54 protein-coding genes (1 of these 54 running past the window's edge) are annotated in these 56915 nt (G+C 63.6%); 36 read left to right on the top strand and 18 right to left on the bottom strand.

What is annotated here, in order from left to right; translation table 11 throughout:
• Positions 1–396, bottom strand: partial view of an amidase gene (locus QRN42_RS14455; protein WP_284979848.1) — the 5' portion only. The gene continues 1053 nt to the left of window position 1, outside the view; only the first 396 of its 1449 coding nucleotides appear in the window; its start codon is at positions 394–396; its stop codon lies beyond the left edge, outside the window.
• Positions 397–553: 157 nt separating this feature from the next.
• On the opposite strand from QRN42_RS14455, the gene QRN42_RS14450 reads away from it, so the two are divergent.
• From QRN42_RS14450 to QRN42_RS14440, 3 genes are all read left to right on the top strand, one after another.
• On the top strand, positions 554–880 hold the full coding sequence (locus QRN42_RS14450) for a rhodanese-like domain-containing protein (protein ID WP_284979847.1): 327 nt from the start codon (positions 554–556) through the stop codon (positions 878–880).
• Positions 881–920: 40 nt separating this feature from the next.
• A complete protein-coding gene (gene pheA / locus QRN42_RS14445; protein WP_284979846.1) occupies positions 921–1853 on the top strand; it encodes a prephenate dehydratase in 933 nt (310 codons plus the stop codon).
• 114 nt (positions 1854–1967) lie between these two features.
• Positions 1968–2201, top strand: a complete 234-nt coding sequence (locus QRN42_RS14440; protein WP_284979845.1) for a hypothetical protein — start codon at positions 1968–1970, stop codon at positions 2199–2201.
• Positions 2202–2229: 28 nt separating this feature from the next.
• On the opposite strand, the gene QRN42_RS14435 is transcribed toward QRN42_RS14440, so the two are convergent.
• The gene (locus QRN42_RS14435; RefSeq protein ID WP_284979844.1) at positions 2230–3291 is read right to left on the bottom strand and encodes a diacylglycerol/lipid kinase family protein; all 1062 of its coding nucleotides are present in this window, start codon (positions 3289–3291) and stop codon (positions 2230–2232) included.
• Positions 3292–3410: 119 nt separating this feature from the next.
• On the opposite strand from QRN42_RS14435, the gene serS reads away from it, so the two are divergent.
• Positions 3411–4691, top strand: coding sequence for a serine--tRNA ligase (serS, locus tag QRN42_RS14430; RefSeq protein ID WP_284976861.1), 1281 nt, complete (start codon positions 3411–3413; stop codon positions 4689–4691).
• 63 nt (positions 4692–4754) lie between these two features.
• Here serS and QRN42_RS14425 read toward each other — a convergent pair whose 3' ends face one another.
• The 9 genes from QRN42_RS14425 to purU form a co-directional block, all read right to left on the bottom strand.
• Positions 4755–5612 carry an HAD family hydrolase gene (locus QRN42_RS14425; protein WP_284979843.1) on the bottom strand — a complete coding sequence of 286 codons (858 nt, stop codon included), beginning with the start codon at positions 5610–5612 and terminating at the stop codon, positions 4755–4757.
• A 111-nt stretch (positions 5613–5723) separates the two neighbouring features.
• Positions 5724–7226, bottom strand: coding sequence for an MFS transporter (locus QRN42_RS14420; protein WP_284979842.1), 1503 nt, complete (start codon positions 7224–7226; stop codon positions 5724–5726).
• A 195-nt stretch (positions 7227–7421) separates the two neighbouring features.
• A complete protein-coding gene (locus tag QRN42_RS14415) occupies positions 7422–8234 on the bottom strand; it encodes an IclR family transcriptional regulator (protein WP_284979841.1) in 813 nt (270 codons plus the stop codon).
• 259 nt (positions 8235–8493) lie between these two features.
• On the bottom strand, positions 8494–9711 hold the full coding sequence (gene fdhA, locus QRN42_RS14410) for a formaldehyde dehydrogenase, glutathione-independent (RefSeq protein WP_284979840.1): 1218 nt from the start codon (positions 9709–9711) through the stop codon (positions 8494–8496).
• A gap of 54 nt (positions 9712–9765) precedes the next feature.
• Positions 9766–12108: an FdhF/YdeP family oxidoreductase gene (locus QRN42_RS14405; RefSeq protein WP_284979839.1), complete on the bottom strand. Its 2343-nt coding sequence runs from the start codon at positions 12106–12108 to the stop codon at positions 9766–9768.
• 13 nt (positions 12109–12121) lie between these two features.
• Complete coding sequence (locus tag QRN42_RS14400; RefSeq protein ID WP_284979838.1) at positions 12122–13021, bottom strand: bifunctional 5,10-methylenetetrahydrofolate dehydrogenase/5,10-methenyltetrahydrofolate cyclohydrolase; 900 nt, start codon at positions 13019–13021, stop codon at positions 12122–12124.
• Positions 13018–13644, bottom strand: a complete 627-nt coding sequence (locus tag QRN42_RS14395) for a cyclodeaminase/cyclohydrolase family protein (RefSeq protein WP_284979837.1) — start codon at positions 13642–13644, stop codon at positions 13018–13020. Before QRN42_RS14395 ends, QRN42_RS14400 begins: the two co-directional genes overlap by 4 nt.
• Positions 13645–13814: 170 nt before the next feature.
• The gene (locus QRN42_RS14390; RefSeq protein ID WP_284979836.1) at positions 13815–16307 is read right to left on the bottom strand and encodes a GcvT family protein; all 2493 of its coding nucleotides are present in this window, start codon (positions 16305–16307) and stop codon (positions 13815–13817) included.
• A 49-nt stretch (positions 16308–16356) separates the two neighbouring features.
• Positions 16357–17289, bottom strand: coding sequence for a formyltetrahydrofolate deformylase (gene purU, locus QRN42_RS14385; protein ID WP_284979835.1), 933 nt, complete (start codon positions 17287–17289; stop codon positions 16357–16359).
• 120 nt (positions 17290–17409) lie between these two features.
• Between purU and QRN42_RS14380 the strand changes: the two genes are divergently transcribed.
• Together QRN42_RS14380 and pdxS are read left to right on the top strand one after the other, a co-directional pair.
• The gene (locus QRN42_RS14380; RefSeq protein WP_284979834.1) at positions 17410–18090 is read left to right on the top strand and encodes a GntR family transcriptional regulator; all 681 of its coding nucleotides are present in this window, start codon (positions 17410–17412) and stop codon (positions 18088–18090) included.
• Positions 18091–18257: 167 nt separating this feature from the next.
• A complete protein-coding gene (pdxS, locus tag QRN42_RS14375; RefSeq protein WP_284979833.1) occupies positions 18258–19172 on the top strand; it encodes a pyridoxal 5'-phosphate synthase lyase subunit PdxS in 915 nt (304 codons plus the stop codon).
• A 58-nt stretch (positions 19173–19230) separates the two neighbouring features.
• Here pdxS and QRN42_RS14370 read toward each other — a convergent pair whose 3' ends face one another.
• Positions 19231–20163, bottom strand: a complete 933-nt coding sequence (locus tag QRN42_RS14370; protein WP_284979832.1) for a LysR family transcriptional regulator — start codon at positions 20161–20163, stop codon at positions 19231–19233.
• Positions 20164–20320: 157 nt separating this feature from the next.
• On the opposite strand from QRN42_RS14370, the gene QRN42_RS14365 reads away from it, so the two are divergent.
• A complete protein-coding gene (locus QRN42_RS14365; protein WP_284976663.1) occupies positions 20321–21625 on the top strand; it encodes an aromatic ring-hydroxylating oxygenase subunit alpha in 1305 nt (434 codons plus the stop codon).
• Positions 21622–23037 (top strand): ferredoxin reductase, encoded by a 1416-nt coding sequence (locus QRN42_RS14360; RefSeq protein ID WP_284979831.1) that lies wholly within the window; start codon positions 21622–21624, stop codon positions 23035–23037. The genes QRN42_RS14365 and QRN42_RS14360 overlap by 4 nt, the downstream gene beginning before the upstream one ends.
• 13 nt (positions 23038–23050) lie before the next feature.
• On the opposite strand, the gene QRN42_RS14355 is transcribed toward QRN42_RS14360, so the two are convergent.
• The gene (locus QRN42_RS14355) at positions 23051–23791 is read right to left on the bottom strand and encodes a GAF and ANTAR domain-containing protein (RefSeq protein WP_284979830.1); all 741 of its coding nucleotides are present in this window, start codon (positions 23789–23791) and stop codon (positions 23051–23053) included.
• A gap of 184 nt (positions 23792–23975) precedes the next feature.
• Here QRN42_RS14355 and QRN42_RS14350 point away from each other — a divergent pair, with 184 nt between their 5' ends.
• A complete protein-coding gene (locus QRN42_RS14350; RefSeq protein ID WP_284976666.1) occupies positions 23976–24752 on the top strand; it encodes a sigma-70 family RNA polymerase sigma factor in 777 nt (258 codons plus the stop codon).
• A 42-nt stretch (positions 24753–24794) separates the two neighbouring features.
• On the opposite strand, the gene QRN42_RS14345 is transcribed toward QRN42_RS14350, so the two are convergent.
• Positions 24795–25745, bottom strand: coding sequence for a glycosyltransferase family 9 protein (locus QRN42_RS14345; protein ID WP_284979829.1), 951 nt, complete (start codon positions 25743–25745; stop codon positions 24795–24797).
• A gap of 86 nt (positions 25746–25831) precedes the next feature.
• On the opposite strand from QRN42_RS14345, the gene QRN42_RS14340 reads away from it, so the two are divergent.
• From QRN42_RS14340 to QRN42_RS14310, 7 genes are read left to right on the top strand one after another with little or no spacing between them, the layout of a single operon-like run.
• Positions 25832–26401 (top strand): D-glycero-alpha-D-manno-heptose-1,7-bisphosphate 7-phosphatase, encoded by a 570-nt coding sequence (locus tag QRN42_RS14340; RefSeq protein ID WP_284979828.1) that lies wholly within the window; start codon positions 25832–25834, stop codon positions 26399–26401.
• Positions 26398–27501, top strand: a complete 1104-nt coding sequence (locus QRN42_RS14335; RefSeq protein ID WP_284979827.1) for a glycosyltransferase family 9 protein — start codon at positions 26398–26400, stop codon at positions 27499–27501. Before QRN42_RS14340 ends, QRN42_RS14335 begins: the two co-directional genes overlap by 4 nt.
• Positions 27498–28535: a glycosyltransferase gene (locus QRN42_RS14330; protein WP_284979826.1), complete on the top strand. Its 1038-nt coding sequence runs from the start codon at positions 27498–27500 to the stop codon at positions 28533–28535. The genes QRN42_RS14335 and QRN42_RS14330 overlap by 4 nt, the downstream gene beginning before the upstream one ends.
• Complete coding sequence (locus QRN42_RS14325; protein ID WP_284979825.1) at positions 28532–29812, top strand: glycosyltransferase; 1281 nt, start codon at positions 28532–28534, stop codon at positions 29810–29812. The genes QRN42_RS14330 and QRN42_RS14325 overlap by 4 nt, the downstream gene beginning before the upstream one ends.
• The gene (locus QRN42_RS14320) at positions 29809–30474 is read left to right on the top strand and encodes a D-sedoheptulose-7-phosphate isomerase (protein WP_284979824.1); all 666 of its coding nucleotides are present in this window, start codon (positions 29809–29811) and stop codon (positions 30472–30474) included. The genes QRN42_RS14325 and QRN42_RS14320 overlap by 4 nt, the downstream gene beginning before the upstream one ends.
• The gene (locus QRN42_RS14315; RefSeq protein ID WP_284979823.1) at positions 30471–31913 is read left to right on the top strand and encodes a PfkB family carbohydrate kinase; all 1443 of its coding nucleotides are present in this window, start codon (positions 30471–30473) and stop codon (positions 31911–31913) included. The genes QRN42_RS14320 and QRN42_RS14315 overlap by 4 nt, the downstream gene beginning before the upstream one ends.
• A gap of 53 nt (positions 31914–31966) precedes the next feature.
• Entirely contained in the window at positions 31967–32662 is a 696-nt protein-coding gene (locus QRN42_RS14310) for an SDR family oxidoreductase (RefSeq protein ID WP_284979822.1), read from the top strand.
• On the opposite strand, the gene QRN42_RS14305 is transcribed toward QRN42_RS14310, so the two are convergent.
• Positions 32631–33842 (bottom strand): glycosyltransferase family 9 protein, encoded by a 1212-nt coding sequence (locus QRN42_RS14305; RefSeq protein WP_284979821.1) that lies wholly within the window; start codon positions 33840–33842, stop codon positions 32631–32633. The genes QRN42_RS14310 and QRN42_RS14305 overlap by 32 nt on opposite strands.
• 123 nt (positions 33843–33965) lie before the next feature.
• Here QRN42_RS14305 and rfaE2 point away from each other — a divergent pair, with 123 nt between their 5' ends.
• Both rfaE2 and QRN42_RS14295 read left to right on the top strand, forming a co-directional pair.
• The gene (gene rfaE2, locus QRN42_RS14300; RefSeq protein WP_284979820.1) at positions 33966–35585 is read left to right on the top strand and encodes a D-glycero-beta-D-manno-heptose 1-phosphate adenylyltransferase; all 1620 of its coding nucleotides are present in this window, start codon (positions 33966–33968) and stop codon (positions 35583–35585) included.
• An 11-nt stretch (positions 35586–35596) separates the two neighbouring features.
• The gene (locus QRN42_RS14295; RefSeq protein WP_284979819.1) at positions 35597–36631 is read left to right on the top strand and encodes an NAD-dependent epimerase/dehydratase family protein; all 1035 of its coding nucleotides are present in this window, start codon (positions 35597–35599) and stop codon (positions 36629–36631) included.
• A 15-nt stretch (positions 36632–36646) separates the two neighbouring features.
• On the opposite strand, the gene QRN42_RS14290 is transcribed toward QRN42_RS14295, so the two are convergent.
• Entirely contained in the window at positions 36647–37729 is a 1083-nt protein-coding gene (locus QRN42_RS14290; RefSeq protein WP_350224885.1) for an FUSC family protein, read from the bottom strand.
• Between the two features lie 205 nt (positions 37730–37934).
• On the opposite strand from QRN42_RS14290, the gene QRN42_RS14285 reads away from it, so the two are divergent.
• Genes QRN42_RS14285 through QRN42_RS14275 form a run of 3 tightly spaced genes read left to right on the top strand, consistent with a single transcriptional unit; the run spans position 37935 to position 39813 of the window.
• Positions 37935–38789: a hypothetical protein gene (locus QRN42_RS14285; protein ID WP_284979818.1), complete on the top strand. Its 855-nt coding sequence runs from the start codon at positions 37935–37937 to the stop codon at positions 38787–38789.
• On the top strand, positions 38786–39220 hold the full coding sequence (locus QRN42_RS14280; protein WP_284979817.1) for a phage holin family protein: 435 nt from the start codon (positions 38786–38788) through the stop codon (positions 39218–39220). Before QRN42_RS14285 ends, QRN42_RS14280 begins: the two co-directional genes overlap by 4 nt.
• Positions 39217–39813 carry a DUF3618 domain-containing protein gene (locus tag QRN42_RS14275; RefSeq protein ID WP_284979816.1) on the top strand — a complete coding sequence of 199 codons (597 nt, stop codon included), beginning with the start codon at positions 39217–39219 and terminating at the stop codon, positions 39811–39813. The genes QRN42_RS14280 and QRN42_RS14275 overlap by 4 nt, the downstream gene beginning before the upstream one ends.
• Positions 39814–39949: 136 nt before the next feature.
• On the opposite strand, the gene QRN42_RS14270 is transcribed toward QRN42_RS14275, so the two are convergent.
• Positions 39950–40549 (bottom strand): hypothetical protein, encoded by a 600-nt coding sequence (locus QRN42_RS14270; RefSeq protein WP_284979815.1) that lies wholly within the window; start codon positions 40547–40549, stop codon positions 39950–39952.
• Positions 40550–40722: 173 nt separating this feature from the next.
• A complete protein-coding gene (locus QRN42_RS14265) occupies positions 40723–41211 on the bottom strand; it encodes an inorganic diphosphatase (RefSeq protein ID WP_284976682.1) in 489 nt (162 codons plus the stop codon).
• A 204-nt stretch (positions 41212–41415) separates the two neighbouring features.
• Here QRN42_RS14265 and dacB point away from each other — a divergent pair, with 204 nt between their 5' ends.
• The 15 genes from dacB (at position 41416) to QRN42_RS14190 (ending at position 56544) form a co-directional block, all read left to right on the top strand.
• Positions 41416–42864 carry a D-alanyl-D-alanine carboxypeptidase/D-alanyl-D-alanine endopeptidase gene (dacB, locus tag QRN42_RS14260; RefSeq protein WP_284979814.1) on the top strand — a complete coding sequence of 483 codons (1449 nt, stop codon included), beginning with the start codon at positions 41416–41418 and terminating at the stop codon, positions 42862–42864.
• 59 nt (positions 42865–42923) lie between these two features.
• Complete coding sequence (locus tag QRN42_RS14255) at positions 42924–44060, top strand: Rv3626c family coenzyme F420 biosynthesis-associated protein (RefSeq protein ID WP_284979813.1); 1137 nt, start codon at positions 42924–42926, stop codon at positions 44058–44060.
• 128 nt (positions 44061–44188) lie between these two features.
• Positions 44189–45235 carry a tRNA lysidine(34) synthetase TilS gene (gene tilS / locus QRN42_RS14250; protein WP_350224886.1) on the top strand — a complete coding sequence of 349 codons (1047 nt, stop codon included), beginning with the start codon at positions 44189–44191 and terminating at the stop codon, positions 45233–45235.
• A 31-nt stretch (positions 45236–45266) separates the two neighbouring features.
• On the top strand, positions 45267–45818 hold the full coding sequence (hpt, locus tag QRN42_RS14245; protein ID WP_284976685.1) for a hypoxanthine phosphoribosyltransferase: 552 nt from the start codon (positions 45267–45269) through the stop codon (positions 45816–45818).
• 253 nt (positions 45819–46071) lie between these two features.
• Positions 46072–48141, top strand: coding sequence for an ATP-dependent zinc metalloprotease FtsH (gene ftsH, locus QRN42_RS14240; RefSeq protein ID WP_284979811.1), 2070 nt, complete (start codon positions 46072–46074; stop codon positions 48139–48141).
• Positions 48142–48150: 9 nt separating this feature from the next.
• A complete protein-coding gene (gene folE, locus QRN42_RS14235) occupies positions 48151–48783 on the top strand; it encodes a GTP cyclohydrolase I FolE (RefSeq protein ID WP_284979809.1) in 633 nt (210 codons plus the stop codon).
• Positions 48784–48787: 4 nt separating this feature from the next.
• A complete protein-coding gene (folP, locus tag QRN42_RS14230; protein WP_284979808.1) occupies positions 48788–49693 on the top strand; it encodes a dihydropteroate synthase in 906 nt (301 codons plus the stop codon).
• Between the two features lie 13 nt (positions 49694–49706).
• A complete protein-coding gene (folB, locus tag QRN42_RS14225) occupies positions 49707–50069 on the top strand; it encodes a dihydroneopterin aldolase (RefSeq protein WP_284979806.1) in 363 nt (120 codons plus the stop codon).
• Positions 50066–50605 (top strand): 2-amino-4-hydroxy-6-hydroxymethyldihydropteridine diphosphokinase, encoded by a 540-nt coding sequence (folK, locus tag QRN42_RS14220; RefSeq protein WP_284979804.1) that lies wholly within the window; start codon positions 50066–50068, stop codon positions 50603–50605. Before folB ends, folK begins: the two co-directional genes overlap by 4 nt.
• Positions 50606–50607: 2 nt before the next feature.
• Entirely contained in the window at positions 50608–51129 is a 522-nt protein-coding gene (locus QRN42_RS14215) for a DUF3180 domain-containing protein (protein WP_284979803.1), read from the top strand.
• Positions 51110–51622, top strand: a complete 513-nt coding sequence (locus QRN42_RS14210; RefSeq protein WP_284979802.1) for a PH domain-containing protein — start codon at positions 51110–51112, stop codon at positions 51620–51622. The genes QRN42_RS14215 and QRN42_RS14210 overlap by 20 nt, the downstream gene beginning before the upstream one ends.
• Positions 51619–53121, top strand: a complete 1503-nt coding sequence (locus tag QRN42_RS14205; RefSeq protein ID WP_284979801.1) for a PH domain-containing protein — start codon at positions 51619–51621, stop codon at positions 53119–53121. Before QRN42_RS14210 ends, QRN42_RS14205 begins: the two co-directional genes overlap by 4 nt.
• A complete protein-coding gene (locus QRN42_RS14200) occupies positions 53114–54022 on the top strand; it encodes a Rossmann-like and DUF2520 domain-containing protein (RefSeq protein ID WP_284979800.1) in 909 nt (302 codons plus the stop codon). The genes QRN42_RS14205 and QRN42_RS14200 overlap by 8 nt, the downstream gene beginning before the upstream one ends.
• 3 nt (positions 54023–54025) lie before the next feature.
• Positions 54026–54928 (top strand): pantoate--beta-alanine ligase, encoded by a 903-nt coding sequence (gene panC, locus QRN42_RS14195; protein WP_284979799.1) that lies wholly within the window; start codon positions 54026–54028, stop codon positions 54926–54928.
• Positions 54929–55029: 101 nt separating this feature from the next.
• Positions 55030–56544 (top strand): MDR family MFS transporter, encoded by a 1515-nt coding sequence (locus QRN42_RS14190; protein ID WP_284979798.1) that lies wholly within the window; start codon positions 55030–55032, stop codon positions 56542–56544.
• Positions 56545–56915 lie beyond the last annotated feature (371 nt).

The following is a 56915-nucleotide window of genomic DNA, read 5'->3' as shown; positions in this document are numbered from 1 at the left end:
CAGCGAAAGGGCGCCGTGCGCTTTCAAAGCTGCTGCCAAGGCGCCGTCCTCGGGCGCTCGCTTGTGCTCAAGGGCGGCGCTCCCGTGTGTGGTGGGGACGCCGGCCACGTCAGTGAGGTCCTTGAAAGCGATCGGCATGCCGTGCAGCATGGGCAGCTGCTCCACGTTGTGCCCACGGGCGTGTTTGGCACGAAGGTTGTCAGCGGCGTGGGCATCGTCCATGGCTTGTTCGGCCGTGACGGTGATAAAGGCGCCCAGCTGCTTATTCTTCGCCTCGATGGTGGAGAGAAAGTGGGCTGTCACCTCACGGCTGGAGAGCGCTCCTGACATCAACGCCCCACTCAGTTCCACGGCAGTCAGCCGTGAAATCTCCCCTTCGGATTGCCCGGTGGCCATGGGTACTCCTAAAGGGGTTCGTGAGCTTGGGTGCAAGTCTTGGCGTTCCAAGTCTTGGCGTCCTGGACCAGCGAAGCAAATGCGGGGAGCGCTATCAGGGCCGGGTCACCCAAGCAGTAGGCTGGATGCTGACCTGATTCAACGGGAAGGGATGACTGTGAGCGACTTTGAAACGGTGCCTGTCGGCGGCATTCCTGCCGAGGCGAGCATCCTGGACGTCCGGGAGGACTACGAATGGGTGGCAGGTCACGCCAAGGGCGCCCGCCACATTCCCTTGGACCAGCTGCCCGCGCGCTTGGACGAGTTGGATCCGGATGACGATCTCTTCGTGATTTGCCGCACCGGTGGCCGCTCCTTCCGCGCTGTGCAGTGGCTAGTGGGGCTGGGCTACTCGGCCGTCAACGTCGCCGGTGGCATGGATATGTGGTTCGAGGCAGGGAAGCCGATGGTCTCGGATAACGGCCTCAAGCCCGTGGTCCTCTAGCTCACGCCATTCCAGGTATATAACCCATAAGGAATATTGAATGTCGCCAGCCACCTACGCTTTCCTAGGCCCGGAAGGGACCTTCACGGAGGCGGCCCTCCTCCAGGTGCCGGGTGCCGTTGAGGCGACCAGGATTCCCTGCACCAACGTCAATGCGGCGCTGGACCTGGTGCGGTCGGGCCAGGCGGATGCCGCCATGGTTCCCATCGAAAACTCTGTTGAGGGCGGTGTGACGGCCACGTTGGACGCGATTGCCACGGGCGCGGAACTCCGGATTATTCGCGAGGCATTGGTTCCCATCACGTTCGTGCTGGTGGCAAGGCCCGGCGTCGAAGTTTCCGACGTCAAACGCATCTCCACGCACGGCCACGCGTGGGCGCAGTGCAGGCGATGGCTGGATGCGCACCTTCCGGACGTGGATTACGTCCCGGGGTCCTCGACGGCGGCGGCCGCGATGGGCCTGCTTGCCGCCGACGCGCACTATGACGCGGCCATCTGTGCCCCGCTGGTCGCCGCTGAACAGCCAGGGCTGACGGTCCTCGCGGAGAACATTGGTGACAATTTCGACGCCGTCACCCGGTTTATCCTGGTTGGCCGCCCCGGCGTCCTTCCGGAACGAACCGGAGCGGACAAGACAACCGTGGTGGTTCCTCTGCCGCAGGACCGCCCTGGTGCCCTCATGGACATCCTGGACCAGTTCGCCTCGCGGGGAGTGAACTTGAGCCGCATCGAATCGCGCCCCACGGGACAGTACCTTGGGCACTATTTCTTCAGCATCGACGCGGACGGCCACGCAGCGGACGCGCGTGTGGGCGATGCCTTGGCCGCCCTCCACAGAATCAGCCCGGCAACCCGCTTCCTGGGCTCCTACCCCCGGGTGGACAAGGACATCACGGAGGTTGCCCCGCACACTTCCGACGCTGCTTTTGCTTCAGCACAGGCGTGGGTCGAGGCGATTCTGCAGGGTGAATAGCGACTCCAAAACGTTGTCCACAACGGGAGTTTGAAGCTCTTTCGCGGGGGTACAAGTGTGCGTATGCTTGCTTGATCCATAAACGATGGATGAATTTCGATGAAAGGAGCGGTCATGTCTGTACACAGCGACGACAAAGACGGCCAAGGCATGATCGTCAACCCCAAGCCCTCCATTGACAGCAACGCGGACGACTGGGACGGGGACGAGGCGGACCGGGCGGACCGCCTGCGTTTCGAAGAAGAGCAGGCCATGATCAAGGAACAGTCCGAGGCCCGCGCGGCGGCCAAGGCAGCGGCGGAACAAGCCGACGGAAACGCGGCACAGCCGGACGTCGGCGCCATCTGACACACGGCTTTCGTTAGGGGGACCGCGGCTAGGTGGTCGCGGTCCTCGGCACGCGCACCAGCAGTGACCCTGGTTCTACCTGAACGGTGACCTCCGTGGCCTCGCCCGAGGGATCGCCGTCGAGCTGGGTGGCCATGGGTTCCTGGCTGCGGATGGTGACTTTGCCGGAACGGTAGAAGCTCATCATGGGCAGGTTTGCGTTGTGCTTGAACAGAATCTTGACGTACATGGCGAGCCATCCGAACGCGCTGCGCGGGCTCATGACCACGATGTCCAGCATGCCGTCGTCGATCATTGCCTGGGGGATGAAGTCGATCCCGCCCGGGATCAGTCCGCAATTGGCAAACAAAACGCTGCGGATCTTCCGTGGCTGCTCAGTTTCGTCATCCATGGTGATGGTGACCCGCTTGCGCCGGCCGGGGAGGTGGCGGACACCGGCCTCGGTGTAGGCCAGCCAGCCCACGGACTTTTTGAGGTCCTCCTTGGTGTCGCCCAGCACCTCGGCGTCCAAGCCCATCCCCGCGATGACCAAGAAGGTGTGGCTGGAGGATTTGCCGGTGATGTTGTTGCTGATACCCATGGTCGCGGTGTCGATGAACCGTTGATGCCCGAACAAAGCGGTTTGGATGCAGCCTGAAAGATCGGTGACATCCAGGTCAAGGTTGCGGGCCAACAAGTTTCCGGTGCCTACCGGCACCAAGCCCATGGCCACGTTCTTATGCGCCAGCGACTCGGCCACTACGCGGACTGTTCCGTCGCCACCGCAGGCCACGACGACGTCGGCCCCGTAGGCCAGTGCCTGGCGGGACTGTCCGTAGCCGGGGTCCTCACGGGTGGTTTCGAAAAAGCGGGGTGGGTCCCAGCCAGCCAAGTCGCATGCCTCGGTAATCGAGTGCCGGGCAACGTGGGCGTTGTTCTTGACCGGGTTCAGGATCACGGCCACCCGTTGGCCTCCAGGGTTGGGCTTGTGGGAGTCCTCCCGTACGGCGCTCCTGACATGGCGGGCCCGCAATCGGCGCACGCCCCACCAACTGGAGACGGCAAAGGCCACGCCCCCAGCGAGAATCACGTACAGGATCCAGTCGCTCATGGTGCTTCAACACTATCGCCCTGCACGCTTGCCTTTTGCCGGGGCAGGCGGGGTGGAGGGCTGGCGACCGGTTAAGGTAATGGGCCGGAGATGCACGAGTGATTCGATACTCTTATCTGGTGATCGACGTAAAAGACCTCAGCGAAAACCCGGACAAGTTCCGTGCCAGCCAGCGTGCCCGCGGCGCCGACGAGTCCGTGGTGGACGCGATCATCTCTGCCGACTCCGATCGCCGGGCGGCCTTGATCCGCTACGAAAGCCTCCGCGCCGAGCAAAACGTCTATGGCAAGAAGGTCGCGAAGGCCAAGGGCGAGGAGAAGCAGGCCCTGCTGGCTGAGGTCAAGGAACTGGCCAACTCCGTGAAGGCAGCCTCAGTGGAGGCCGATGCCGCGCAGGCCAAGCAGGACGAACTCCTGCGCGTTGTCCCCAACCTCATCGTGGATGGGGTGCCTGAGGGCGGCGAGGATGACTACGTAGTGGTTAAGACGGTCGGTAGCCCTCGCGAATTCACGGATTTCGAGCCCAAGGACCACCTGGAGATCGGTGAACTCATCGGTGCCATCGACATGGAACGGGGCGCCAAGGTTTCCGGCTCGCGCTTCTACTTCCTGCGCGGCGTCGGTGCGCGGCTGGAAATGGCGCTGCTGCAAATGGCCATGGACCAGGCCATCGAGGCAGGCTTCGTGCCGATGATCACCCCCACTTTGGTGCGCCCCGAGACCATGCAGGGTACCGGTTTCGATGTAAAGCACGACGCCGAGATCTACCGTCTCGCTGAGGACGACCTTTACCTTGTGGGAACCTCGGAGGTGGCCCTCGCGGGTTACCACGCCGACGAGATCCTGGACCTTTCCGCCGGACCAATCCGCTATGCGGGCCAAAGCTCCTGCTACCGCCGCGAGGCCGGTTCACACGGCAAGGACACCCGTGGAATCATCCGGGTACACCAGTTCAACAAGGTGGAAATGTTCATCTACACCACCGTTGAGGAAGCCGCCGCCGAACACGAGCGCCTGCTGGCTTGGGAAGAGGAAATGCTGGCCAAGTGCGAGCTGCCTTACCGCGTCATCGATACCGCCGCAGGCGACCTGGGAATGTCCGCGGCCCGGAAGTTCGACTGCGAAGCCTGGGTCCCCACGCAGAACGCCTACCGCGAGCTCACCTCGACATCCAACTGCACTACCTTCCAGGCACGCCGCCTTAACATCCGCGAACGCGTGATCAATGATGAAGGTGTTGCCAAGGGAACCCGGGCGGTGGCTACGCTCAACGGCACCTTGGCCACTACTCGTTGGATCGTGGCTATCCTCGAGCACCACCAGAACCCTGATGGTTCGGTCAACGTCCCCAAGGCGCTCCAGAAGTACCTCGGCGGCCTTGAGGTCCTGCCCGTCCTTTAGCTGGGGCTGGCTGGTCCCGCGGGGGCTGGAGGGAGTGGCTGGTCCCGCTGGGGCGAGCGGCAGTTACAGGAGGCCGCGCAAAACCAAGGCGGCGCCGTCGTCGAGCACTGACGCGGTGACCTCGTCCGCAGCGGCGATGACTTCATCTGCGGCTTGGCCCATGGCGACACCACGGGCCGCCCACGTGAGCATCTCGATGTCGTTCCGGCCATCGCCCACGGCAACCGTGTTGGCCGGATCTGTCCCGAGCTTCCGGCGCAAGGCCTCCAAAGCGCTGGCTTTGGTGACGCCCTCGGCTGCGATGTCCAGCCACGCCGTCCAACCCACGGAGTAGGTCACGCCGGACAGCCCGATGTGCCGGATGGCTTCATTAAATTCGTCCGAAGTGTTGTCGCTGCTGAACACCACCACGCGGACTGCAGTGGAGTCCAGCATGGTCTGGAAGTCGACGCCGATGGACTCCACGCCGAAACTTGCGTCCTGGAAACGTTCGGTGGAGAGGAAAACTCCGTCTTCGTCCTCCAGCGCATACTTGGCGTTGGGCAGCCGCTCCCGCAAAGCCTTCAAAGCGGGTGCTGGGTCAAACGTGGCTTTATGGATGATCTGGTATCCGGCCTCCAGCGCCGGATCGAGGCGGAGTGTCACGCCGCCGTTGCAGCACACTGCGTAACCGCGTTCGAGTCCGATTTGTTCAATGATCGGCAGGGTCGCGTTGAGTGAGCGGCCTGTGGCGATCATGACGTCGTGCCCGCTGGCAACCACGGCTTGGGCGGCGGAGCGGACCTCCGGTGACATGTGCCCGTCGTGGTCGACCAAAGTGCCGTCCACGTCCAGTGCGATCATGAGTGCGTTGTTGGTGTTGTTGTCGTTGTTCGGCTGGTCCTCGATGCCAGCAACTGCAATATCAGTCAGAATAGTCATGTTTCAAGTAGAACAGACACCTCCGACGCTGAACTAGGACGGGCGCCACAGCGCTTCGTTAACTGTGGGTGAACACTCATTCCCAGCCCCTCGATGCACCAGCCGATGTGGTCAGAGCGTCTCTTTCTGGGCGGCCACCAGCTCCCGTGCCTCATCAATGGTGTCCACGCTTGGCATGGAGCCAGGGAGCGCGCGGCGAGCAGACTCAGGCAGGAAGTAGATGGCGATTGCGCCTATCACCGAGGTGCCGATCAAATAATAGGCCGGTGCCATATCATCGCGGGTTGCATTGATGAGTCCCTGCACAATGAAGGGTGTTGTCCCGCCGAAGATCGCCACGGAGAAGTTATAGGCAATACCCATGCAGCTGTAGCGGCCCGCGGTGGGGAAGAGCGCAGGGAGCGCCGAAGCGAGGTTGGCCACGTAAAAGGTCACGGGGAAGGCGACCAGTGCCAGGCCACCCAAGGTAGACCAGATGTCCCCCAGACCAATCAAGAGGAATGCCGGGACGGCGAAGAGGATGGTACTGCCGGCACCGATCCAGAGGACCGGCCTGCGGCCGATACGGTCGGACAGCTTGCCCGTCAAGGGAATGCAGAGCGACATCACCACAAGCACCGGAATGGTCAGCAGGGTTCCGTGGACGGCATCATAGCCTTTGGAATCGGTCAGATACGTCGGCATGTAGGACGTCAGGGCATAACCCACCGTGTTGGCCGCAGCGGCAAGGATCATAGCCAGGACGATATGGCGCCAGTAGGCCTTGAGAGTCGCCAAGGGGCCCTTGGCGACGGCGTTGTCCGTGGCACTTGCGTCGGCGGTTACGGCTGCTTGGGCATCCAGGGTTGCCTGGAACTGCGGCGACTCCTCGATTTTGTTCCGGAAGTAGACAGCAATCGCCCCGAGCGGTCCAGCGATCAGGAAGGGCAAACGCCAGCCCCATTCCTCCATGGCTCCCTGCCCCAGGGTCAGTTGGAGCACGGACACTACCGCTGCTCCCAGCGCGAAGCCGAGGTACGAGCCCATATCCAGGAAGCTCGCGAAGAAGCCACGCCGCTTATCCGGTGCGTATTCGCAAACGAAGGTGGTAGCACCTGCGTATTCACCGCCGGTGGAAAAGCCTTGGATGAGCTTCAGCACCACAAGAAGTGCCGCCGACCATATACCAATTTGGGCGTACCCCGGCAGGAGCCCGACGACGAAAGTACTAGCCGCCATCAGCATCAGTGTTGCTGCGAGAACCTTCTGGCGGCCCACCTTATCGCCGAGCCAACCGAAGACGACGCCACCCAGCGGCCGGGCAACGAAGGTTGCAGCAAACGTGCCCAGCAGGAAGAGCGTCTGCACCGACTTGTCAGCTTCCGGAAGGAAGACCGGGCCCATGGTGGTGATCAGGTAGCCGAACACCCCGACGTCGTACCATTCCATGGTGTTGCCCACGATCGTCCCCCCGAGGGCTTTCTTGAGCATCGGCCGGTTGACGATGTTGATGTCGGAAACTTTGAGGAGACGACGCAGTGGGTTTGGTTTGTCCGCATGCTTGGGAGCGGCGGACCTTGCTAAGGCACTGCTTTCGCCTGCCGGGGAGCTGGTCAGGCTTCTGTGCGTAGACATTGTGGCCCTCTCGGGGTAGGTTTGGTGGCCTCTATTTTGCCGGGGGGACGCTGCAGCGGGATAGGCAATAGCCCACACAGCCGCTGTTCCGCAGTGATCAACGCACTGCACTCTATGCAACAGAGTGCGCTGGACCACATTGGATTGTCAAGGTTTTCTTGCTCGTTACGTGACGGCAGTTGCTACCTGGGGCCGCTACCTGGGGCGGTAGCCCATCTTGGCGCTAATGGTCAGCCCGGCCTCCCGGAGGCCGTCTATGAGCCCCGGATGGTCTTCAGGCACGAAGCGAAAGGCTGGACCGGAAATGCTTATTGCCGCGATAACCGTCCCGGCGTGGTTGAAGATGGGAGCTGCGACGGCCGTGAGACCAATTTCAAACTCGCCATGAACTATCGCAAAACCGTTCTTGGCAACCTCCAGCAACTCCTTTTCCAGTTCCCCCCGATTGGTTACGGTACGGGGTGTCCGGGCAGGCAGACCCACAGCTTTGAAGACCTGGCTTCTTTCATCGGTCGTCAAGGCAGCCAGCAGCACCTTGCCGCTGGAGGTGGCATGCAGGGGGGTTAAACTGCCCACCCAGTCGTACGTGGCAAGGGTGGAGGGTCCCATGGCCTGGTCCACGTTCACGGCGTAGTTGGACCGCAGCACAGCAAGGTTGACAGTCTCTTTGTACTCGGCCGCCAGGGCTTCCAAGACGGCCCGCGCCTCGTGAACCACACTGAGCCGGCCGGGGATGGACGATGCCAAGCGCAGGATTCCGAAGCCCAGTTGGTACTTGCCTCTTTCGCTGTTCTGCCGGACCAGATCCCGGTTTACCAGGGAGCCAACCAGTCTTGACGCAGTGGACTTGTGCACGCCCATTTCCTCGGCGATCTCACTGACGCCGGCGTCGCCCTCCCGGGCCAGGATTTCCAGGATTTGGAGGGCGCGGTCCACTGACTGGACGCCACCACCGTGGGCGTCGGCGTCGGCGTCGTTGTCGATGTCCGGGTTGTTGCGTGCGGCCATGATGCCTCGTGTCGTTGTCCTGGTGGGCACCCGGCTAAAAGCGACGCCCACCTGCTCCCTCGTCTTTTCCTCATCCTAGACCGAGTTCTCCACGGACCCTTTCACACTTGACCACCGGCTCAATAAGTTGTCACAACGGCAAACGAAGGGGCATGATGCCCCACTTCATTGGTGTGGTGGAGCTGGGAAGTGCGGATACCGGCCCGACAGGGCCTTCCCGTCGTGCTTGCCGTGCCGGCCCGGTATCCGCTGTTGCGCGCTAAGCCTTGACGTAACCGTTGGGGTTCAGCACGAACTTTGTTGCCGCTCCGGCGTCGAACTCTGCGTAGCCCCGAGGAGCGTCTTCGAGCGGGATGGCCTTGGCATTGACGGCCTTGGCGATCTGGACCTTGTCATGGAGGATCGCCATCATCAGCTGGCGGTTGTACTTCATGACGGGGCATTGTCCGGTGGTAAACGACAGCGACTTCGCCCACCCCGTACCCAGCGAGAGGGAGAGGGAGCCATGCTTGGCGGCCTCGTCGATTCCGCCCGGGTCGCCCGTGACGTACAGGCCGGGGATGCCCAAGGAGCCGCCGGCGGCGGTGATGTCCATGAGGGAGTTCAGCACGGTGGCCGGCGCTTCGTGGGAGGCATCCTTGCCGTGTCCGCGTGCTTCAAAGCCCACAGCATCAACGCCGCAGTCCACTTCAGGCACTCCAAGGAGTTGTTCGATCTGGTCTTTGGGATCGCCCTTGGACACGTTGACGGTCTCGCAACCAAAGGAGCGGGCTTGGGCCAGGCGGTCTTCGTTCATGTCGCCAACAATCACGACGGCGGCACCCAGCAGTTGGGCGCCGACGGCAGCGGCGATGCCAACGGGTCCGGCCCCTGCAACGTACACGGTGGACCCCACGCCGACTCCGGCCGTGACTGCGCCGTGGAAGCCGGTCGGGAAGATGTCAGAGAGCATGGTCAGGTCCATGATTTTTTCCAAGGCCTGGTCCCGGTCCGGGAAGCGCAGCAGGTTCCAGTCCGCGTAGGGGACCAGGACGTACTCGGCTTGTCCGCCCACCCAGCCTCCCATGTCCACGTAGCCGTAAGCGCTGCCTGGACGGTCCGGGTTGACGTTGAGGCAGATTCCGGTTTTTTGCTCTTTGCAGTTCCGGCAGCGGCCACAGGAGATATTGAACGGAACGGAGACGATGTCTCCCACCTTGATGAATTCGACGTCGGGCCCTACCTCGATCACTTCCCCTGTGATTTCGTGGCCGAGCACCAGGTCCTTGGGTGCGGTAGTGCGTCCCCGGACCATGTGCTGGTCCGAACCACAGATGTTGGTGGTTACAGTGCGCAAGATGGCGCCGTGGGGCACCTTCCTGCCGACGTTGGCCGGGTTGACTCCGGGCCCGTCCTTAAGCTCAAACGTGGGGTATTCGGTATCGATGATTTCGACGACACCGGGTTCCTTGTAGGCGACTGCTCTGTTTCCTGACATGACACTCCTTAGGGTGTTTGGTGGTGCGGACATGAGGGTGGATAACGTTGGGCTTTAGGCAGCGTCCTTGCGGTTGAGGGTCGCAGGTTCGAGCCGGACGATGACGGACTTGGATGTCGGGGTCCCACTGGTGTCGGCAACCGAGTCCAGGGGTACCAGGACGTTGGTTTCCGGGTAGTACGCAGCTGCGCAGCCCTTGGGTGTGGAGTATGTGACGATCCGGAAGTCTTCTGCCCTGCGCTCGGTTCCCTGGAATTCGGAGATGAGATGGACCATGTCGCCGTCAGCGAAACCCAGCTCCGAAACGTCGTCGGCATTGATAAGGACTACCCGGCGTCCACCGTGGATCCCGCGGTACCTGTCGTCCTTGCCGTAGATGGTGGTGTTGTACTGGTCGTGGGAGCGCAGGGTTTGCAGTACTAACCGGTCCGACGGGACCTTGATGTATTCCAACTGATTTCCCGTGAAGTGGGCTTTTCCCGAGGCAGTATCGAACTTCCGCGCATCGCGTGGCGGGTGGGGAAGTACGAAGCCGCCGGGGTGCTGAATGCGTTCTTCGAAGTTCTCGAAGCCGTCAAACACTGCTTCGATGTGTTTGCGGATCAGGGAATAGTCGTCCCGCATGGACAGCCACGCCGCCTTGGGGGCGTTGGGCAGTCGTACGCGGCCATCTGTGAAGATCCTGTGGGCGAGATTGCACACGATAGCCACTTCCGAGTGCAGGTGTTCGCTTGCGGGTTTGAGGCGTCCCCGGGACGCGTGCACTGCACTCATGGAGTCCTCCACAGTGACGCGTTGGTCGCCTGTCACCTGGGTGTCTTTCTCGGTGCGGCCCAAAGTAGGCAGAATCAGTGCGCGCTGCCCCGTTGCCAGGTGCGAGTGGTTCAGCTTGGTGGAGATCTGGACGCTCAGCCGCGTGTTCGCCAGAGCTTGTTCCGTCACCTCAGAGTCGGGGGCAGCGCGAACGAAGTTTCCACCCATCCCCATGAAGAACCGGACCTTGCCGTCCCGCATGGCCCGGATCGCCGCGACAGTGTCATAGCCGTGGTCCCGGGGAGAGAGGAATTCGAACTCGTGATCCAACCGGTCATGGAACTTCTCCGGCATTTTCTCGAAGATGCCCATAGTGCGGTCACCTTGGACATTGGAATGCCCCCGTACCGGGCAAACACCAGCGCCTGGCTTGCCGATGTTCCCTTGCAGAAGCAGGACGTTGACTACGTCGCGAAGGGTAGGGACAGAGTGCTTATGCTGGGTCAATCCCATGGCCCAGCACACAATGGTGGAGCTGGATGCGAGCAGCCGTTCACCGGTCGCGTGGATCTGCTCCAGGGACAGGCCTGTGGCTTCCACGATCTGGTCCCACTGAACTTCTTCCAGGTACTGAAGGTAGTCCTGGATGCCTACGGTGTGGTTATTGATGAAGTCGTGGTCCAGGACGCTCTGGAGCCCTGGTGTCTTACGTCCGGAGGATTCAGCTTCAAGCAGGTACTTGCCCAGACCCTGGAAGAGGGCTTGGTCGCCGCCCGCACGGATTTGCAGGAAATCGTCCGTCAAGCGGGTGCCCGTAACCATGCCGCCCAGGTGCTGTGGGTTTTCAAAATGGAGGAGGCCCGCCTCTGGCAAAGGATTCACGGACACAATGACTGCGCCGTTTTTCTTGGCTTTCTCCAAGGCGCTGAGCATGCGGGGGTGGTTGGTACCCGGATTTTGGCCGGCAACGAAAATCAGGGACGCTGTTTCCAAGTCCGTGAGGCTCACCGAGCCTTTGCCGATGCCGATGGTTTCCACCAGAGCGGACCCCGAGGATTCGTGGCACATGTTGGAGCAGTCAGGAAGGTTGTTGGTTCCGAGCCCCCGCACCAGAAGTTGGTAGACGAACGCTGCCTCGTTGGAGGTGCGCCCGGAGGTGTAGAAGACGGCCTGGTCGGGATGGTCCATGGCCCGGAGTTCCTCAGCCATCAGGTCATACGCTTGGTCCCACCCGATGGGTTCGTAGTGGGTTGCACCCTCATCGAGGAACATCGGGTGGGTCAGCCTGCCTTGCTGGCCCAGCCAGTAATCATCGCGCGTCTTCAGCTCCGCCACCGAGTGCTGGGCGAAAAATGCGGGTGTGACCCGGCGGCGGGTAGCTTCCTCGGCAACGGCTTTGGCGCCATTCTCACAAAACTCCGCGGCGTTGCGCTTTTCATGTTCAGGCCAGGCGCAGCCCATACAGTCGAATCCATCGAGCTGGTTCACCGCCAACAGAGTCTGGACGCTGCGTACCGGCCCCATTTGTTCCAAGGAGATCTTCAGGGCGTTGGCGACCGCCGGGATGCCCACAGCCTTGGTCTTGGGTTTGGTGACCGTCAGTTGCGACTCGTCAATGTTGTTGCGGGGGGCTTTGGAAGCCATATGGTGCATCCCTTCAGTTCCGGACAGAAGAAGCCGCCATCAGCGGTATGCGTGCTTGCAGTCCTGCGGCCTCGGCGGTGTGCAGCAGCAGCAAGGCTGTAGTGACGGAGCCGACGCCCCCGGGAACCGGCGACAGGGCAGCGGCTACGCCCATTACGCTGGCTTCATCCACGTCCCCCACAAGGGAACCATCCGCCAGGACGTTTGTGCCGACGTCGACCACTACTGAACCGGGCGAGACATGGGAACCTGTCAAAAGTCCGGTCCGCCCCGCGGCGACGACCACGACGTCGGCAGCCCGCGTATAGCGCGCCAGGTCGCCCGACTTGGAATGGCAGATGGTCACAGTGGCGTCCTTTTCAAGGAGCAGCAAGGACAGCGGCTTGCCCACTACGGCTGAACGCCCGACGACGGCCACGTTCTTACCCGCGACCGGGACCTCGTAGTGGTCCAGCAGTTCAACAACGGCTCGCGCCGTAGCGGGAGCGAAGGCAGGCTGGCCCACAGCCAAGCGGCCCAGGCTGAGCGGATTGGCGCCGTCGATGTCCTTCTCGGGAGCTATAAGGCCAACCAAGTCCTCGGCCCGGACGGCGCCCGGCAGGGGAGTCTGCAGGATGATGCCACTGACGGAAGGCTCTACGCTGAGATCCCGCAAAACGCTTACCAGCGACTCTTGGGTGGCTTCCTGCCCGAGATCGAGGATTCGGCAATCAATCCCAACACGTTCTGCCGCACGTTCGATGGAGCGGACGTACCAGTGCGTTGACTGATCCGAGGTTGCCACCACGACGGCGAGCACAGGGCGCACGCTGTCCGCTCCGAGTGCCCGGATCCTGTCCCGGGCCTGTTCCTGGACGAGTCCTGCCAGTCCCTTGCCGGAGAGCACCCTGGCCTGCGGGCGTGTGGTGTTCACGCGAGGATCCTTTCGCGGACCCTCGCGGCCAGCGAATCGGCAGCCAGGACCACTTTGTCCTCAAGGCCGTTGGTTTGTTCAGCCAGGCGCGAGCGGGCGTCGCCATCCTTGATGGCCACGAGGTTGATATCGATGTTGACCCGTGCGGTGGTGGTCGCAGCCCGGGCGGCGTCTGCTGCTGCCGCGACATCGCTGATGACGTTGGGGTTGGCCACGTCAAAGAGCTCAGTGGCAAGTTCCACCACCTCACCGGCGAGTTGGATCAGCTGCGCAGGTGTCCGGGCTGCGTTGACGAGGGCGCCTTGGATCCCCGCAGCACGGGCCGCTTTGAGTTCCTCGGTTCCTGACGGGAGTTTGTACGAATCAATGACACCCTGAAAGGCTTGCTCGTCAGCATCGGCAAGGCGCAGCGCTTCGGTGATCAAATGATCGGCTGTGCCGGTGATGCGCGTGATGAGCTCCTCGTGCTGGGCATACTTTTCGCCCGTGGTGTATCTGGCCACCATGGCCACCAGCGCTGCGCCTTGGGCAGCGTGAAGTGCTGCTGCGGCGCCACCTCCAGGGGTGGGTTGTCGGGAAGCGAGCCGGGCAAGGTAATCGTTGAGGGTTTCTGAACTGATCATGTGACTTCCTGGACTGGCAAAGAAAGGCTGGACTGGCAAAGAAAGGCTGGACTGGCAAAGAAAGGCTGGACTGGCAAAGAAGGGCTGGGCTGGAAATGCGTTAGGCAGCGGCCCGGATCCGGTTGCGAGGAGATGGGTCCGGGCCGCTGGCCTAACCGAGGGCGCCGTGCTTAGCCGCGGAGCCTGCTCATGGTGGGGTCGTACAGGGGATCTTCAGTAACGGTGGCCTGGATACGCCGCCCGAAGTACTCAATTTCCACGGAATCACCCAGGGAAACAGCGGCGGGCAGGTATGCGTAGGCGATCGGTTTCTTGACCGTGTAACCGTAAGCGGCGCTGGTGACGTAACCAACGGCTTGGTCCTTGTAGAAGACCGGTTCCTTGCCGAGCACCAAGCTCCTGCCGTCGTCGACCGTCAAGCAGCGCAAGCGGCGCGCCGAGCTTTCCTCGCTCCGCCCTTCAAGGGCTGCCTTGCCGACGAAGTTTTCCTTCGCCATCTTCACGGCGAATCCCAGACCAGCTTCGAACGGGTCGTGCTCGGTGGTCATATCAGTGCCCCAGGAGCGGTATCCCTTTTCCAGCCGCAGCGAGCTGAAGGCGGCCCGTCCGGCGGCGATCACTCCGAACGGCTGGCCGGCCTTCCACAGTGCATCCCAGAGACGCTGTCCGTTGTCTGCGCTGGTGTACAGCTCCCAGCCGAGTTCGCCCACGTAGGACAGGCGCATGGCCGTCACGGTGACGCCACCGATGGTGACCTTCTTGGATCGGAAATACTTCAGCCCGTCATTGGTGAAATCATCACTGCTGGCATTGCCCATAAGATCGCGGGCCAGCGGGCCCCACAGGCCAATGCAGCACGTACCGCCGGTTGTGTCGCGAACCTGGACCCAATCACTGGCTGTTCCGTTTTCAGTCTGGTGCCGGGCCGCCCGCTCGAAGTACGCGGTGTCAATGTTGCCGTTGGCGCCCAGCTGGAACGTATCTTCGCTCAAGCGGGCCACAGTGATGTCACTTCGGATTCCTCCGGAGTGGTCCAACAGCAGGGTGTAAGTGACGGCTCCGGGCTTCTTGGCCAGGTCTCCGGTGGTCAGTTCCTGCAGCAACTTCAAGGCGCCCGGACCCGAGACCTCAAGGCGCTTCAGCGGAGTCATGTCGTACATCGCCACCGCCGTGCGGGTCTTCCAGGCTTCGGCCGCCGCGATGGGAGAGCTGAACATCCCGGACCAGGCGTCGCGGGCCGGAGGCTGCCATTCGTCGGGCATCTCCTTGAGGAGTTCAGCGTTGGCCTCGAACCAGTACGGACGCTCCCAGCCGGCGCCCTCGAGGAAGTAGCCGCCCAGCTGCTTGTGCCGGGCATGGAAAGGACTGACGCGGAGGTTGCGCGGGGAGAGCTTGGGCTGGAGCGGGTGCATCACATCGTAGATTTCCACGAAGTTCTGCTGGGACGTTTCGCTCACGTACTCGGGCGTCAGCTGGACCTCTTCAAAGCGGTGGATATCGCAATCGCCAAGATCGATGCTGGACTTTCCGGTGGTCAGCAGTTCGGCGACGGCCCGTGCAATGCCGGCGGAGTGAGTCACCCACACGGCCTCGGCCACAAAGAAGCCATCCAGTTCCTTGGACTCACCGACCAGGGAGCCGCCGTCCGGGGTGAAGGAGAAGATGCCGTTGAAGCCATCCTCGATATCACTCTCGCGGAGGGCCGGCAGCAACTGCTTGGTGGCTTCCCAAGCCGGGAGGAAGTCTTCCAGCGTGAAGTCCAAGCGGGAGGGCATGTTGTGTTCGCTGATGCTGCTGGGCTCGTAGCTCCCAAGTTCATCCAGGTCCACCGGCATGGGGCGGTGGGCGTAGGAGCCAATGCCGTAGCGCTCGCCGTGCTCGCGGTAGTAGAGGTCCTGGTCCTGGTGACGAAGGATGGGCAGCGAAGCGCCGTTGGGCAGTTCGTTCTTGCCCTTCTGCGCGGGCACCGGGGTGGTTTTGACGTACTGGTGCGCCAACGGGAGGAGCGGGACGGACATCCCGATCATCTCTCCGATTTTTGCGCCCCAGAAACCGGCGCAGGAAACGACGATATCCGCAGGGATGACGCCGTCGGTCGTCTGGACGCCGGTGACGCGGCGGTCCGCCTGCTCGATCCCGGTGACGGTGGTGTTGCCCAGGTACGTAACGCCCGCGGCTTCAGTGCGCTTGATCAGCAACTGGACTGCGCGTGCTGCCAAGGCCAGGCCATCGGTGGGGACGTGGAGGCCACCAAGGATGTCCTCCTCATTAATGAGGGGATAGAGCTCCTTGCATTCCTCGCGGGAGAGGATCCTGCCCTCGATGCCCCAGGAAGCTGCGTAACCCAGCTTGCGCTTCAGGTCAGCCAGGCGGGTCTCAGTGGTGGCGACCTCAAGGCCACCCACCTGGTTGAAGCAGCTCTGGCCATCTTCAGTGAGCGAAAGGAGCTTCTCCACGGTGTATTTGGCAAAGAGCGCCATGGTCTTTGAAGGGTTGGTCTGGAACACGAGGCCCGGGGCGTGGGACGTCGAGCCCCCGGGCATGTTCAACGGTCCTTGGTCCAGTACGGTGATGTTGTTCCAACCGCGGATGACCAGTTCGTCGGCGAGGTTGGTGCCAACGATCCCGGCTCCAATAATGACGATGCGGGGCGTCGATGCCATGTGGATTCTCCTGCTGAAGTTCGAGTGGGGCGTGCTGTTGGGGGTTGGATTAGCGGAACACAACGGTGCTGGTGCGGTCCAGCAATACGCGGTGTTCGCAGTGCCAGCGCACGGCGCGGGACAAGGCCAGCGCTTCTGCGTCCTGGCCGATGGTGGAAAGGGTTGCAGGACCGTAGCTGTGATCCACGCGGATGACTTCCTGCTCGATGATCGGGCCTTCGTCCAGGTCGGCCGTCACGTAGTGGGCGGTAGCACCCACCAGCTTCACGCCTCGGTTGTACGCCTGGTGGTAGGGGCGGGCCCCCTTGAAACCGGGCAGGAACGAGTGGTGGATGTTGATGGCGCGTCCCTCCAATGCGCGGCACAGGTCATCGGAGAGCACTTGCATGTAGCGGGCGAGGACCACCAAGTCCACGTTGTACTCATCCACCAGATCCAGCAATTTCTGCTCCGCCTCGGCCTTGGTGTCAGGGGTGACCGGGATGTAGACGAAAGGCAGTCCGGCAGCCTCCGCCATGGCCCTGTGGGTTTCGTGGTTGGAGGCGACTACTACGAGGTCTCCGCCAAGGCTTCCTCCGCGCCACCGGAAAATGAGGTCGTTGAGGCAATGACCAAACTTGGACACCATGACCAGTACGCGCTTTTTGGTCTGGTCATGGAATTCGAATTTCATCTCGAAGCGATCAGCAATGGAGCTGAATTCCTCTTCGAGCCGTTCGGCGGTGTAGTCCGGAGAGCCGGAGAACGCGGTGCGCAGGTGCAGTGTCTGGCGGATGCCGTCGTCGAACTGCTGGTGCTCGTCAATGTTGAAACCGCGGTCAAACAGGAAGGTAGTAACCGCCTGAACGATTCCGGCGCGCTCGACACACGACAAGGTGAGGACGAACTTCTGGGACTGTGCGCCAAGGTTGCTTTGCTCTTCATTGAGCTCTGCTGGCTGCGACGGGGTAAGGATTGGTGAGTCTGTCGCCACTAGGGTCATGGCTCCTCCTTTAGATATATTCCTGAGTCCTGTACTGATATATTAGGATTGGGATTCAGCGTATACTGGTCACCGGGAGAGGTCAATAGATCTTCGGGACCTGCGGAAAGGGTCGGCACCATGGCACTCGAAACTCTGGCAATCGCGGACGGCACCAGCAGGAAATCGCTGGCTGATACGGCTTACGAGCGCCTCCGTGACCGGCTCTTGATGCTGGAGATCAAACCGGGCGACCTCCTCAATGACGACCAGCTGGCCAAGGACCTGGGGATCGGCCGCACCCCTGTGCGGGAGGCCCTGAAGCGGCTCGAGCTGGACCGCTTGGTGGTGGCCTACCCGCGCCGTGGCACCTTTGCCACGAGGGTCGAGGTGACGGACCTGGCCTATATCTCGGAGATACGGACTCAGTTGGAGCCACTGGCGGCCGGGCGTGCGGCCCGTTTGGCTTCACCGGCAACCAAGGAACATCTGAAGGACATCATGCGGGCCGTAGAGGCCTTTGATGTTGCCGGCGCCTCGGTGGTGGAGACTCTCCGCCTGGACGCACGCGTCCACCAAGGGATCTACGCGGCGGCCGGCAATCCGCATCTCGAGGACGTCCTGATCCGCTATGACAACCTGGCCACCCGCATATGGTGCATGGTTCTGGATCGCCTTCCTGACTTGGAGCACCACGTCCGTGAGCACGTGGACCTTCTCCGGGCGGTTCTCGACGGCGATGAAGAGAAAGCAACTGCATTGGCCCGGGACCACGTCACCGGCTTTGAGCACGCGGTGCGTCAGGCGCTGTTCGCGGCCTGAGTTTCGAGGCGCTTGCGACGCGCTGTTGACTCCCTGCCCCGACGCTTGCATACTGGATACTCCAACTAATATATCACCCGGATATCAGCCGTTACTCCTCGACGCAGGGAACAGATTCCGGGCGGGCTTGTGATGCAATCGCAGGCTTCAGTCCTTTGGAGTACCACGTGACCGCAAGACTTCACACTTTTGAACACATAGCACTCACGGGCTCCAGCCGTGTGAAGCGCGGTATGGCGGAGATGCTCAAGGGCGGCGTCATCATGGACGTCGTTAACGTCGAGCAGGCCCGTATCGCTGAGGACGCCGGTGCTGTGGCGGTCATGGCGCTTGAGCGCGTCCCTGCCGATATCCGTGCCCAGGGCGGCGTGTCCCGCATGTCCGATCCGGACATGATCGATGCGATCATCGCTGCTGTGTCCATTCCGGTCATGGCGAAGGCCCGCATTGGTCACTTCGTCGAAGCGCAGGTTTTGCAGTCCCTCGGCGTCGATTACATCGACGAGTCCGAGGTCCTGACCCCGGCTGACTACGTGAACCACATCGACAAGTGGAACTTCACCGTTCCTTTCGTCTGTGGTGCCACGAACCTTGGTGAGGCGTTGCGCCGCATCAACGAGGGTGCGGCGATGATCCGTTCCAAGGGTGAGGCCGGGACCGGGGATGTTTCCAACGCGACCGGGCACATGCGGAAGATCCGGGCGGAGATCGCGAAGCTTTCCTCCCTTCCCGAGGACGAGCTGTACGTTGCGGCCAAGGAACTTCAGGCCCCGTACGAGCTGGTGAAGGAAATCGCTGCCACGGGTAAGCTCCCGGTGGTTTTGTTCACCGCCGGTGGGATCGCGACCCCGGCTGATGCTGCGATGATGATGCAGCTCGGCGCTGATGGTGTGTTTGTTGGTTCGGGCATCTTCAAGTCCGGGAACCCGGCAGAGCGCGCCGCCGCCGTCGTCAAGGCCACCACGTTCTACGACGACCCCGATGTCATTGCCAAGGTCTCCCGCGGCCTGGGCGAAGCGATGGTCGGCATCAACGTCGACGAGATCCCCCAGCCCCACCGCCTCGCAGAGCGCGGCTGGTAACAGGGCTCGGGGGAGAGCCCAACCGGCAACGACGGCTACCCGGCCACGGGAGGGCACGTCAGAGATCGTCTTTAGGCCGATCGTTGAGGATTCGAGCGGCACTGACCTGCAGGATGCCGAGCGACTCCTGGATCAGGGGCGATGTGATGCTCCCTCGCCGCACGGCGGCCACGATGCGCCGGGCGGGCTTCCCTTTCCCGGCAATGTGCAGCCGGACCACGTTTTCGGCGTTGTGCAACGGCGCCAGGCGTGGCAGCAGGCCCACGCCAAGTCCCGCGCCTACGAACGCGATCTGGGTTTCCCATTCAACGGCCTCATGGGCTATCCGTGGTGTCACTCCAACGGCCGTGAAGGCTGCGGTGAAAAGGGAGTGGTAGGTGGAACCCGCGGCCTCGGTAATCCAGGGCTCCGTGGCCAGCTCTTCCAGCGTCACCGTTTTCCGGGACGCCAAGGGATGGCTTGCAGGAAGAATCACGTCCAGTGGATCGTCAAGCAGAACGGTCTGCTCAAAACGTGGGTCATCCTCGCCGTAGCTGTCCGATTGCATCGCGACGATGACCGCCAGGTCGATTCGCTCGGCGACCAATAAATCGAAGCAGCGTGCCGGATTGGCCTCGAGTACCTGCACTTGCAGCAGGGGGTGTGTTGAGCGCAACGAGGCTGCCAGCGGAGCGAGCAATTGCGCCGCAGCCGTCGAGAATCCGCCAAGTCCAAAGCGGGACTGCACCTGGTCGCCGGCTTCCATGGCCGCTGCGCGCAGGCTCTCCCACTCGGAAATGAGGGTGTCCGAACCCTCCACGAGGAAGCGGCCGGTGGCGGTCAACCGCACACCCCGGCCGTCCTTGGTCAGGAGTTGCATTCCCAGTACACGTTGGAGCTCACGCAACTGCGCGGAAACAGCGGAAGGGGAATATCCTGTCAGCTCGGCTGTGGCACCAACCGTGCCACAGCGGGCAAAAACCCGGAGCGTAATCAGACGTGGATCAATCATGCACCTATTGTGCATGGATATCTCCTGAATGTTGCGCTTTTGTTGCAGGTCGATCGACTCTAATCTCGTGATTACGCGGATTTCGACAACGCAGGGTGGACCCCCGGCCCGTTGTCCCCACGAATCGCATACTTACCCAGCCCCCGGGAGGAACCACATGTCTGCTCCAGCGAACTTACCCCTCAACACACGCGGAAAACTCGCGTCATCTTTGCCCGCAGAGCAGCTGGCCGAGATCAGCGAGTTGTTCGACTTTCGGCGCGCGGGATATTCCCTCGACGCCCCGTTCTACACGGACCCGACGATTTTCGGCGTCGACATGCAAGCCATTTTTGGCCAGCACTGGATCTTTGCCGCCAGCATCGCGGAACTGCCCGAACCGGGCGACTATGTGACGGTCGACTATGGGCCTTACTCCTTGATCGTGCTGCGCAATGACGACGGCGGCGTGAACGTACTGCACAACGTCTGCCGGCACCGCGGTGCCCGGGTGCTGACCGAACCCGCAGGTTCCACGGGAAACCTCGTATGTGGGTACCACTCCTGGACGTATAACCCGAACGGTGATCTGATCCATGCCTCTGCGCCGGGAGAGGCGAAGTTCGACAAAGGATGCTTTGGCCTCAAGCGCGCGCACAGCCGTGTGTTCGCCGGACTGATCTTTGTCTGCATCGCCGACGAACCGCCAGCTGATTTCGATGAAACCGGAAAAATCTTCGAGCCCTACCTCGCGCCGCACGATCTGTCCAAGACGAAAGTTGCCTACCAGCAGAACATCGTCGAGGAAGGTAACTGGAAGCTCGTCATGGAGAACAACCGTGAGTGCTACCACTGCGACGGGCACCCGGAACTCGCATGCTCACTCTTCCCCACTTGGGGCCTAACGGAAGGCCTGATCCCAGCACACCTCGAGGAGGTGTGGGACCGCAACAAGGAAGCCCAGTCCTCACTCGAGGAACGCTGCCGCCGCTATGGCCTTCCCTATGAGGTGGTCGAGGAGCTCGACACACGCGTAGCGGGAATCCGCATCTCACGGGAATCGCTCGACGGAGAAGGCGAATCGTTCTCGACCGATGGGCGCAGGCTCTCCAAGAAGCTGCTGGGCGACCTGCGCGACTTCCGCCTGGGCCGCTGCTCAATGCACCTGCAGCCGAACAGCTGGTTCCACTTCCTCGGGGACCACGTGATTACTTTCGGCGTTTTCCCCATCAACGAACACCAGACACTCGTACGCACCACATGGCTGGTGGCTGACGACGCCGAGGAAGGCGTCGATTACGACCTGGAAAAGCTCACCTACACCTGGAAGCAAACAAATCTCCAGGACAAGGCGTTCGTGGAGTTGTGCCAGAAGGGCGCTGGAAGCCCTGCGTACGAACCGGGTCCATACATGAAGAGCGAATACCAGGTGGAGGCATTCATCAACTGGTACGTACAGCGCGTGCAGGAGCACTTGGCATGATCGAAATCCGCACTGAGGCTGCCATCCAAGAACCACGGCGCATTCGCGGTCTTGAGATGCCTTGGAACCGGGTCATGGGCAGCACCGAGGCGCCTGCCCGGGCGGCCCGCGCCCTCGGACCTTGGCATCCGCAGGAGTTCATGGCCGAATGTGTCGAGATCGTTCCGGAGGTGGGCGGGATGATGACTTTCGTGTTCCGTCGCACTGACGGTGCACCGTTGGCCTTCCGTGCGGGGCAGTACGTTAACGTCGCCTTCCCAGTGAACGGCGAGGACCGGGATCCGGTGGACCGCAGCTATTCGCTCTCCAGTTCGCCCACGAAGCCGTGGACCTTCGACATCACCGTCAAGCGCGACCCTAGCGGAGTGGTCTCGCCGTGGGTCCACGAGAACGTCAAACCTGGTACGGTCCTGGAGATGCTCGGCCCAGTCGGGGCATTCCACCTGCCCGACGCCGACCGGCGGGCACGGTACCTCTTGCTGGCCGCCGGAGCGGGGATCACCCCCATCATGTCCATGGTGCGGACCATCCACTCGCTGCCGGGGCAGGCCGACGTCGTGGTTCTCTACCACGGGGCCGCTGCCGGCGGCTTCGCCTTCCACCGGGAGCTGGCCTACATCGCCTCCGTGGACTCGCGCGTGAAAGTGTTCTACTCCTTAGGTGACCGCGCCAGGCCCGATGGGTGGGAAGGGCTCAGCGGGAGGCTCACGGCCGCCATGCTTGAGGAGGTGGCGCCCGATGCCAATGGCCGCCAAGTCTATGCCTGTGGGCCCGAGGGGTACCTGAATACGGCCACCGAGCTCCTGAGGAAGGTTGGGGTGGACGACACCTCGATTTACATGGAGTTCTTCTCGGGGGATCGCCAAACTCTCCTTGAATACCAAGCAGAACTCGCGCTTGCCGTGGACATTGCGGAGGAAATTGCAGAGGAACTCGCCGATTCCGCCGAAGACTACTACGAAAGCCAACCCGCCGCGTTCGGCCTTTACGAGCCAGGCTACGACACCGAAGGCACCTTGGAAGCTACGGGGTTGCCGCTGGAATCCGTAGAGCATGATGTGCCGGGTCCGGCAACGTCCGGGGGCAACCCGGAGGAGGCGCCGAAGGCTGCTGCACCCGATGCCTCCAGCTTCGACACGGTGGGGACGGGAAGTCTCACGATGTCCTTTATGCGCACCGGCATTAATGTGCGGATCGACTCCAACGAGCACATCCTGGGGGCGGCCCAACGTGCAGGAGTCAGGATCGGCGCGAATTGCAAGGAAGGCATGTGCGGCTCCTGCAAAGTGGTCAAGCTGTCAGGGGAGGTCGACATGAACCACCAGGGCGGAATCCGGACACGGGAAATCGACGCCGGTAAATTCTTGCCGTGCTGCTCCACCGCACGGACCGACTTGGTGATTGACGCCTAGCTGGAGCCCGGGCCTATTTGAAGTACGTCTGGACCTGTCCACCGCCGGCTGACTCAACGATGGCCTGGGCTACGGCCCGCAGTTTGATGTTGCGGTTGCTGGAGGCTTTCTTGATGAGCTCCATGGCTTCCACTTGTGTGCACCTGTTCTGGGCAATGATGATGCCCGTGGCGACGTCGATGACCGTTCGCGACTCCATTGCCGCCCGCAAGTTGGCGGCCGTTTCACTGTGTTGCGCCAGCTTAATGGCCAAGCGAAGGCCATTGGAGGCTTGGTCAACGTAATCGTTGGCCCGCTGCACGGCGCCTTGGTCGAACGCATGGGGCCGGTCCGAGTACAGATTCAAGCCCGCCCTGGCGGTATCGTCCGGGAGGTTGAACGGTACGGCCAGCACGGAACGCAGACCGTGGTCGGTGATGGCCGCGTTATAGTCCGGCCAAGTGTTGTCCTTTTCGAAGTCCGGAATGTGGACTTGCGTGCCTTCGCGGCAGGCGTGCAAGCACGGACCGTCAGCGAACGCGTACTGGACTTCATCCAGTTGCCGTGCCCGTTCCCCGCTGCTGGCAACGGTGGCTGCGGTGCGTTGCCGCATCAGCGTGATGCCGCAATATATTTCCCCTGCCGAGCCGCTGAAGATGGCCGCGGAGTGCCTTGCGAGTTCTTCAAGGAACTCGGTGACGTCGTCGGTGTCCAAGAGCAGGCTTTGGATATCGGCCACCATTGATGCCGGTTCGGCGAGCTGTGGTTCTTCCATCTCGATCTCCGCTCCTGGATACGGTGCCTTTTGAGCCTCACCCCGCATCCCCGTTGAAGGTTAATAGTAAGCGTACTTCGCTTTTTACTCCCATACCCGTTGAAAGCTAATAGTAAGTGTGCTTCTCTTTTTAAAGAGTCTTGCCGTGGGCTCACCCTTTACATCCCCTAAGGATTGAAGCCCCATGCACCAAACCCGACCCTACGAGGTCCGAACAAGAACTCCCGGGCCCGCGCCCGAGGGCAGTATTCGGCAGAGCTTCCAAGACAGCTTGGTCTTGGACCACCTCAATCTGGCCAAAGCCATCGCGGCGAGGTACTCGGCCCACACCCACGACATCGACGACGTGCGGCAAGTCGCGTACATGGGCCTGATCAAAGCCTCCCGTGGCTACGACGAGTCCAAGGGTGTCAGCTTCCCGGCCTACGCCGCTCCAACCATCGCCGGGGAAGTCAAGCGCTACCTCCGGGATCACTGCTGGGTTGTCCGCCCGCCTCGGACCATCCAGGATGTGCGTCGGCAGGTGCTGGCGCGGACTGAAGAGATGACACAGACCCTGCAGCGCACCCCCTCGCCTGAGGAAGTCGCCCAGGATCTCCAGTTGGAGCCCTGTCAGGTGCGGGAAGCCCTCATGGCCGGGACCAGCAAGCGTCCGGACTCGTTGGACGCCCCGGCCTCGGAGGGCCGCGACGGACTCCAGGGCTCCCTTTCAGCTTTTGGTTGCCCAACGGACCGGCTCGAGGACGTGCTGGCCCTGCGGAACGCAATCCGCGACCTCAGTGCCGAAGACCGGCACCTGCTCTACCGCCGCTACTACCGTGAGGAAACTCAGTCCACCATCGCTGAGGCCTTGGGCATTTCACAGATGCAGGTTTCGCGGAAGCTCTCGAAGATCCTTGTCTCGCTCCAAGCCCAGTTGCTGGACGAGCAGGACCACCTCCAGAACGGAACAGCACCCTAGAACGGAATTGGGCCTTAGAACGGAATTGGGCCTTAGCCTCCGTCAGCACCCCAGCCTTGCCACGGCGTCGAGTACGTCCTTGACGCTGACGGCCAGCAGCGCGGGGTCGGGGTCCGGCGAGAAGACGTCACCGCGGCGGAGCTCGACGGCGGTCAGCACCACGTGCGGGCCGGGCGGCGGACCCCATTCCTCGGCGGGCGCCGGCCCGAAGAGGACCACCGATGGACGTTCGTAGGCCGAGGCCAGATGCGCGGCGCCTGTGTCCGCGGACACGACGAGCCGGGCTGCGGCTATGGTGGCCGCAAACTCTGCCAGGCCCTGCCGCCCGGCCAGCAGGCCGTCGTCGAGGTTTGCTCCTTTGAGCTTGGCCAAGGCGGCGGTCTCTTCGGCGCGCCCGCGCTCGGACGCGCCGCCCGTCAGCACAATCTCATGCCCGGCTGCGGCCAGCTCGACGGCGACATCCGCGAACCGCTCCACCGGCCAGAGCCTGCTGCCGTAGGCCGCGCCCACGTGGATTACCGTGGCGCCCGGGCGTGGCGATGGGACCGCCGGAGTGTTCAAACGATAGTCCAGGGGATCGGCCTCGATACCGTGCCAGTTCAGCAGCCTGGTCCAGCGTTCCCGCTCGGGGCGGCCGGTAATCCACGATGGCCCGTCGATTCCGGGGGACTCATGAGCCACCACCCGGTTCGCTTGCAATTCCTCTATCCGGAGCCGGCTTTCGGCGCCGTTTCCGTGCAGGTTGACCGCGATATCGACGGCGCCACGAGGCACCGTCAAGGGGTCGTCCAAACCCGGCGTCGGCAAATGGTGGATGCCGCCCACCAGCTCCAAGGCCTCCGCTATCCAGGCAGGGGCCGCATACAGAATCCGGTGTTCCGGGAACGCCCGGCGCAGGCCGCGCAGGGCCGGAACGGCCACTAAGAGGTCCCCAAGTTTCAAGGCCCGCAAGGCAAGCAGCAACGGTTGTTCGGTGCTTTCAACAGTGTCCATAGTGACCTCCCGGTAGGAGTCTAGCGGCACGAAACTTCTCGTGACCGCACTGTTTAGCGCCTGGAGAACTGGGGAACGTTGCGAGTATGGGAGGAACCGGAACGTTGAAGGCGGTCCTGTTTGACCGCGATGGAACGCTCGTCGTTGATGTGCCTTACAACGGCGATCCGCAACTGGCGCGGCCCATGGAAAGTGCCGGTCCTGCGCTCGACAGAGTTCGCCGTGCAGGACTTGCGACGGGAGTGGTCAGTAACCAATCGGGCGTGGCCCGTGGGCTGCTGACGCTCCACCAAGTGGACGCAGTCAATCAGCGGGTGGATCAGCTGTTGGGCCCATTCGACGTGTGGCAAGTGTGCCCGCACGGTCCCGAGGACGGTTGTGATTGCCGCAAGCCCGCGCCGGGAATGATTCTTGGCGCGTGCCGGGCTTTGGGAATCGACCCGTCCGAGGCTGCGTTCGTGGGTGATATCGGGGCGGATATGGGAGCGGCGACGGCAGCCGGAACCCGTGCCGTCCTAGTACCAACCCCCGTGACGCGGCAAGAGGAAATTGATGCTGCGGAGCTGGTGGCTGAGGACTTGGAGCAGGCGATTGAGCTCCTGCTGGGCGACACGAAAACCAAGGAAGACCAAGCACGCCAAGGCGCGCCCGTATGAGCCGCGTCCTGGTAGCCCGGCTGGACAGCATGGGCGATGTCCTCCTCTCAGGCCCGGCCCTGCGCGCGGTGGCCAACGGAAGCCGCCGCGACGGAAGCCGGCCCAACGACGTCGTCCTCCTGTGTGGTCCTGAAGGCGCAGGCGCCGCTGAGATGCTCCCGGGCGTAACGCAGGTCCACACGTGGGCCTGCCCGTGGATCGTCAACCCGGCACCTCCGGCAACGGAAGAGATGATCAACAGCCTGATCGAGTTTGTCCGCAATTCCAGGATCGAAGAAGCCGTGATCCTCACGTCATTCCATCAATCCCCTCTACCCTTGGCTCTCCTGCTGCGGCTTGCTGGCGTCAGGAAGATCACGGGGGCCTCCACGGATTACGCGGGCTCCCTGTTGGATGTCCGGCTCAAACCCGGCGAGGACTTCCCGGAAGACCAGCCTGAAGTGATCCGCGCACTGACCATTGCGGAGGCAGGCGGCTATGTGCTGCGGGACGGCGACGACGGAAAGCTGCACATCACCTCTGGCCCGGACCCGGAGCCCGAAGGAGCCACCTCACTGGCCCGCGAGCTGGCGGAGGAGGGCCCGTACATTGTGGTTCACCCCGGAGCCGCTGCACCGGCAAGGGCGTGGCCCGCGCTCCACCATGCTGCAACCGTCGAGTTGCTTCAGGCCTATGGACACAAGGTGGTGGTCACCGGTGGGCCCGGGGAAACTTCCCTGACGGCGACCGTGGCCGGTCCCTCAGCCCGGAACCTGGGCGGTGGAACGAACCTCAGGACCCTCGCAGCGGTTCTCGAGGGCGCCGCCGTCGTGGTCACCGGCAATACTGGCCCCGCCCATTTGGCGGCGGCCGTTGGCACTCCGGTGGTTTGCTTGTTCGCGCCCGTCGTCCCCGCGATCCGCTGGGCACCGTACGGGGTGCCGATGGAACTGCTCGGCGACCAGGAAGCGGCCTGCAAAAACAGCCGGGCCCGCACATGCCCGGTCCCCGGGCACCCGTGCCTGAGCTCCGTGGCTCCCGAGCAGGTTGTCGAGGCGGTCGAACGGCTCCTCGGGGGCGTCTCATCCCTGTCCACCCGGCGAAAGGTCTGGAAACCATGAGGATCCTCGTGTGGCACGTCCACGGCGGGTGGATGGAAGCTTTCGTCCGTGGCCGTCACGAATACTTGTTGCCCACACTGCCCGACGGCGGCCCCTGGGGTTTGGGGCGGGGTGGCCGTGACTGGCCCGCCAACGCGCAAGAGGTGGATCTGGACACACTTGACCCGGGAGGCGTGGACGCCGTGGTCCTGCAGCGCCCCGAGGAGATTGCGGCAGTAGCACGCGCCTTGGGGCGGCGACCCGGAATGGACCTGCCCGCCGTGTACCTGGAGCACAACACCCCCAAAGGTGATGTCCCTTTCACCCTGCACCCCCTCGCTGACCAGAGCACGATCCCCGTGGTCCACGTGACCCACTTCAACCAGCTCTTCTGGGACACCGGGTCGGCCCTGACCACGGTGATCGAACACGGCATTCCGGACCCCGGGCACCTGTACACGGGCGAGCGGGAAGAGATGGGTGTGGTGGTCAACGAGCCCGTCCGGCGTGGACGGGTCACAGGAACCGACCTCCTGCCCGGCTTCGCGGCTGTAGGTCCGTTGCGAGTGTTTGGAATGGGAACTGAAGCCTTGCCAGAGGCACTGAACCTGCAAGCGCACGGCCTCGGCGCGGAGCGGCTCCGGATCTCCGGGGATGTGTCGGCGGCGAAACTTCACGAGGAGCTCGCCCGCTGCAGGCTCTACCTCCACCCCCTGCGTTGGACTTCCTTGGGCTTGGCCCTGCTCGAAGCCATGCACTTGGGCATGCCGGTCCTGGCGCTCTCCACCACCGAAGCTGCCGGGGCGGTCCCGCACGGCGCCGGCCTGGTCTCCAACGACGTCGAGGACCTTCAACGGTTCGCGCGGCGCCTCCTGGAAGACCCCGACGATGCCTACGCCATTGGCATGGTGGCCCGCGAAGCTGCGCTGGAGCGCTACGGCTTGGGCAAGTTCCTCCGGGCCTGGGACACGCTCCTCGCTGAACTGTCCACCCACCGGCCGGGCACCCACCGGCCAGCCACCCAACGCCACGACACCGAGAGGATGCATCCATGAAAATCTCCATGGTCTCCGAACACGCCAGCCCGTTGGCGGCGTTGGGCGGCGTCGACGCCGGCGGACAGAACGTCCACGTGGCAGCACTGTCCTCCAGTTTGGCCGAGCGCGGCCACAACGTCACCGTCTACACGCGCCGTGACGATCCGGATCTTCCCGCAAAGGTGCAGGTGGGACCTGGGCTCACCGTGGTCCATGTCGACGCCGGACCTGCCCGCCGCATCCCCAAGGATGACTTGCTGCCGTTCATGGGCCAATTGGCGGACGGCATCTGCGCAGACTGGGGCGATCAGCTTCCGGACGTTGTTCACGCACACTTCTGGATGTCCGGACTGGCAGCCATCCAAGCGTCCAAACGCGCCGGAGCCCCGGATCCCGTCCCTGTGGTGCAAACATTCCACGCGCTCGGATCGGTCAAGCGCAGGCATCAAGGATCTGCCGACACCAGCCCCCCGGCACGGGCCTGGCTCGAGCCCTGGGTAGGCCGCACCGCCGACTGGGTGATCGCCACCTGCCCGGACGAAGTGTTCGAACTCAAAGTCCTCGGCATCAGCCGTTCCAAGATCTCCATCGCCCCCTGCGGCGTGGACCTTGCGTTGTTCCAAGGAACCGCCGACGCCGAACCCAGGGAACGCACACACCGGATCCTGAGCGTGGGCCGCCTGGTGCAACGCAAGGGGGTGGACCTGATTATCCAAGCACTTCCGCTCCTCGCCGAGGCGGGCTTTGACGACGTCGAACTCTTGATCGTTGGCGGCTCCGGGGACGCTTTGAACCTTGAGGAAGATCCGGAAGCCCAACGGTTGCGGTCCTTGGCCAAGGAATTGGGGGTTGAGGACAAAGTCACCATGCGCGGGCAGGTACCCAGGGATGCCATGCCGGGCATCTTCCGCAGCGCCGACGCGGTGGTATGCACGCCGTGGTATGAGCCGTTCGGCATCGTGCCGCTGGAGGCCATGGCTTGCGGAGTGCCGGTGGTTGCGGCCGCAGTGGGCGGACTCCGGGAGACCGTCGTCGACCAGAAAACAGGACTCCAGGTCCCGCCCCGGGATCCCGAGGCTATCGCTGAGGCGCTGGTAAAGCTCCTGGGCGACCCCGCCTTGCGGGCGGAGATGGGCCGCGCCGGAGCCCGTCGCGCCCGTTCCCGCTACTCCTGGGACAGGATCGCCGCGGACACCGAGAAAGCCTACCGATCCGTCCTGGCTGCCGGGCTTGCCGCCGGGCTGGCCCAGCAGGCCGATGAGGGCCTGGGACCGTTGGAAGGGAGGGCGTTGTGAGCATCAAATCAACCGTCCCGGAAACGCTGCCCGCAGGCTGGACGCCCAGCTTCAGTGCCGCCACCATCCACGACGCCGAGGTCACCCGCCATCTGGATAACGTCCTGCCCGCACTGGAATCCCTGCGCTCGCAGTCCGGACGCCTGTCTGAATGGGGGACCGAACTTGCCCATCGGCTCCTCGCCGGGCACCGCCTGCTCGCTGCCGGCAACGGTGGTTCGGCAGCAGAAGCCCAGCACCTCACGGCCGAGCTCGTTGGCAGGTTCGACGACGAGCGGGCACCGTTCTCCGCAATCTCCCTGCACGCGGAGTCGTCCGCTGTCACGGCCTTGTCCAACGACTACGGCTACGAGGAAGTCTTCGCCCGGCAGGTCCGTGCCCACGGCCGCGCCGGTGATGTCCTGGTCCTCCTGTCCACCAGTGGCCGCAGCCCCAACCTGCTCAACGCAGTCCGCACGGCCCGTGAACGCGGGATCACCACGTGGGCGCTGACCGGCAGCGGCCCGAACCCGCTCTCAGAAGCGTGCGACCAAGCCATCACCGTGGACGCTATCGCCGCCAATGCACAAGAAGGCCACCTGATCGCGGTGCACGCCGTGTGCAGAGCCTTCGACGCCGAGGTTGCCCGGCGAACCGGTCCCTACTCCGGCGGTCAGCCATGAGGATCACAGTGGTTGGCGACCTCCTGCTCGACGTCGACATCAACGGTGCCGCCACACGGCTCAGCCCCGACGCGCCGGTGCCCGTGGTGGACGTCGCCGATGTCCGGCGTCGTGCAGGCGGCGCGGGCTTGGTAGCCACCGTCCTCGCCCAGGACGGCCACGACGTCGCGCTGGTCACCGCGGTATCGGACGACGACGGCGCCAGCCACCTCAAGCGGGCGCTTGAAGGCGTGCAGGTGCTCGCCGGAGCCCCACTCGCCCCGACGCCTACTAAGACGCGGGTGCGGATCGGAACGCATCCGATGGTTCGGTTCGATGAAGGATGCTCCCCGGCGGCGGTCCCTGACAGCACGCCCGTGATGCTGGCGGCGATTGCTTCGGCAGAGGCGATTGTGGTGGCCGATTACGGCCGTGGGATCACGGCAAACGTGGAGATCCGTGCTGCCCTGGCCCAAGTGTCCGGCAAGGTGCCGGTGGTTTGGGATCCGCACCCGGCAGGGTCCGAACCCGTGCCGGGGGTCGCGGTGGTCACGCCGAATCTCTCCGAAGCCTTGGCCGTTGCGAAGGCCGGCGGCCTGGATCCGTCCTGCACCGGCGCCACGGAAGCCGGCCGCCACTTGATGCGGAAGTGGCAAAGCAATGCTGTCTTGGTGACCCGGGGCGAAGACGGGGCGGTGCTGCTCTCCGTGGGAGACCCGTCGGCCCACGCCATCACCGCACCCCAAACCAACGTCAGCGATCCCTGCGGTGCCGGTGACCGCCTGGCCGGAAGCCTGGCGGTGTACTTGGGCCTTGGACTGGCCCTCCCGGAGGCCGCAGCCCGGGCAGTGGAAGACGCATCCGGATTCCTGGCCCGGGGAGGAGCGGCAGCTTTGGGCTCTGCAGCTTTGGCATCGGCAGCTTTGGCCTCGGCAACGGTGGAAGAGGCACCCAAGCCGGGTCCCGTCGTCGAACATCAGGGCCTTGAGCTGCTCCGCGGAGGCAACCCCGACGGGCTCCGGCTCGCCGAGTCCATCCGCGCCAAGGGCGGAACGGTGGTGGCCACCGGCGGTTGTTTCGATCTCCTGCATGCCGGCCACGCCCGGACCTTGGCAGCAGCACGCGCCATGGGCGACTGCCTGGTTGTTTGCCTGAATTCCGACGACTCTGTCAGGCGGCTCAAAGGCATGCACCGGCCCATCGTGAGCGTCGAAGACAGGGCAGAGTTGTTGCTCGCGCTCGAATGCGTCGATGCCGTGGTCGTTTTCGAGGAGGACACCCCCGAGGCGTGCCTAACGGACATCCGGCCCGATATTTGGGTCAAGGGCGGCGACTATGTCCCTGATGAACTGCCGGAAGCCCGGCTTGTTGCGGGCTGGGGAGGGCGCTGCGTCACCGTGCCTTTCCATCCGGCCCGCTCCACCAGCGGCTTGGCTGCAGCACTGGCCAAAGTCAGCTGATTCCCTACGTTCGACCCAAGGAACGCCTTGTTCGACCCAACGAAAGGAACCGCATGAACACGCAAACACCTGGCCGCGTCATTGTGACCGGAGGCGGGTCTGGTCTTGGAGCTGCCATTGTTGAGGCAATCCGCGACGCCGGCGGCACGCCGTTCGTCTTCGACCGCGACATCAGCAACGTCTCGGGCGCAAAGGCACTCGAAGTTGACGTATCCAACCGCGAAGCGGTGGAAGCTGCAGTGAAAGAGGCCGCAGACAGCTTGGGCGGCTTGGATGGCGTTGTGACCGCTGCGGGCATTGATCGCTGCGGCAAGCTCGGCGACGTCCCGGCCGAGGAATGGGAAAAGGTGATCGGAGTGAACCTCCTTGGCACCGTTTCCACAGTCCGGGCCGCCCTGCCTTATCTGAAGGGTTCTCGCGGCCGCGCCATCACCATCGCATCGACCCTGGGCTTGCGGGCCCTCCCCGATGCCACGGCCTACTGCGCCTCCAAGTTTGGCGTCATAGGCTTCAGCCGTGCGCTCGCGGCGGAGACCGGGGGAGTCATCGGCGTCACCACGATCATCCCCGGCGGCATGAAGACGCACTTCTTCGACGACCGCGATGAGCAGTACAAACCGCAGGACGATTCAAAGCTCAACGACCCCGCCAACGTTGCGCAGGCTGTGCTGTTCGCCCTCTCACAGCCCTTCGGCAGTGAGGTCCGCGAACTCCTGATCACCCCCGCAGAAGAAGGCTCGTGGCCGTAAGGTCCAGCACGTCCTGAACAACGTCGGCCACGGCGATGCCCTCAATGAGGGTCTCGTCGTGGCCGCAGTGCGGAGCCGTCCAACCCACCTGGGTGACGTCGGCGCCGCAGCGAGGGCACCTGGTGACCCAGGACATGTGGACGCGGTGCAGGGCCCGCCCCCGAGGCGCCGCGTTGAACGCGTTGCCCACCCAGTAGATCCCCACCGTTGGCGTGCCGAGGGCCTGGGCCAAGTGCCGGGGGCCGCTGTCACTGGCCAGCATCACCGTGGCCGATTCCAAGAGTGCGGCCAGCTCGCCGATTTCCAGTTCACCTGCGACCGAGCGAACGGCAGGCGAACGAACGGCAACCGAACGAACGGCAACCGGGGCGACGGCGCTTTCCCCGACCAACTGCCGTGCGGCCACCTCGGCAACCTCCTGGGCCAGTGCCTTCTCGGAGTGGTCGCCCACGATGAGTACCTGGGCACCTGCCCGGGCGACGCCCGCCGCGGCGTCCGCAAAGTACGACGCCGGCCAGCGCCTCCGCGGATCGGTGGCGCCCGGATGGACCACCACCAAGGAGCCGTACCGGTGATCACGCAAGCCCGCTATGGACTCCCTATGTTCCTTCCGGGCGCGCAGGGGCGGTGCAATCATCGCGGGTGCTCCGGCCAGGCCCGCCACTTCCAGCCAGCGGTCCGGCTCGTTCTGGTAATAGATGTAATCCAGGTTCCGCTCCAGCCGCTCCGCATCGGGGGTCCGCGTGCCCACGGTGTGCCGCGCACCGATCTGCCGCAGGAACGGGTTGGAGAAACGGCCGCCGCCGTGCATTTGGAGGGCTATGTCGAACTCCCTGACGCGCATGGCCGCGAAGAACGCCGCCAGCGCGGCGAGATCCTCGGCGTCGTCGTCGAACCGTTCACCGTTCCGGGGGCCGTCGTGGACGCCGCGCGCCGCTGGCAACAGTTCGACGTCGTCAACGGGACCCTCCGTCGCGGCCACCACAGCCGCGTGGATGGGTGTGCCGAGGAGCGTCACGGTGGCGTCCGGGTAGGCATCCCTTAAGGCGTACAGCGCTGGATAGGTGAAGATGAGATCCCCTAGGCCACCACCGCGCAGCACGGCAATCCGTTTCACATCGGCGAACTTTTCCAAGACAGGACCGATGCCCAAGGCCTGCTTTTCCTGCCCGTTGCCCATAGGTGCTCCTTTTCGCTGTCGGTGGTGGCGCGGACGGCGGAAAGTCCCCGGCCCGGCGTGTGAAGCGCGTGCCGTTGGGTACCTGACGGGAACAGGAACATGCCGCCAAACGGAAGGTACCCCATGGCACGCCTCTCCAATCAAGAAGGCTTGGCCGACTGGTTGCCAGGTCGCTTGGCCGAGGAACGGCCCATCGTCACGGTGATCGGTGACTCCATCCTTGACGGGTGGTGGGACGGGACCATCGAACGGTTCTGCCGGGAAGCCCCGGCTCCCGTGGTGCAGGTCCAACGCCGTGACTTCGCGCCCGGCGGTGCGGCCAACACGGCCATGAACCTCGCGGCGATGGGAGCCGATGTCAGGTTCGTGTCGCTCGTCGGTGAGGATTCTGCGGGCCTGCAGCTGCTAGAAAGGCTTGAAGCGGCGGGCATCGACGTCTCCCACGTGGTCTCCCATCCGGACATGACAACCACCACCAAATTCCGGGTCAGCAGCGGCGGCCAAGTGATGTTGCGCCTTGATGATGCTGCCAACGGGCTTCCCGGCGACGGTCTTGAGGTGTTGGCGGCCTTCATTCCGGAAGCCGTTGATGGAGCCACTGCGGTGGTGCTGTGCGACTACGGAGCCGGTGCTTTGGACGGGCCGGTGCGGGACGCGCTTCTTGAACACCTTGGACCGGAAACCGGATCCGATTCGTCTGCTTCGAGGAACATGCTGGTGGTCGTGGACGCGCACAACCCTGGGCAGTGGGCTGAGTTGCAACCGGACATCGCCACACCCAACGCCCAGGAAGCGTCCCGGCTGCTCGGCGTCGAACTGCCAGGCGGTGCAGCCCGGTGCCCCTTCATTGAAGCCCACACGGACCAACTCCTTCGAGCCTCTGGTGCGGACGCCGTCGTCGTTACCCTGGACCGTGAGGGGACGCTGACGATGCGCACGCCTACCGGCCCGAGCCACGGAACAACCGGGCGAGGAACAACCGGGCAAGGAACAGCCGGGACGCCCGTCGACTGGACGCCCGTCCACAGGACGCCCGTGCACAGGACATGGGCCCGGCCGCAGGCGGAGAAGCAGGCATCAGGTGCGGGAGATACGTTCGTGGCGGCGCTGACATTGGCGCGGGCCGCCGGCCTGCCGCTGACCACCAGCGTGGACTTCGCCCAGGCGGCCGCGGATGTGGTGGTCCACCGGCCCGGTACCTCGGTCTGCACCACCGATGAACTGACACGCCACCTCAGCGGATTCGCGGACACGGCGTTGTCTGCCGCCGAGTTGGCGCAGCAGGTGGACGAGCACCGCCGCCAGGGCAAACGCATTGTGCTGACCAACGGCTGCTTCGATGTGCTGCACCGCGGACACACCCGGTACCTCAACCAGGCCAAGCAGTTGGGTGACGTCCTGGTGGTTGCCTTGAACAGTGATTCATCGGTCCGGCAACTCAAAGGCCCGGACCGTCCGGTCAACCACGAGGCCGATCGCGCCGCAGTGATTGCCGCCCTGAGTTGCGTGGACCACGTCACCGTCTTTGACACGCCCACGCCCATACCGCTGATCGAGTTGCTTCGACCCGATGTCTACGCCAAGGGCGGCGACTACACGCCCGAGATGCTTGCCGAGTCCGCTGCCGTGGAAAGTTATGGCGGCACCGTGAGCATCCTGGATTACGTGCCCGAGCACTCCACCACAGCGGTGCTTGAACGTATCCGCTCTACCGGAGACGGCGGAGACAGCCCGCGCAATTGAGGAAGGACGCCATGCGTATTGTCATCACCGGTGCCACCGGACATGTGGGGACAGAGTTGTTGAAGCGGCTGCATCGGGCCCGCACCGAGGAAGGCGCGGATCTGGACCTCGTTGGAGTGGTCCGGCGCCACCCCGACCAGGACTCGGAACCGTACAACGACGTCGACTGGCGGACGCTGGATGTCGGATCGCGCGAGGATCAACCCGCGTTGGCCTCGGCTATGGCCAACGCCGACGCCGTGGTGCACCTTGCCTGGCTCATCCAGCCGAACCATGACCGCCAGGCACTCCGTCAAACCAACGTAGCCGGGACGGCACACGTGCTGGCTGCAGCCCGGAGGGCCGGAGTAGGGCACGTGGTTTGCGCGTCCTCCGTGGGCGCATATTCGCCGGCTCCCAAAGACCAGCGGACCAGTGAGGACTGGCCCGCAGCAGGCATCCCGGGATCACATTACAGCGCGGATAAGGCTGCGCAGGAGAAGCTCTTGGACACCTTCGCCGAGGACAATCCGGACGTTGTGGTGTCCCGCCTCAGGCCCGCCCTGACATTCAGCGCAGGAGCCGGCAGCGAGGTTGGCCGCTACTTCCTGGGCCGGCACTTGCCGCGGTTCTTTCCGCGCAAGCCCTGGCTCCCGTTGCTGCCGGTGCCCAAGGAGCTGGTGTTCCAAGCGGTGCACGCGGCGGACGTCGCCGATGCCTACTGGCGCGTACTCGATCGACGTGCCGGAGGTGCGTTCAATATCGCGGCGGAGCCGGTCATTGATCCCAACGCGTTGGGTTGGCTCCTCGGGGCAGGACGGGTGGTGCGTTTACCGCTTTCGCTGCTTCGCGGCGTCGTCCACGTCAGTTGGCGGCTGCATGCCCAAGCGACAGACGCCGGCTGGGTGGACATGGCAGCGAACGCGCCGGTTATGGACACCTCACGGGCCAACAGTGTCTTGGGCTGGTCGCCAAGGCATTCATCACTGGAGTCCTTTGCCGAGATGATGGATGGGCTGGGCGCAGGGAAGGGCAGGCAGGCCTCGCCTCCGCTCCAACCCCGCTAGGCCAACCCCGCTGGTTCACTCAGACGAGAGGACCACGGTGAGGATCCGGCGGAGGCTCATGGCTACGGACGCCGCGGCAACCACCGGTGCTTGTCCGGCGGCGGCGTCAGCAACGGCGTCGTTCAATGCCGCGATGCTTTCCTTTGCCTCCGCCAACCGATCCTCAAGTTGGCCGGGGTCACCTTCGCGCCAGTGGTCGATGACGGCAGCCGCCGCCTCCAAGGCTTGGGAAAGATGGGCCAGCACAGCGTTCGGAATGGCGGTGCCGGCATCCTTTTCCCAAATGGCGCTGGCCAAGACGTCGGTAGTGTCCTGGACGTGGAAGGTGAGCCGTTCCAACGTCTGCAGGCCTGCCAGGTCGCCGGGAAGGCGTGTTGCCCGACGTCGGGATCTGGGGTTCGCTTTGGTGCTTAACTCAGCTTGGTGCACCGCAGTCCGCACGGCGGCGGCTGTACGTGAAAGTTCGTCGCTGCGGCTGGCCCAGGCTTCATGGTTGGGTGGCCACGATTCTTCCATGGCCCGGGCCATGTCCTTGAGCTGCCGCGACAGGGCAGCTTTGTGGCCGGCGATGGCGGGGTCGATGGCGTCCAAATGCAGCGGAGGAAATAGCAGCCAGTTCACCGCGAAGCCGCAAGCGACCCCCATCGCCATCTGGAGGACGTAGGCGTAGGAGAAGCCTTCAGCGTTGGAACCACCCAAAACCAGCACGAAAAGCGCCGCCATGGGAATCCAATCGGAAGCCGATCCCAACCGGGGCAGGCCGCCGATAAGAACCCCCAGTCCCACCACCAAGGCCACCGAAAAGGTCGAGGGTCCCGTGAGTGAGGTGACCAGGAAGGCCATGCCGATGCCAAGGCTCAGCCCAAGAAGGCTCTGCAGCCCATGCCGGGCAGAATCTGCCACCGTGTGGTGCATGCTGACCAGCGCGCCTAATGGCGCGTAATAGGGGTAGGCAGCCGCGGGTCCTGGCATGAAGGGCGCAAGCCACCACGCCAAGCCGGCAGCGAGTGCCGTCTTGACTGCGAAGAGTAGCCGGTGGCGGGTGATGCTTTTTCGAAGCGCGGGGATCAGCCGACGCCTGGCGGGCAAGAGGCTCATCAATTCAACGTTCGCAGGTATGGGCCACAGTGTCGAGCCGGAGCAGCGATGCGTGGCGGACGCCATCCGCCAATAGCTCGATTTAAACAGTGAGGAATTTGGTGCGATTAGAACTGCGACAACCGGGTACACACCCATTGATAGTAACGATCCTTACTATCCCGGCTGCTGTCCGCAGCCTGCCAACTGTGGAAAGAGAGCGACAATGACTGAGAGCCAATCGCCGCAGGACGGAAGCTTCGCGGCGCCATCAACCGGTGCCCATGCAGGCACCGAGCCTTTCACCGGAAGCTACCTGGACTCGCCGGACGTCGAATTTGAGACTGCTGGAACCGCCGATACCGGTTCTGCAAGTTCCGGTACCGTCGACGCTGCCAAGCAAGAAGCCGCAGGAGTGGCTGGGGCCGTGGGCGACGCCGCGAGCGGAGTTGTCGGCACCGCAAAGTCGGAAGCCGGCAACGTGGCCCACGAGGTCAAGGTAAACGCCCGTCAGCTGCTGACGCAGACCAAGGGTGAACTGGCCGACCAAGCCCAGGCCCAGCAGCAGCGTGTTGCTGAGGGTCTTCGGTCCATCTCCGATGAACTGAAGAACATGGCCAATTCCAGCGAGAACGGTGGCGTTGCCACGGACCTCGTCCAGCAGGCGGCCCAGCGTTCCTCCTCCGTTGCCCAGTGGCTTGAAGGCCGGGACCCGGGTTCATTGGTGGAAGAACTCAAGGGATTCGCACGCCGCAAGCCCGGCGCGTTCCTCATGATCGCTGCAGGCGCAGGCATCCTTGCCGGCCGACTCGGCAGGGGCATGGCTGACAACTCACCGATGGGTGGAGGGTCTGCAAGCGGCACGGCAGATGTGACCGCAGAGACTCCCCGCGCCGTCTACTACCCGGCAGCAGGCGGAGCCGTGACTCCTCCGGCCGTGGACCTGCCCGGCCCGGCCACCACCACTGCCGGATACGGTTCGGCCACCACCACCGGATACGACGCCGGAACCACCGGCGGTTACGAGGGTGCTACCACGCCACTTGATCCGGACGATCCCCAGTACGGAGGTCTTCGATGAGCAGTCCCGCCGATCTGCCCCCCACTACTGCCGCCCACGTGAAGGCAGAAACCGTACCTCTTGGTGAGCTGCTCAGCGACGTGACGCGCGATATCTCCACCTTGATGCGCCAGGAAGTGGAACTGGCCAAGGTGGAAATCAAGGATTCGGCCACCAAGGCCGGCAAGGGCGCAGGAATGCTGGCCGGAGCAGCATGGGCCGGCCACCTCGCCGTCGTTTTCCTGTCCATCGCCCTTTGGTGGGCACTTGGCCAGCTCATTGGCCTCGGATGGTCCGCAGTTGTTGTGGCGGTCATCTGGGCAATCGTTGCTGCAGTTCTGGCCTCCAAGGGCCGCAAGGAACTGAACGCCATCAAGGGCTTGCCCCGGACGGCAGAGACAGTCAAGGAAATACCTCCAACCTTCAAACCGAATACTGAGGAGACACGATGACGCAGAACCCCGAAGCACTGCGCGCCGATATCGAAGAAACGCGCCGGCGGCTCAGTACAAATGTTGACGCCGTGGCCGATAAGGTCACCCCGTCCCACATCGTCAACCGCAGGGTGGACAAGATCAAGACGGCCGTATTCGGCGCCCGGGACGATGTCCAGGATGCTGCCGGGAACGCTGCAGGCCGGGCCGGCGACGTTGTTTCCGGCGTCGCGAGCAACGTGTCCGGTGCTGTTTCGGATCTTGGTGACGCACCGCAGGTGATCACCCGCAAAGCGCAGGGCAGCCCGATCGCTGCAGGCCTCATTGCTTTCGGCGCAGGCCTCCTTGTCTCGGCGCTCTTCCCGCCGTCGGAGAAGGAGCGCGAGGCAGCCCAGGCACTGAAGGATGCGGCCCAGCCGTTGACTGAGGAAATCAGCCACGCCGCGCAGGAAGTGGCCGAACACCTGAAGGAACCTGCCCAGGACGCCATGCAGAACGTCAAGGACAGTGCCACCGAGGCAGCCTCCAACGTCAAGGACGAGGGGCAGTCCGCAGCAGCTGACGTCCAGGGCCGCGCCTACGAGGCCAAGGACAACATCAGCAACCAGTAGCCTGATCGCTCACCCAGTTGAGTCGCAGCAGAGGCCGTTATGAGCACTCATAACGGCCTCTGCTGCGTCTTGGTCGGGTTTTCAAGCGAACTGGGTTTTGTCAGCGAACTGGGTTTCTGCACCGCGCGGCGTGGTGTCAGCGCACTTCGAGGATCTGGTGCAGCAGCCGGGCGGCTGCCGGCCTGGCCGCGTGTTCCTCGGCCCATTGCGCCCGGGCCACCGCTTTGCTGACAGCCTGGGTGGTGATCCCCAGTTCCTGGGCCACGGCTTTTTGCTGGCCGCGGACACCGGGGGTCAGCAGGTCCAACACGCGCCATTCGGCCGGGCTGCGGTGCAGGACGATGTGTCCAAGGAGGCGCAACACGGCTTCTGCCTCCGCGGCCAATGTGGCGACTGGGCCCTCAACGGCAACGGGAATCCGGTCCTTGCCGTAGCGGAGCCGGTCCACCGCCCGCCTGGCGTAGACCAGCCCATGGCCGGAGGCGTCCGTCACCACATTGGGCAACGGTTCGTTGACCGGGCCCACTCCGATCCCTACGTACCAGCGTCCGGACCTCAAGGCGATGAGGGCAGCCTCCACGGCCTCATGCGCGGACTCAACAATCCCTTGGACTTCATCGTGCACCGAACGGTCAAAGTCGAGCCGCGCAGGAATGTGCCGCAGGTCCTTAAGGAGCCGCGGCACCAAGTCGCCATCGTGGCGGCTATCCCGTTGGTTGATGGTCAAAGTGAACATAGGGATCCCCATGCTACCGGCTGGTAGCCGCACGGCAAGGGATCAACAAAAAAGTACGACGGCGGCCGGTAAAGTTCCCAAGGAACCGCACCGGCCGTCGTCGTACTGTTACGCCACAGACCTGTTGGTTACAGCGTTAGTGGCTGTATTAGTGGCCTTCGCTAGTGGCTGTATTAGTGGCCTTCGGTCGAGAATCGCTTGATGGATGCCTCGAGCTCGGCTTCGGCAGCGGCGCGATCGCCCCAGCCCTCGGCCTTGACCCACTTGCCCGGCTCCAGGTCCTTGTAGCGCGTAAAGAAGTGCTCGATTTCCTTGATCAGGAATTCGCTGACGTCGCTGATTTCCTGGATGTGGTCAAAGCGGGCATCCACGGGAACGCACAGGACCTTGGCATCTCCGCCGCCGTCGTCCGTCATGTTGAAGACGCCGATCGGGCGGGACTCAACGATCACGCCCGGGTGCAGGTCGAAGTCCTGCAGGAGCACCAGTGCGTCCAGCGGATCGCCGTCCTCGCCCAACGTGTTCTCGAAGAAACCGTAGTGCGTGGGGTACTGCATGGAGGTGAACAGGACGCGGTCCAGGCGGACACGGCCGGTTTCGTGGTCAACTTCGTACTTGACGCGCGATCCCTTGGGGATCTCGATGGTCACGTCGTGCTTCATGGAATGCTCCTTGACGGGGGTGGTGGGGCGTTACTCCCCCAAGTGGCCGCCACAGGTGACGGTGCTCGGGTAGGCTGCTCAGCCCCAGGGCTGGCGGCAGGCGAAAATGGAGCCGGGGCCGCCGACTACTATTGAGGATATAGGGAGAGGCCCGGTTTCTTGAACCGGCGGGGAAATTCAGGACTGACAGGACCACACAACTGCATGGACGGGGTCAAAGACCGGGCTGCCCGGAACAGGGTTTCGGTGGCCTTGGAGCACCTGAAATGGCCGTTCCTCCTGGCTGCCGTTCTCGTTGTGGTCAGCGCAATGGTGGTCGCCGGAATGGTGCCCTCCCTCCTCACCGCACCAAAGCCCGCCCTCGCCGCGCCCTCGTGGCAGGTCCCGCCAGCGCAGCTCTCGCAGCCAAGCGGTGTACTGCCTTTGGACAAGAATGCGCCCCTACCCGTCCCGGCCCAGGTGTCCAGGCTCCTGGACGGCCCGCTGAAGCCTGACGGTGCCGGATCAATGACCGGTGTGGTCCTCGATGCCTCCACCGGCCAGGTCCTCTTCGACCGGGACGCAAATTCCAACCGGATTCCCGCGTCGAACATGAAACTGCTGACCGCCGTCTCAGCGCTGAAGGCCCTGGGCCCAGAGACGCGGTTCACCACCCGGGTAGTCGCCGGGTCCACCCCCTCAACGGTTGTCCTCACGGGAGGAGGGGATGTGCTTCTCGGTGCAGGAGCATCCGTCCCCACCGCTGTGATGGGCCACGCCGGCCTGTCTTCGCTGGCGTCGGACACGGCCGCGGCGTTGGCCAAGGCCGGGGTCAAGGGCCCCATCACCGTGCAAGTGGACGATTCCCTATTCACCGGGGCCCCGCTCAATCCCGCATGGAGCCTGGACGACGTTGCCGCCGGGGAGACCGCCCCCCTGTTCCCGCTCGCCATGAACTCCGGACGCTACGCACCGGACAGCACCACCGGTCCGCGGCCCCAGGATTCCGCCCTCACTACCGCGCAGGCGTTCGCCACACAGTTGGCGGCCGCAGGCGTGGCCGTGAACCCCGGCGTCGTGCGTGGGAAAGGCGTCCCCGCCAAAGTGCTGGCCACTGTCCAGTCAGCCACCGTGGGCGAACAGGTGGACCTCATGCTGGAGACCTCCGATAACTTCCTCGCGGAGGACATGGGCCGGATGACGGCGCTGGCATCGGGCAGGAAAGCAACGTACGACGACGCCACTGCGGCCGTGCGGCAGAGGCTGGGGGAGTTGGGCATCGCCACGGATTCGATGCAGTTGGCCGACGTGTCCGGCCTCGCGTTGGATAACCAAGTCAGCACCCGCCAGTTCGCCGAAGTAGTCCGGGCCATCACCAGCGGGCCCGAAACCGCTTTGCGGGCGGCGCTCGACGGGTTCCCGGTGGCTGGCCTGACGGGCACCCTCGATAACAGGTACGCGGCGGACGGCACCGCTGCCGGCGCCGGGTTGGTACGGGCTAAAACGGGCACACTGAATACAGTGATCGCCCTGAGCGGCTATGTGGTGGATGCTGACGGCCGGCTCCTCGTTTTCTCCTTTATCGGCAACGGCCTCGATCCGGGTGCGGCAGGAAACAAGGTCGCAATGGACCGAGCCGCCACTGTCCTGGCTTCCTGTGGTTGCCGCGGCTAAAAGCTGCGCGCGGAGCGAACATTGGGCCGCCTGCCAGCCTCGTGTGTTCTGATGGACCCATGGTGTCTTCTGCCCGCGATTCGTCAGCAGGGGCCCCGTCCCTGATCAATTGGGACCTGGCCGCCTCCACGGCTGCGCGCCTTGCCCCCTCCGGCCCGGAGCTGAGTGCCTCGGACATTGGCAAGGCGGTGGAAAATCTGCGCTTCAACGCAGATATTTCCGTCCCGCACGTCCATGACATCACCGGGCTCCAGGCCGCACGGGACCTCCGTGATTCGCACGTTCTGGTGGTGGACAGGGCTTCCTGGTCCAAGGCGAACACCCAGAGTTTTGCCGTCATGCTGCAGCCCGTGCTCGAGAAGATGCGGACCAGCCGCAGCGGCGTCGCCATGACTCCGGCCGCCGCCAGTGCCAGCGGTGCCATTACCGGCACCCAACTGGGGGCTGTCCTTGCCTTCCTTTCCAGCAAGGTACTGGGCCAATATGACCCCTTCGCGGCTCTTGCCCCCGAATCCAAGGTGCCCGCCGGCGGCAGGCTCCTACTTGTTGCGCCGAACATCATCTCCGTGGAGCGGGAACTCAACGTGGACCCGGACGATTTCCGGCTCTGGGTTTGCCTCCACGAGCAAACCCACCGAGTGCAGTTCGCGGCCGCGCCGTGGCTCCGGCACCACATGCTGGAGCAGATCGAGCAGCTCAGCGGCAACTTGCTGGGCAACATGGATTCCTTGGTGGAGCGCGCCGGCGCCGTGGCCAGGTCCCTCCGCGAACGCACCCCGGGGGGCAGCGGCCCGGGAGAGAACGCAAGCGGCCGCGGAGGCATTTTGGAGTTCCTGCAGAGCCCGGAAGAAAAGGCCTCGCTGTCCCACATCACGGCCGTGATGAGCCTCCTGGAAGGCCACGCCAACGTTGTCATGGACGCAGTGGATTCCAGCATCATTCCCTCGGTAAGGACCATCCGCCAGCGCTTCAACGAACGTGGCAAGGACCGGGGCGTGGTGGAGAAGTTCATCCGCAACGTCCTCGGCCTCGATGCCAAGATGCGCCAGTACACGGACGGCGCCAAGTTTGTTCGCGGGGTTGTGTCAGTGGCCGGTATGGACGGATTCAACAGGGTCTGGGAAGGCGCCCAAAACCTACCCACTGAAGAAGAGATCCACGACTCCAAGCTCTGGCTCGAGCGGATGGGGCTTTGAGCGTTCCTTTCGAGGACTCCGCCGCGAGGTCGGGAACGCTCGGGTCACCGGGAACGCTGGGGTCACCGGGGAAAGGTCGACGGCGCCCCGGCCGTTTGGCTCCTGTGCTCGGGAAAGCCCGCAAACAGCTGCAAACCGCCCTCGCGTCGGCCGGCTACCCCGAGCATGTGCTTGTAGCCTGCAGCGGCGGCCCTGATTCTTTGGCGCTCGCAGCAGTCGCCGCCTACTTCGCCCGGCGGGGCCACGTGGACGGCCACCCGGTGACAGTGACCGGCGTCGTGGTTGATCACCAGCTGCAAGCGGGATCGGCGGAGGTCGCTGCACATACCGCGGCCGTTCTGCGCGAACTCGGTCTTGCGCCCGTGGAAGTACGAACCGTGCACGTAGCTGCCACGGGATTCGGGCCCGAGGCCGCAGCGCGGGACGCCCGTCACGCGGCATTGGAAGCAGCTGCTGATGAGCTCGGCTGCGAGGCGATCCTGTTAGGCCACACCCTCGATGACCAAGCGGAACAAGTGTTGCTCGGCCTGGCACGGGGTTCGGGAACACGTTCGCTGGCCGGCATGCGGCCGGCGCGTGGCCGCCTGATCCGCCCGTTCCTCGGACTGTGCCGCAACGAAACGCTTGAAATCTGCGCGGTGGAGGACCTGGACCCGTGGCATGACCCGAGCAATTCCGATCCTGCGTACGCCAGGTCCCGCACCCGCGTGGAGGTGATGCCTGTCCTTGAGGAGAAGCTCGGCCCAGGTGTGGCGGAGTCCTTGGCCCGCACGGCGTCAATCCTCCAGCAGGATGCTGATTTCCTCGAGGCACTGGCCAAGGAGACCTATCTCTCACTGGTGCATCGGGCGGCCGGGGAAGTGTGGCTGCCTGAGGACGCCGTCCGTGAACTCGCCCCAGCGTTGCGGTTCCGCGTGATCGCCCAAGCGGCGTCCGACGTCGGCGGTCAGCAACCCGGGTACGGGCGCCTCCAAGCGGCCGAAGCGCTACTCCGCCGGCAAGGATCCGCCGGGCCCGTGGAGCTGCCGGGCCACGTCAGGGTCTATCGACTGTCCCTGAGCGATCTGGAACAGGAACCCCCGCCCTCCCAGGGTGCTTCGGCCCAAGCCGGTCCCCGCGAAGCCGCGCGCTGTGGGAAGCTAGTATTCCGGCATCAGAAACCGTCCCAACAGTAGCCGCACCCGAGCATCAAAACAGGAGCCATTGGTGGATTCAAACGACGTCCAGGCAGATCTCAAGCACGTTCTTTACACCAAAGAGCAGATCCAAACCCGCATCGCGGAGCTGGCAGCGCAAATCGACAAAGACTACGAAGGCCGTGACATCCTCCTCGTGGGCGTGCTCAAGGGTGCAGTCATGGTCATGGCTGACTTGGCACGCGCGCTGCACAGCCACGTCAGCATGGACTGGATGGCGGTCTCCTCCTACGGATCGGGCACCCAGTCTTCGGGCGTTGTCCGGATCCTGAAGGACCTCGACACGGACCTCATGGGCAAGGACGTCCTGATCGTTGAGGACATCATCGACTCCGGGCTGACGCTCTCATGGCTCAAGTCCAACCTTGAATCCCGCGGCACGGCCAGTGTGGAAATCTGCACTGCTTTCCGTAAGCCGACGGCCGCCAAAGTGGAGATCGACGTGAAGTACGTCGGTTATGACATCCCCAACGAATTCGTGGTGGGTTACGGCCTCGACTACGCCGAGAAGTACCGCAACTTGGACTTCGTGGGCACCCTGGCACCGCACGTTTACGAGTAGAAACCCACTTCAGCCGCCGCGCCTCTCGCCCCACGTCTATCCGTAATATCGGATGCGCGGGACGATGTAGGTGCGGCTTTGCTGTTCCGGCGGTGGCCCCGGAGTTGCCGGTGTACGCCCAGAGGGAACTTTTGCACTATCCGGTGCGTGAGTCACTGGGAACGGTGTATAGCTTGAAACAAGCAGCACCACTCGTGCGCAGAAGTTGCGCCTAGCAGCACTACCAGGAGGGACGGGGCATGCCCCCGATCAGATGAAAGCTAAGAGTTTCTTCAAGGGCCCGGGCATCTGGATCGTCGTCGTCGTTGGCTTGCTCCTGGTGGCATTCGCGACGCTCGCGCCGGGCGGATCCACCCGGATCGATACCAAGGACGGCCTGGACCTCCTCGCCCAAAACGGCAAGGTGGAGCAGGCAAAGATTTACGACGCCGAGAACCGCGTTGATCTGGTCCTCAAGGACAACTTGAACCTGGACGGTCAGGACAAGGGTAAGAACGTCCAGTTCTTCTACGTCACCGACCGCGGTACGGATGTGGTCAAGGCTGTCACCAACGCCAACCCGTCCAAGGGTTTCACTGACCAGCCCGTGGAGAACAACTGGTTCTCCGGGTTGTTCTCGCTGCTTATCCCGGTGCTGCTGCTTGGAGTTCTGTTCTGGTTCCTGCTGTCCCGTATGCAGGGCGGTGGTTCCAAGGTGATGCAGTTCGGCAAGTCCAAGGCCAAGATGGTCAACAAGGACATGCCGCAGGTGACGTTCGCTGACGTTGCCGGTGCTGAAGAGGCCGTGGAGGAGCTCCAGGAAATCAAGGAATTCCTGGCTGAACCGGCGAAGTTCCAGGCCGTGGGCGCCAAGATCCCCAAAGGCGTGCTGTTGTACGGGCCGCCAGGTACCGGTAAAACGCTGCTGGCCCGCGCTGTTGCCGGCGAGGCCGGCGTTCCCTTCTTCTCCATCTCCGGCTCGGACTTCGTGGAAATGTTCGTCGGTGTGGGTGCTTCCCGCGTCCGTGACCTCTTCGAACAGGCCAAGGCCAATTCCCCGGCCATCATCTTCGTGGATGAGATCGACGCCGTCGGCCGTCACCGTGGTGCCGGTATCGGCGGTGGCAATGACGAGCGCGAGCAGACGCTGAACCAGCTCCTGGTGGAGATGGACGGGTTCGACGTCAAGACCAACGTCATCCTCATCGCGGCCACAAACCGTCCGGATGTCCTTGACCCGGCCTTGCTGCGCCCTGGCCGTTTCGACCGCCAGATCACGGTGGAAGCTCCTGACATGATCGGCCGCGAGCAGATCCTCAACGTGCACGCTAAGGGCAAGCCGATGGCTCCCGGCATCGACCTGCGCGCTGTTGCCAAGAAGACCCCCGGCTACACGGGTGCTGACCTGGCCAACGTCCTCAACGAGGCCGCGCTTCTGACAGCCCGTTCCAACGCCAACCTGATTGACGACCGCGCATTGGATGAGGCAATCGACCGCGTCATGGCCGGCCCGCAGAAGCGCAGCCGCGTCATGAAGGAACTTGAGCGCAAAATTACCGCGTACCACGAAGGTGGCCACGCATTGGTTGCTGCGGCGTTGCGTAACTCCGCTCCGGTTACAAAGATCACCATCCTGCCGCGTGGGCGTGCCCTTGGCTACACCATGGTGATTCCTGAGGACGACAAGTACTCGGTGACCCGCAACGAACTCCTCGACCAGATGGCGTACGCCATGGGCGGGCGCGTAGCGGAGGAAATCGTGTTCCACGATCCTTCCACGGGTGCCTCGAATGACATTGAAAAGGCCACGTCCACGGCCCGGAAGATGGTCACACAGTACGGTATGAGCGAGCGCGTCGGTGCCGTGAAACTCGGCCAGGGCGGGGGCGAGCCGTTCCTGGGCCGCGATGCCGCCCAGGAGCGGAATTTCTCGGACCAGATCGCCTACGTGGTGGATGAGGAAGTGCGGCGCCTGATCGATCAGGCCCACGATGAGGCTTACGCCATCCTGACGGAAAACCGCGATGTCCTTGACCGCCTCGCTCTTGAACTGCTGGAACGCGAAACACTCAACCAGGCCGAGATCGCGGAGATTTTCCACGACATCCGGAAGCGCGATTTCCGCGAGATCTGGTTGTCCAAGGAGTCGCGTCCCGTTCAGTCCATTCCCCCTGTGGAGAGCCGTGCCGAGCGCGCTGCCCGCGAAGCCCAGGAGGAAGCCAAGAAGGCCCGCTTGGACGAGCCCTTGGATGTTGTTGCTCCGCACGCGCAGGGCGTCAGCAGCCAGGACTCCTTCGAGGCACCGCAGCCCGACGCCGGCAACGACTCCCCGCTTCACGGCTAAGCTTCTGCTGTGACTCATTTCGACGACGACGACCTCGCCGCCGCCCACGGTTCCGCCGTGGGCTCCCATTCGGGGTACAAGGTGGACCGCCCGCGCATTGAAGCGGCTGTCCGCGAAATTTTGCTGGCCATAGGTGAGGACCCTGATCGCGGCGGCCTCCAAGACACGCCAAAGCGGGTCGCCAAAGCGTACGCCGAGGTTTTCGCAGGGCTGCATCAGCACCCTGCGGATGTCCTTTCCACCACGTTCGACCTCGACCACGAAGAGCTTGTCCTCGTGAAAGACATCCCCTTCTATTCCACGTGCGAGCACCACTTGGTGCCGTTCCACGGAGTGGCACATGTCGGTTATATTCCGTCACATGACGGCAAAGTGACCGGACTGAGCAAGCTTGCACGGCTGGTGGATATTTATGCCCGCCGCCCGCAGGTGCAGGAACGGCTCACCACGCAGATCGTCGAGGCGCTGGTAAAGCACCTCAATCCGCGGGGAGCCATTGTCGTCGTCGAATGCGAACACATGTGCATGTCCATGCGCGGGATCCGCAAGCCTGGCGCCAAGACCGTCACCAGCGCGGTGCGCGGTCAACTCCATGACCCGGCCACCCGCGCCGAGGCCATGAGCCTCATACTCGGAAGGTAAGCAAATGGATTCCCTCGCTGCAGCACCCGGAACCGGCCCGGCCACAAACCCCCTGCCGATTCTTCGCAAGCCGCGCCCGGCGGCCAGGTTCCAGGACCTGCCGAAGGACCGCACGCTCGTCATGGGAATCCTGAACGTCACCCCCGATTCATTCAGTGATGGCGGCAGCCACCGCACCCCGGACTCAGCCATCGCGCTGGGTTTGCGGATGTTCTACGCGGGAGCCGACATCATCGACGTCGGAGGTGAGTCCACCCGATCCGGCGCTGAGCCGGTTTCGCCCGAGGAAGAGCAGCGGCGCGTCCTGCCCGTCATTGCTGCCCTGGTGAAGGCCGGTGCCTTGGTTTCCATTGACACCATGCACACAGCCACTGCGGCTGCTGCCGTCGAGGCCGGTGCGGCAATCATCAACGACGTGTCCGGCCTGACCATGGAACCGGATATGCCGGAACTTGTGGCACGCACCAAGGTCCCTTACATCCTGACCCATCGTCGTGGCGATGCCGTGACCATGGATGGCTTGGCCGAGTACGGAAACGTGGCTGACGACGTCGTGGCGGAACTGCGTGGTGTCCGGGACAAGCTGTATGCCGCTGGCGTCGCTCCCGAACAGATCATCGTTGATCCCGGCCTGGGCTTCGCCAAGAACGAGGACCATAACTGGGAAATCCTCGCCAACCTTGACCGGTTCTTCACGCTGGGCCACCCGGTTGTTGTGGCAGCATCCCGCAAGCGCTTCCTAGGTTCGCTCCTCACGGTCGCCGGCAAGTCCGCCGCGCCCCTTGAGCGCGATGCGGCGACGGCGGCGATCACGGCGTTGAGCGCCGCCAAGGGCGTGTGGGCCGTCCGGGTTCACGACGTCGGCCCAAGCCTTGACGCCGTCAAAGTCGCCGCTCGCGTAGCCCGCTGATTGGGAGGCTGCTGTGGACAGGATCACCCTGACCGGTGTCACCGCCGTGGGACACCATGGAGTGTTTGATTTCGAGCGACGTGACGGACAGCCGTTCGTCGTCGACGCCGTACTGTCCATGGACTTCGCCGAGGCTGCTGAAACCGACGATCTTCAGTACACGGCCCATTACGGCGAAGTCGCTGAGTTGATCACCAAGCACATTGAGGGCGAACCCCTGAACCTCATCGAGGGGTTGGCTGTGCGGATCGCTGACGGGATTCTGGCTAACTACCCGATGGTGGCGGCCGTGGACGTAACTGTCCACAAACCCAAGGCCCCTATCGAAGTGCCATTTGGTGATGTCACCGTGAGTGTCCACCGGGGGCGCTCATGACCTCTCCCTACACCAAAGCCATCCTGGCCCTCGGCAGCAACCTGGGGGAACGCAACGACACTTTGTCCACGGCTGTCGCCGATCTTGTGGACCCGCCAGAGGTCCGTCTCCTGGGAGTTTCCCCGGTGGTGCAGACGAAGCCCGTGGGCGGTCCCGAGGGACAGCCGGACTTCCTGAACATGGTCATGGCCATTGAAACCTTGTTAACGCCGCATGAGTTGCTGAAGCACTGCCACGCAGTTGAACAGAAGCATCACCGGACCCGTGAGGTTCGCTGGGGACCCAGGACCCTGGACGTTGACATCATCGTTTTTGGTGACGTGGTGAGCGAGGACCCTGTGCTCACGCTGCCGCATCCACGCGCCGCTGTGCGGGCTTTCGTCCTGTACCCGTGGTCCCTGTTGGAACCCCATGCGGAATTGAACGGCCGCAGCGTTGCCGAACTGGCCGCCGTCGCCGATGACATGCCGGATATCCGCCGCTTCGATGGCTTCGGTGACATCGCCGGCATCCCAGCAGCGGGGGCGGTGGAGTAGCGATGAAAGCTATGCGCCCTGTGGTGTTGGTGGTCATGGTCGTCATCGCCGCCGTCATTGGTTGGTTGGCCAGCACCAGCACCGTCCGTTTCAGCATGCCCACTCCCGTGCTCCCAGTCTCCGCCTTGGTCACCATGGGTGTGATCGCCGGGCTCACGCTGGTCATGGGCATCCGCGTCCTGCGTTGGCGGAACGGGAAGAAGAAGCACATGCTGAACCCGATCCTTGCTGCGCGTACGTTGATTTTGGCCCAAGCCTGTGCTTACGCGGGCACCCTGCTGTTTGGTTGGCATGCCGGCATTTCCCTGGACCTCTTGGGAGTGGGGAGCCTGCGCAGCGACCAGGGCATTCTTGCCAACGCCCTCCTGACGGGCGGTGGCGGTGTGGTGATGATCATTGTTGGCGTGGTGGTTGAACGTTTCTGCCGCATCCCTCCGGAGGACTTTGAGGGCGGTACGCCGGGGCCGGACACCCGAAGGGGCGAAGCCAAGGGTGAAGGCGAGTATGCGTACCGCGGCGATTGACCCGCCCGGCGTCCAGTGGCTGAAGGTCTCACCTAAGTACGTCACAGTGCGCTTGGTTGAATGGGCCGTCGGCACCCTGTTGCTGGTTGCCGTCCTGGCCCTCCCCTTGGTCTTTGTGCAGTTTGCCGGGTGGCAGTGGCCGCCGTTGTGGCTTGCCATCGCCGTACCCGGGTTGGTGCTCATCGTGGCCTTGTGGCGGTTGGTGCTGATTCCGCGGCAAGTCCGAGCCATCGGCTATGCCGAGCGTGACGATGACCTCCTCATCCGTCGCGGCATCTTCTTCCAGCGCACCTTGGTGGTCCCGTATGGCCGGATGCAATACGTGGACGTTGCCGTAGGCCCGGTTGAACGCGCCTTGGGGCTTTGCACTGTGAAACTCCATACCGCTGCTGCCGGTACCCACGCGCATCTACCTGGGCTCCCGACGGCGGAGGGCGCCCGGCTGCGCGAGCAGTTATCGGCCCGTGGAGAAGCCAGGCTGGCCGGACTGTGAGTTTGAAGGGTAGCCAGGCTGCGGGTTCGGCAGTGCACACGGTCGACGCCGGTTGGCACCGCGTCCATCCCGCGTCGCCGTTCGTTCGTGGTTGGGTGGGGCTGGTCGCCGTCGTATATTTCTTTGGCCGCGACGCTTTCGAGCGGATGCTGCAGGGCCGGAGTCTCGTGGACCCGCATTTCAACGCCCGGGTGCCGTGGCTCCTGGCCGGTGGCGGCGCGGTGCTGCTACTCGCAGTCGGCGGGTTCCTCCTGAGTTGGTATTTTTACCGCTATCAGGTGGCCGAGGGGTACGTTCGGGTCAATACCGGCTTCCTCTTCAAACAACAGCGGCAGGCCCGCCTGGACCGGGTCCAGGCGATAGATATCGTGCAGCCGCTCTTGCCGCGCATCCTGGGTCTCGCCGAACTCAAGTTCGATGTTGCCGACGCCGGACGGTCGGCGGTGCGCCTTTCCTACCTACCCCTGGAGCAGGCCAAGCAACTGCGCGCAACCATTCTTGCCCGCGCGGCCGGAGTTGCGGGTGTGGATGGCGTCGCTCCCGTGGCACCTGAACAGCTTGTGGTGTCAGTACCGCCGTCGCGCCTTTTGGGTTCCCTGCTGCTCAGTGAGCACACTGTGGCTATCGTCCTCGGGGCGGCAGCGTCCGTGGCATTGTCCGTGTACACGGATAATGACGCGATCCTGCTGGCCGTGATCCCGGCTTTCTTGGGCATCGGCGCTGCGTATTGGGGTTCGTTCAATAAGGGATACAACTTCAGTGCAGCGATCTCCCCGGACGGCATCCGCTTCCGGTACGGGTTGTTGGATACCCGGGTCCAGACGTTGCCACCCGGAAGGATCCAAGCCGTCAAGGTGACGCAGCCGCCCATCTGGAGGATCTTCGGATGGTATCGGATCCATGTCAACGTAGCCGGTTACGGGGGAGGCGAACGGCACGAGCATGCGGCCCGCACCACGCTGTTGCCTGTGGGGAGGAAGGCTGAGGTCATGCGCATGCTGTCGCTCGTGTTGCCCGACCCCGGGGTTGATCAGCCCGAACGGGTGTTTTCCGCGGGCCTTGAGGGGTTGGCTCCGCGCGGCCAGACAGGACCTCTGGACGGCTTTGTCACCACTCCTCGGCGAGCCTGGTTGTTGGCTCCGTTGGGTTGGCGACGCAACGGGTTCCTGTCCACCAGGACCGCGTTACTGCTCAGGTCCGGCCGTTGGTGGCATGCCCTCGTCATCGTCCCGCACCAGCGGACCCAATCCATGACCCTGCAGCAAGGACCCTTGGCCCGCTTGTTTGGCGTCGCCGATCTTGTCCTGCACACCACTGCGGGCCCTGTTTCGCCGCGACTATTCCAGGCCGGCGTCGAGCAGGCCGTGGAACTCTTCGACCAGCAGGCTGCCAGCGCGCGTGAGGCCCGGCAGCACGAATCCAGGGAGCAGTTGCCGGCGCAACCCCCAATAAGCATCCAGCAGAAATCAATCCAAGAGGAGGCACACCACCATGGCTAGGCCTGGTCGACTCGGAGTAGGCATCATTGGCGCGGGCAAGGTAGGTGCCGTCCTCGGTGCTGCCCTGCGCGCGGCCGAACACGCCGTCGTCGGAGTTTCCGCAGTATCCGAGGCCAGCCGGGAGCGTGCCGAAACCCTCCTGCCAGGTGTTCCCATCCTGGAGATCCAGGAAATCGTGGAACGTTCGGAACTGGTGTTGTTGGCTGTCCCCGATGATTCCTTAGGCGAGCTGGTCAGCGGGTTGGCCGCTCTGGGCGCTTGGCAACCGGGGCAGCTGGTGGCGCACACGTCGGGGCGCTTCGGCGTGGGAATCCTCAATCCCGTGCGCGGGGCCGGTGCGATTCCGTTGGCGCTGCACCCCGCAATGACGTTCACGGGGATGAGCCTTGACCTGACCCGGCTGATGGACTGCACGTTCGGCGTCACGGCCGATGCCGCGATGTTGCCGATCGCCCAAGCCCTGGTTGTGGAAATGGGAGCGGAACCGGTAGCGATCGCGGAGGCCGACCGAACCCTTTACCATGCAGCCTTGGCGCACAGCTCAAACCACATGGTCACCCTGGTTGCGCAAGCATCGCAGCTGCTGCGGGAGATCGGCGTCGACGCCCCTGAGTCCATGTTGGGTCCACTGCTGCGCGCCACGCTGGAGAACGCCCTCGCCTCGGGCGAAGCGGCCTTGACGGGACCCGTCGCGCGCGGCGATGTGGGTACCGTTTCAGCGCACGCGCAGGCGCTGCGGGAATACGACGGCGGTGCCGGCGGCGATATCTTGGCCGCATACCAAGCCATGGCCCGTGCGACTGCCCGCAGGGCTGGAAACCGTGGGCTCCTGCGCCCGGAACAACTCACCGAGATAGGCGAGGCGTTGGAGGCCGAACCCGACGCCCCGAAAGGAAACTGAACCATGCCCATCAAACTCGTTACTACCGCCGCTGAATTGCGTTCCGAGAGTGCGCGGCTACTGGGAGCCAAGCGGGGCAGCTCACAAGGGTTGATTCCCACCATGGGCGCCCTGCATTCAGGTCACGCCGCCCTTGCCCGTACGGCCGTGGCCCAGAACGACGTCGTGGTGGCCACCATCTTTGTGAACCCCTTGCAGTTCGGGGATGCCGTCGACCTTGACCGGTATCCGCGGACCCTCGAGGCAGATATGGCTTTGCTGGACGCGGAAGGCGTGGATCTGGTCTTTGCGCCGTCCGTTGATGAGATGTATCCCGGTGGCCAGCCGTTGGTCCGGGTCACCTCCGGCTCCCTCGGCGAGAAATGGGAAGGCGCCTCCCGGCCCGGCCACTTTGACGGTGCGCTGACCGTCGTCGCCAAGCTGCTGCATCTCGGGCTTCCAGGCGGTGTGGCTTTTGACGGTTCAACGCCGGCCTACCGCGCCTACTTCGGCCAGAAGGACGCCCAGCAATTGGCCCTCGTGAAACGCATGGTTGCCGACCTCAATTTCCCTGTCGAGGTTGTCCCTGTCCCGACTGTCCGCAGTGAAGACGGCCTGGCCCTTTCCAGTCGCAACCGTTTCCTGTCCGACGTCGAGCGTGACGCCGCACTGGTGTTGTCGCGGGCTTTGCGCCTGCTCGAAGCGCGGGCAAATGCACACGAACCGCTCGACGTCGAGTCCGCCGTCGAGCTTGTCCGCTCCCAGCCGCTGGTGGAACTGGACTATTTCGACGTCGTCGATCCCCTGACGCTGGAACCTCTCGCCGAGAACTGCCGGGAGACGCCGTTCCGCGGCGAAGGGCTCGCCATCATTGCCGCCAAGGTGGGTCCTGTGCGCCTGATAGACAACGCACCACTGGATTCCTAACGTTTGGGTTTCCTACTGACGGGAATGTAGCTGACGTTTAGACTGTTCCTGTCTTTACCGGCAACGATCGCCGGACACCCACATCAACTTCAGGGACCCTCATGTCTACCGACGTCACTTCCGACGCCAACGGCGATGCCGTTTCCGGCGCTGCCAGTTCAACAACGGCAGCCGTTCCATCCAGGCCCGAGACTTCCGCTGACGCAGCGCGGCAGGCTCCCGCGTCAGGAACGACGTCGGACAAGATGTCACGTGAGTCCGTGACGGTCATTGTCACGTTGTTGGTGGCCACGTTCGTGGTGATCCTGAACGAGACCATCATGAACGTCGCGCTCCAGCGGCTGATGACCGATCTGCAAGTGACTCCGTCTACGGTGCAGTGGTTGGCAACCGGCTTCATGTTGACCATGGCCGTGGTCATTCCCACCACGGGTTTCATCCTGCAGCGAATGACCACCCGCGGTGCTTTCATGCTTGCGATGGGCCTCTTCAGCGGTGGAACGCTGCTGGCTGCCCTGGCTCCGGGCTTCCTGGTGCTGCTCCTTGCCCGAATCGTCCAAGCCGGTGGCACCGCCATTATGCTGCCGTTGTTGATGACCACCATCCTGACCTTGGTTCCTATGTCCAAGCGGGGTGCAGTCATGGGTAACGTGAGTATCGCTATCTCTGTGGCTCCCGCCATGGGGCCCACAGTCTCCGGCATCATCCTGGACCACTTTTCTTGGCGTTTCATGTTCGTCTTCGTGTTGCCGGTAGCGTTGGCCGCTTTCGCCATTGGTGCCAAGTACCTCACCAACGTGGGGGAGCGCGGCAAGACCACCTTGGACGTTACCTCTGTGATACTCACCGTTCCGGCCTTTGGTGGGCTGGTCTACGGCCTGAGCCAGATTGGTGGCGCCAACGCCGGAACCGTTCCGGTTGTGGCCTTGGTAGTCGGGGTCCTTTGTTTGGCGTTGTTTGTTTTCCGGCAGCTGAGGCTCCAGAAGTCGGACGCGCCGCTGTTGGATCTTCGCGCCTTTAAGTTCCGCATGTTCACAGTGTCAACGCTGCTGATGGTGGTTGCCATGATGGCCCTCTTCGGAGGCGTCATCCTGCTGCCCCTCTACCTGCAAAACACCCTGCACTTGCAGCCGATGGAGACCGGATTGGCGCTGTTGCCGGGCGGCCTGGCCATGGGGTTGCTGGGCCCGGTCATCGGACGGATTTTCGACAAGGTGGGTCCGTTGCCCCTGACCGTGTCCGGATCCGTGTTGATGGCGCTGACGCTGTGGCAGTTCTCCCGGCTGAATGAGTCGAGCGCCCTTGCTTGGGTCATCGTGCTGCACGTTGCGCTGAGCTTCGGCTTGGCTCTGCTCTTCACCCCAGCCTTCACCACCGGGCTCAACCCCCTCCCGCCGCACCTGTACTCACATGGTTCGGCGATCATCAGCACCGCCCAGCAGGTTTCGGGTGCAGCGGGAACCGCGCTCCTGGTGTCCATCTACGCTGCGGTGTCCGCGAGCTCCGGTTTGGTGGCCGGCATGCAAGCAGCCTTCCTGGCTGCAACTATCGTTGCCCTTGCAGCCGTGGTGCTTGGGGCCATGATGCGCAAGACGGAAGGAACCGGCGGTCACTGACGCTCCTGGTGCTTGCCCTCCCACCTGCCGCGGAGCTTTCGGCATGTGATGGGCTTCACTGGAAAACGTCACGGGATATTTGGCTGTTTTGAACCCCGCATTGGCCTGTTTGGCGTGTCTTTACGGGGATTTCCAAGGTGTTCACGTGGATTTGGTTTGGCGGTGGGGCGCGTGTAAAGTAATTCGAGTCGCCGCCGCTGATGCGGAAATATGGCGGCCAAACTCCCTTCAAATTATTAATTTAGTTAGCGCCTTTTGTGTGCTTCTGATTGGTAGGGGAGGCCCGGGATCTGGTTTGCTTCGTGCGGTGGATTCGGGTAAGTTTGGAAAGTTGCTCCGGAGCGATCCTGGACCCTGTTGGGGTGTGGGTG

This window comes from Arthrobacter sp. fls2-241-R2A-200 (assembly GCF_030209745.1).
Classification (GTDB): domain Bacteria; phylum Actinomycetota; class Actinomycetes; order Actinomycetales; family Micrococcaceae; genus Arthrobacter.
Note: the sequence above shows the minus strand (reverse complement) of the source record. Positions and strands in the feature narration are given on the sequence as shown.

Coding starts and splice junctions, on each gene's coding strand:
- QRN42_RS14200 (WP_284979800.1), top strand. CDS start 53,114: ATGGCTAGGCCTGGTCGACTCGGAGTAGGCATCATTGGCGCGGGCAAG.
- QRN42_RS14355 (WP_284979830.1), bottom strand. CDS start 23,791: ATGGAAGAACCACAGCTCGCCGAACCGGCATCAATGGTGGCCGATATC.
- QRN42_RS14270 (WP_284979815.1), bottom strand. CDS start 40,549: ATGTTCACTTTGACCATCAACCAACGGGATAGCCGCCACGATGGCGAC.
- QRN42_RS14305 (WP_284979821.1), bottom strand. CDS start 33,842: ATGGGCAACGGGCAGGAAAAGCAGGCCTTGGGCATCGGTCCTGTCTTG.
- QRN42_RS14325 (WP_284979825.1), top strand. CDS start 28,532: ATGAAAATCTCCATGGTCTCCGAACACGCCAGCCCGTTGGCGGCGTTG.
- QRN42_RS14415 (WP_284979841.1), bottom strand. CDS start 8,234: ATGGCCGCACGCAACAACCCGGACATCGACAACGACGCCGACGCCGAC.
- QRN42_RS14210 (WP_284979802.1), top strand. CDS start 51,110: ATGCGTACCGCGGCGATTGACCCGCCCGGCGTCCAGTGGCTGAAGGTC.
- QRN42_RS14290 (WP_350224885.1), bottom strand. CDS start 37,729: ATGAGCCTCTTGCCCGCCAGGCGTCGGCTGATCCCCGCGCTTCGAAAA.
- QRN42_RS14215 (WP_284979803.1), top strand. CDS start 50,608: ATGAAAGCTATGCGCCCTGTGGTGTTGGTGGTCATGGTCGTCATCGCC.
- QRN42_RS14370 (WP_284979832.1), bottom strand. CDS start 20,163: ATGATTGATCCACGTCTGATTACGCTCCGGGTTTTTGCCCGCTGTGGC.
- QRN42_RS14365 (WP_284976663.1), top strand. CDS start 20,321: ATGTCTGCTCCAGCGAACTTACCCCTCAACACACGCGGAAAACTCGCG.
- QRN42_RS14285 (WP_284979818.1), top strand. CDS start 37,935: ATGACTGAGAGCCAATCGCCGCAGGACGGAAGCTTCGCGGCGCCATCA.
- folP (WP_284979808.1), top strand. CDS start 48,788: ATGGATTCCCTCGCTGCAGCACCCGGAACCGGCCCGGCCACAAACCCC.
- QRN42_RS14380 (WP_284979834.1), top strand. CDS start 17,410: ATGGCACTCGAAACTCTGGCAATCGCGGACGGCACCAGCAGGAAATCG.
- QRN42_RS14310 (WP_284979822.1), top strand. CDS start 31,967: ATGAACACGCAAACACCTGGCCGCGTCATTGTGACCGGAGGCGGGTCT.
- QRN42_RS14280 (WP_284979817.1), top strand. CDS start 38,786: ATGAGCAGTCCCGCCGATCTGCCCCCCACTACTGCCGCCCACGTGAAG.
- QRN42_RS14345 (WP_284979829.1), bottom strand. CDS start 25,745: ATGGACACTGTTGAAAGCACCGAACAACCGTTGCTGCTTGCCTTGCGG.
- QRN42_RS14275 (WP_284979816.1), top strand. CDS start 39,217: ATGACGCAGAACCCCGAAGCACTGCGCGCCGATATCGAAGAAACGCGC.
- QRN42_RS14395 (WP_284979837.1), bottom strand. CDS start 13,644: ATGATCAGTTCAGAAACCCTCAACGATTACCTTGCCCGGCTCGCTTCC.
- QRN42_RS14190 (WP_284979798.1), top strand. CDS start 55,030: ATGTCTACCGACGTCACTTCCGACGCCAACGGCGATGCCGTTTCCGGC.
- QRN42_RS14330 (WP_284979826.1), top strand. CDS start 27,498: ATGAGGATCCTCGTGTGGCACGTCCACGGCGGGTGGATGGAAGCTTTC.
- rfaE2 (WP_284979820.1), top strand. CDS start 33,966: ATGGCACGCCTCTCCAATCAAGAAGGCTTGGCCGACTGGTTGCCAGGT.
- pheA (WP_284979846.1), top strand. CDS start 921: ATGTCGCCAGCCACCTACGCTTTCCTAGGCCCGGAAGGGACCTTCACG.
- ftsH (WP_284979811.1), top strand. CDS start 46,072: ATGAAAGCTAAGAGTTTCTTCAAGGGCCCGGGCATCTGGATCGTCGTC.
- QRN42_RS14435 (WP_284979844.1), bottom strand. CDS start 3,291: ATGAGCGACTGGATCCTGTACGTGATTCTCGCTGGGGGCGTGGCCTTT.
- panC (WP_284979799.1), top strand. CDS start 54,026: ATGCCCATCAAACTCGTTACTACCGCCGCTGAATTGCGTTCCGAGAGT.
- QRN42_RS14315 (WP_284979823.1), top strand. CDS start 30,471: ATGAGGATCACAGTGGTTGGCGACCTCCTGCTCGACGTCGACATCAAC.
- QRN42_RS14295 (WP_284979819.1), top strand. CDS start 35,597: ATGCGTATTGTCATCACCGGTGCCACCGGACATGTGGGGACAGAGTTG.
- folK (WP_284979804.1), top strand. CDS start 50,066: ATGACCTCTCCCTACACCAAAGCCATCCTGGCCCTCGGCAGCAACCTG.
- QRN42_RS14265 (WP_284976682.1), bottom strand. CDS start 41,211: ATGAAGCACGACGTGACCATCGAGATCCCCAAGGGATCGCGCGTCAAG.
- QRN42_RS14425 (WP_284979843.1), bottom strand. CDS start 5,612: ATGACTATTCTGACTGATATTGCAGTTGCTGGCATCGAGGACCAGCCG.
- QRN42_RS14360 (WP_284979831.1), top strand. CDS start 21,622: ATGATCGAAATCCGCACTGAGGCTGCCATCCAAGAACCACGGCGCATT.
- QRN42_RS14390 (WP_284979836.1), bottom strand. CDS start 16,307: ATGGCATCGACGCCCCGCATCGTCATTATTGGAGCCGGGATCGTTGGC.
- dacB (WP_284979814.1), top strand. CDS start 41,416: ATGGACGGGGTCAAAGACCGGGCTGCCCGGAACAGGGTTTCGGTGGCC.
- QRN42_RS14440 (WP_284979845.1), top strand. CDS start 1,968: ATGTCTGTACACAGCGACGACAAAGACGGCCAAGGCATGATCGTCAAC.
- fdhA (WP_284979840.1), bottom strand. CDS start 9,711: ATGTCAGGAAACAGAGCAGTCGCCTACAAGGAACCCGGTGTCGTCGAA.
- QRN42_RS14255 (WP_284979813.1), top strand. CDS start 42,924: ATGGTGTCTTCTGCCCGCGATTCGTCAGCAGGGGCCCCGTCCCTGATC.
- purU (WP_284979835.1), bottom strand. CDS start 17,289: ATGACCCTAGTGGCGACAGACTCACCAATCCTTACCCCGTCGCAGCCA.
- QRN42_RS14405 (WP_284979839.1), bottom strand. CDS start 12,108: ATGGCTTCCAAAGCCCCCCGCAACAACATTGACGAGTCGCAACTGACG.
- QRN42_RS14335 (WP_284979827.1), top strand. CDS start 26,398: ATGAGCCGCGTCCTGGTAGCCCGGCTGGACAGCATGGGCGATGTCCTC.
- QRN42_RS14420 (WP_284979842.1), bottom strand. CDS start 7,226: ATGTCTACGCACAGAAGCCTGACCAGCTCCCCGGCAGGCGAAAGCAGT.
- QRN42_RS14350 (WP_284976666.1), top strand. CDS start 23,976: ATGCACCAAACCCGACCCTACGAGGTCCGAACAAGAACTCCCGGGCCC.
- QRN42_RS14340 (WP_284979828.1), top strand. CDS start 25,832: ATGGGAGGAACCGGAACGTTGAAGGCGGTCCTGTTTGACCGCGATGGA.